This is a genomic window from Alicyclobacillus sp. SO9 (assembly GCF_016406125.1).
Taxonomy (GTDB): Bacteria; Bacillota; Bacilli; order Alicyclobacillales; family Alicyclobacillaceae; genus SO9.
On record NZ_CP066339.1, the window covers coordinates 57,672 to 115,342 of the forward strand.

General features: G+C 48.6%; 50 protein-coding genes (1 of these 50 only partly in view). 43 read left to right on the plus strand and 7 right to left on the minus strand.

Going from position 1 to position 57,671, the window contains the following annotated elements; genetic code table 11:
* The first annotated feature begins 12 nt into the window (after window positions 1-12).
* Window positions 13-360, plus strand: coding sequence for an AbrB/MazE/SpoVT family DNA-binding domain-containing protein (locus tag GI364_RS00240; RefSeq protein ID WP_233095953.1), 348 nt, complete (start codon window positions 13-15; stop codon window positions 358-360).
* A 253-nt stretch (window positions 361-613) separates the two neighbouring features.
* On the opposite strand, the gene GI364_RS00245 is transcribed toward GI364_RS00240, so the two are convergent.
* Entirely contained in the window at window positions 614-2,125 is a 1,512-nt protein-coding gene (locus tag GI364_RS00245) for a methyl-accepting chemotaxis protein (protein WP_198851756.1), read from the minus strand.
* Window positions 2,126-2,565: 440 nt separating this feature from the next.
* On the opposite strand from GI364_RS00245, the gene GI364_RS00250 reads away from it, so the two are divergent.
* From GI364_RS00250 to GI364_RS00315, 14 genes are all read left to right on the plus strand, one after another.
* Window positions 2,566-3,348 (plus strand): IS110 family transposase, encoded by a 783-nt coding sequence (locus GI364_RS00250; protein ID WP_198851757.1) that lies wholly within the window; start codon window positions 2,566-2,568, stop codon window positions 3,346-3,348.
* Window positions 3,327-3,815, plus strand: coding sequence for a transposase (locus GI364_RS00255; protein ID WP_198851758.1), 489 nt, complete (start codon window positions 3,327-3,329; stop codon window positions 3,813-3,815). The genes GI364_RS00250 and GI364_RS00255 overlap by 22 nt, the downstream gene beginning before the upstream one ends.
* 576 nt (window positions 3,816-4,391) lie before the next feature.
* Window positions 4,392-4,958, plus strand: a complete 567-nt coding sequence (locus GI364_RS00260; protein WP_198851759.1) for a TetR/AcrR family transcriptional regulator — start codon at window positions 4,392-4,394, stop codon at window positions 4,956-4,958.
* 39 nt (window positions 4,959-4,997) lie between these two features.
* Window positions 4,998-6,056: an ABC transporter ATP-binding protein gene (locus GI364_RS00265; RefSeq protein WP_198851760.1), complete on the plus strand. Its 1,059-nt coding sequence runs from the start codon at window positions 4,998-5,000 to the stop codon at window positions 6,054-6,056.
* Window positions 6,056-7,153 carry an ABC transporter permease gene (locus tag GI364_RS00270; protein WP_198851761.1) on the plus strand — a complete coding sequence of 366 codons (1,098 nt, stop codon included), beginning with the start codon at window positions 6,056-6,058 and terminating at the stop codon, window positions 7,151-7,153. The genes GI364_RS00265 and GI364_RS00270 overlap by 1 nt, the downstream gene beginning before the upstream one ends.
* A gap of 15 nt (window positions 7,154-7,168) precedes the next feature.
* Window positions 7,169-8,281: an ABC transporter permease gene (locus GI364_RS00275; protein ID WP_198851762.1), complete on the plus strand. Its 1,113-nt coding sequence runs from the start codon at window positions 7,169-7,171 to the stop codon at window positions 8,279-8,281.
* A 210-nt stretch (window positions 8,282-8,491) separates the two neighbouring features.
* On the plus strand, window positions 8,492-9,664 hold the full coding sequence (locus tag GI364_RS00280; RefSeq protein WP_198851763.1) for a M24 family metallopeptidase: 1,173 nt from the start codon (window positions 8,492-8,494) through the stop codon (window positions 9,662-9,664).
* A 212-nt stretch (window positions 9,665-9,876) separates the two neighbouring features.
* Window positions 9,877-11,067, plus strand: a complete 1,191-nt coding sequence (locus GI364_RS00285; RefSeq protein ID WP_198851764.1) for an outer membrane protein assembly factor BamB family protein — start codon at window positions 9,877-9,879, stop codon at window positions 11,065-11,067.
* Window positions 11,068-11,349: 282 nt separating this feature from the next.
* Entirely contained in the window at window positions 11,350-11,742 is a 393-nt protein-coding gene (locus tag GI364_RS00290) for a hypothetical protein (protein ID WP_198851765.1), read from the plus strand.
* A gap of 51 nt (window positions 11,743-11,793) precedes the next feature.
* Complete coding sequence (locus tag GI364_RS00295; RefSeq protein WP_198851766.1) at window positions 11,794-12,750, plus strand: heavy metal-binding domain-containing protein; 957 nt, start codon at window positions 11,794-11,796, stop codon at window positions 12,748-12,750.
* The gene (locus GI364_RS00300; protein WP_198851767.1) at window positions 12,743-13,579 is read left to right on the plus strand and encodes a heavy metal-binding domain-containing protein; all 837 of its coding nucleotides are present in this window, start codon (window positions 12,743-12,745) and stop codon (window positions 13,577-13,579) included. Before GI364_RS00295 ends, GI364_RS00300 begins: the two co-directional genes overlap by 8 nt.
* Before the next feature lie 46 nt (window positions 13,580-13,625).
* Window positions 13,626-14,324 (plus strand): PspA/IM30 family protein, encoded by a 699-nt coding sequence (locus tag GI364_RS00305; protein WP_198851768.1) that lies wholly within the window; start codon window positions 13,626-13,628, stop codon window positions 14,322-14,324.
* A 205-nt stretch (window positions 14,325-14,529) separates the two neighbouring features.
* On the plus strand, window positions 14,530-15,042 hold the full coding sequence (locus tag GI364_RS00310; RefSeq protein WP_198851769.1) for a hypothetical protein: 513 nt from the start codon (window positions 14,530-14,532) through the stop codon (window positions 15,040-15,042).
* 3 nt (window positions 15,043-15,045) lie between these two features.
* Entirely contained in the window at window positions 15,046-16,176 is a 1,131-nt protein-coding gene (locus GI364_RS00315) for a fibronectin type III domain-containing protein (protein WP_198851770.1), read from the plus strand.
* 135 nt (window positions 16,177-16,311) lie between these two features.
* On the opposite strand, the gene GI364_RS00320 is transcribed toward GI364_RS00315, so the two are convergent.
* Complete coding sequence (locus tag GI364_RS00320) at window positions 16,312-18,237, minus strand: ABC-F family ATP-binding cassette domain-containing protein (RefSeq protein WP_198851771.1); 1,926 nt, start codon at window positions 18,235-18,237, stop codon at window positions 16,312-16,314.
* 283 nt (window positions 18,238-18,520) lie between these two features.
* On the opposite strand from GI364_RS00320, the gene GI364_RS00325 reads away from it, so the two are divergent.
* From GI364_RS00325 to GI364_RS00345, 5 genes are all read left to right on the plus strand, one after another.
* Complete coding sequence (locus GI364_RS00325; RefSeq protein WP_198851772.1) at window positions 18,521-19,270, plus strand: MBL fold metallo-hydrolase; 750 nt, start codon at window positions 18,521-18,523, stop codon at window positions 19,268-19,270.
* Window positions 19,267-20,130 carry an HAD family hydrolase gene (locus GI364_RS00330; RefSeq protein ID WP_198851773.1) on the plus strand — a complete coding sequence of 288 codons (864 nt, stop codon included), beginning with the start codon at window positions 19,267-19,269 and terminating at the stop codon, window positions 20,128-20,130. Before GI364_RS00325 ends, GI364_RS00330 begins: the two co-directional genes overlap by 4 nt.
* The gene (locus tag GI364_RS00335; protein WP_198851774.1) at window positions 20,111-21,196 is read left to right on the plus strand and encodes an ABC transporter substrate-binding protein; all 1,086 of its coding nucleotides are present in this window, start codon (window positions 20,111-20,113) and stop codon (window positions 21,194-21,196) included. The genes GI364_RS00330 and GI364_RS00335 overlap by 20 nt, the downstream gene beginning before the upstream one ends.
* A gap of 74 nt (window positions 21,197-21,270) precedes the next feature.
* On the plus strand, window positions 21,271-23,034 hold the full coding sequence (locus GI364_RS00340; RefSeq protein ID WP_198851775.1) for an ABC transporter permease: 1,764 nt from the start codon (window positions 21,271-21,273) through the stop codon (window positions 23,032-23,034).
* The gene (locus GI364_RS00345; RefSeq protein WP_198851776.1) at window positions 23,004-24,101 is read left to right on the plus strand and encodes an ABC transporter ATP-binding protein; all 1,098 of its coding nucleotides are present in this window, start codon (window positions 23,004-23,006) and stop codon (window positions 24,099-24,101) included. Before GI364_RS00340 ends, GI364_RS00345 begins: the two co-directional genes overlap by 31 nt.
* A gap of 36 nt (window positions 24,102-24,137) precedes the next feature.
* Here GI364_RS00345 and GI364_RS00350 read toward each other — a convergent pair whose 3' ends face one another.
* Window positions 24,138-25,268: an NAD(P)H-dependent flavin oxidoreductase gene (locus GI364_RS00350; RefSeq protein ID WP_198851777.1), complete on the minus strand. Its 1,131-nt coding sequence runs from the start codon at window positions 25,266-25,268 to the stop codon at window positions 24,138-24,140.
* Between the two features lie 208 nt (window positions 25,269-25,476).
* Between GI364_RS00350 and GI364_RS00355 the strand changes: the two genes are divergently transcribed.
* Window positions 25,477-25,614: a hypothetical protein gene (locus GI364_RS00355; protein WP_198851778.1), complete on the plus strand. Its 138-nt coding sequence runs from the start codon at window positions 25,477-25,479 to the stop codon at window positions 25,612-25,614.
* A gap of 161 nt (window positions 25,615-25,775) precedes the next feature.
* Entirely contained in the window at window positions 25,776-26,135 is a 360-nt protein-coding gene (locus tag GI364_RS00360) for a Na-translocating system protein MpsC family protein (RefSeq protein WP_198851779.1), read from the plus strand.
* 1,172 nt (window positions 26,136-27,307) lie between these two features.
* On the opposite strand, the gene GI364_RS00365 is transcribed toward GI364_RS00360, so the two are convergent.
* Complete coding sequence (locus GI364_RS00365) at window positions 27,308-28,504, minus strand: IS256 family transposase (protein ID WP_198850049.1); 1,197 nt, start codon at window positions 28,502-28,504, stop codon at window positions 27,308-27,310.
* An 836-nt stretch (window positions 28,505-29,340) separates the two neighbouring features.
* Between GI364_RS00365 and fdhF the strand changes: the two genes are divergently transcribed.
* The 7 genes from fdhF (at window position 29,341) to GI364_RS00400 (ending at window position 36,512) form a co-directional block, all read left to right on the plus strand.
* Window positions 29,341-32,358 (plus strand): formate dehydrogenase subunit alpha, encoded by a 3,018-nt coding sequence (fdhF, locus tag GI364_RS00370; RefSeq protein WP_370541820.1) that lies wholly within the window; start codon window positions 29,341-29,343, stop codon window positions 32,356-32,358.
* Window positions 32,330-32,812: a helical membrane plugin domain-containing protein gene (locus GI364_RS00375; protein ID WP_198851780.1), complete on the plus strand. Its 483-nt coding sequence runs from the start codon at window positions 32,330-32,332 to the stop codon at window positions 32,810-32,812. The genes fdhF and GI364_RS00375 overlap by 29 nt, the downstream gene beginning before the upstream one ends.
* A gap of 189 nt (window positions 32,813-33,001) precedes the next feature.
* A complete protein-coding gene (locus tag GI364_RS00380; protein ID WP_198851781.1) occupies window positions 33,002-33,595 on the plus strand; it encodes a hypothetical protein in 594 nt (197 codons plus the stop codon).
* Between the two features lie 368 nt (window positions 33,596-33,963).
* A complete protein-coding gene (locus GI364_RS00385; RefSeq protein WP_198851782.1) occupies window positions 33,964-34,281 on the plus strand; it encodes a hypothetical protein in 318 nt (105 codons plus the stop codon).
* 43 nt (window positions 34,282-34,324) lie between these two features.
* A complete protein-coding gene (locus GI364_RS00390) occupies window positions 34,325-34,903 on the plus strand; it encodes a nucleotidyltransferase family protein (protein ID WP_198851783.1) in 579 nt (192 codons plus the stop codon).
* Window positions 34,904-35,125: 222 nt separating this feature from the next.
* The gene (locus GI364_RS00395; RefSeq protein ID WP_198851784.1) at window positions 35,126-35,644 is read left to right on the plus strand and encodes an RNA polymerase sigma factor; all 519 of its coding nucleotides are present in this window, start codon (window positions 35,126-35,128) and stop codon (window positions 35,642-35,644) included.
* Complete coding sequence (locus GI364_RS00400) at window positions 35,631-36,512, plus strand: hypothetical protein (RefSeq protein ID WP_198851785.1); 882 nt, start codon at window positions 35,631-35,633, stop codon at window positions 36,510-36,512. Before GI364_RS00395 ends, GI364_RS00400 begins: the two co-directional genes overlap by 14 nt.
* A gap of 128 nt (window positions 36,513-36,640) precedes the next feature.
* Here GI364_RS00400 and GI364_RS00405 read toward each other — a convergent pair whose 3' ends face one another.
* Window positions 36,641-38,341 (minus strand): PucR family transcriptional regulator, encoded by a 1,701-nt coding sequence (locus GI364_RS00405; RefSeq protein ID WP_198851786.1) that lies wholly within the window; start codon window positions 38,339-38,341, stop codon window positions 36,641-36,643.
* A gap of 416 nt (window positions 38,342-38,757) precedes the next feature.
* Between GI364_RS00405 and GI364_RS00410 the strand changes: the two genes are divergently transcribed.
* From GI364_RS00410 to GI364_RS00430, 5 genes are all read left to right on the plus strand, one after another.
* Window positions 38,758-39,939 carry a M24 family metallopeptidase gene (locus tag GI364_RS00410; protein ID WP_198851787.1) on the plus strand — a complete coding sequence of 394 codons (1,182 nt, stop codon included), beginning with the start codon at window positions 38,758-38,760 and terminating at the stop codon, window positions 39,937-39,939.
* A gap of 102 nt (window positions 39,940-40,041) precedes the next feature.
* On the plus strand, window positions 40,042-41,259 hold the full coding sequence (locus GI364_RS00415) for a cystathionine gamma-synthase family protein (protein WP_198851788.1): 1,218 nt from the start codon (window positions 40,042-40,044) through the stop codon (window positions 41,257-41,259).
* 110 nt (window positions 41,260-41,369) lie between these two features.
* Complete coding sequence (locus GI364_RS00420) at window positions 41,370-42,572, plus strand: M20 metallopeptidase family protein (protein ID WP_198851789.1); 1,203 nt, start codon at window positions 41,370-41,372, stop codon at window positions 42,570-42,572.
* A 37-nt stretch (window positions 42,573-42,609) separates the two neighbouring features.
* Complete coding sequence (locus GI364_RS00425; RefSeq protein ID WP_198851790.1) at window positions 42,610-43,653, plus strand: homoserine dehydrogenase; 1,044 nt, start codon at window positions 42,610-42,612, stop codon at window positions 43,651-43,653.
* A gap of 111 nt (window positions 43,654-43,764) precedes the next feature.
* A complete protein-coding gene (locus GI364_RS00430) occupies window positions 43,765-45,201 on the plus strand; it encodes an aldehyde dehydrogenase family protein (RefSeq protein ID WP_198851791.1) in 1,437 nt (478 codons plus the stop codon).
* Between the two features lie 37 nt (window positions 45,202-45,238).
* On the opposite strand, the gene eutB is transcribed toward GI364_RS00430, so the two are convergent.
* Window positions 45,239-46,234: a hydroxyectoine utilization dehydratase EutB gene (gene eutB / locus GI364_RS00435; protein WP_198851792.1), complete on the minus strand. Its 996-nt coding sequence runs from the start codon at window positions 46,232-46,234 to the stop codon at window positions 45,239-45,241.
* A gap of 309 nt (window positions 46,235-46,543) precedes the next feature.
* Between eutB and GI364_RS00440 the strand changes: the two genes are divergently transcribed.
* The 7 genes from GI364_RS00440 (at window position 46,544) to GI364_RS00470 (ending at window position 54,365) form a co-directional block, all read left to right on the plus strand.
* The gene (locus GI364_RS00440; RefSeq protein WP_198851793.1) at window positions 46,544-47,521 is read left to right on the plus strand and encodes a cyclodeaminase; all 978 of its coding nucleotides are present in this window, start codon (window positions 46,544-46,546) and stop codon (window positions 47,519-47,521) included.
* Window positions 47,522-48,358: 837 nt separating this feature from the next.
* Window positions 48,359-49,285, plus strand: a complete 927-nt coding sequence (locus GI364_RS00445; RefSeq protein WP_198851794.1) for a substrate-binding periplasmic protein — start codon at window positions 48,359-48,361, stop codon at window positions 49,283-49,285.
* A 114-nt stretch (window positions 49,286-49,399) separates the two neighbouring features.
* The gene (locus GI364_RS00450; protein WP_198851795.1) at window positions 49,400-50,050 is read left to right on the plus strand and encodes an amino acid ABC transporter permease; all 651 of its coding nucleotides are present in this window, start codon (window positions 49,400-49,402) and stop codon (window positions 50,048-50,050) included.
* Entirely contained in the window at window positions 50,028-50,846 is an 819-nt protein-coding gene (locus tag GI364_RS00455; RefSeq protein WP_198851796.1) for an amino acid ABC transporter ATP-binding protein, read from the plus strand. The genes GI364_RS00450 and GI364_RS00455 overlap by 23 nt, the downstream gene beginning before the upstream one ends.
* Window positions 50,846-51,493, plus strand: coding sequence for an amino acid ABC transporter permease (locus GI364_RS00460; RefSeq protein ID WP_198851797.1), 648 nt, complete (start codon window positions 50,846-50,848; stop codon window positions 51,491-51,493). The genes GI364_RS00455 and GI364_RS00460 overlap by 1 nt, the downstream gene beginning before the upstream one ends.
* Before the next feature lie 240 nt (window positions 51,494-51,733).
* Window positions 51,734-53,011, plus strand: a complete 1,278-nt coding sequence (locus tag GI364_RS00465) for an IS110 family RNA-guided transposase (protein ID WP_198851020.1) — start codon at window positions 51,734-51,736, stop codon at window positions 53,009-53,011.
* A 616-nt stretch (window positions 53,012-53,627) separates the two neighbouring features.
* Complete coding sequence (locus GI364_RS00470; RefSeq protein WP_198851798.1) at window positions 53,628-54,365, plus strand: SIR2 family NAD-dependent protein deacylase; 738 nt, start codon at window positions 53,628-53,630, stop codon at window positions 54,363-54,365.
* A gap of 79 nt (window positions 54,366-54,444) precedes the next feature.
* Here GI364_RS00470 and GI364_RS00475 read toward each other — a convergent pair whose 3' ends face one another.
* Window positions 54,445-55,755 (minus strand): glycosyltransferase family 87 protein, encoded by a 1,311-nt coding sequence (locus GI364_RS00475; RefSeq protein WP_198851799.1) that lies wholly within the window; start codon window positions 55,753-55,755, stop codon window positions 54,445-54,447.
* Window positions 55,756-55,930: 175 nt separating this feature from the next.
* Between GI364_RS00475 and GI364_RS00480 the strand changes: the two genes are divergently transcribed.
* Together GI364_RS00480 and GI364_RS00485 are read left to right on the plus strand one after the other, a co-directional pair.
* Window positions 55,931-56,704, plus strand: a complete 774-nt coding sequence (locus GI364_RS00480) for a lipase family protein (RefSeq protein WP_198851800.1) — start codon at window positions 55,931-55,933, stop codon at window positions 56,702-56,704.
* A 624-nt stretch (window positions 56,705-57,328) separates the two neighbouring features.
* Window positions 57,329-57,671, plus strand: partial view of a lytic transglycosylase domain-containing protein gene (locus GI364_RS00485; RefSeq protein WP_233095954.1) — the 5' portion only. 476 nt of this gene lie beyond the right edge of the window; 343 of the gene's 819 nt are visible here — the first part of the coding sequence; it begins with the start codon at window positions 57,329-57,331; its stop codon lies beyond the right edge, outside the window.

A 57,671-nucleotide genomic window follows, 5' to 3' on the forward strand; every position in this document is an offset into this window, starting at 1 on the left:
TGGAGGGATTGGATGATGAGAGGACGTCATGGGCACAGGTTTGGCGGGGGGCGGCACAGGAAACCTTTAATGTTTGGAACGACAAAGGTTGGGGAACGAGGACAAATTGTCATCCCAAAGGAAGCACGCGAAAAGTTTGATATTCAAGCGGGGGACAGCTTGTTTGTGATTGGTGATGAGGAGAAGCAGGGGCTGGCTATTGTTAAGGCAGATTTATTGGAAGGTTTCGCACTCCAGATTCTCCAGGGAATTGGTTACTTCAATAGTAACGATGAAAGCACGGAAGGTGATGGCGAGGAAAGTGGAGATTCGGAGGAAGCAACGAACCAAGGTGAGGATGACACTGACAGTAACAAATAGAGGCTGGTAAAGCTAACAAGGGTAAGGCCAAATGCAACCATTGCAGTTGCTAATCATTGCAGTTGCAATCATCAAATGCGACAATTGCAAATGCAACCATGGCAAATGCGACAATTGCAAATGCAAGCAGGCAAGCTAGGTAGTTTGGCGGGAAGGAGTGTGGCAGGGCGCTGGTCGAACCACGCGGTCGAACCACGCGATGCGCGGTCTCCCGCGAGCGTCCCTGCCCGGTGTTGTCCTGTACGAGATACGCTTAAGCTACCGTAGTTTTCTCCATGGATTTGACCACGTCAAGCAAATGGGCAGCCAAATTCGACAGTCCTGCAGTTGACGCGGCAATTTCCTGCATGGTCGCCATTTGCTGCTCAGTCGTACCAGCCACGGTTTCTGCATGGGCTGAGTTCTCTTCGGCCACAGTTCCCATTAGTCTGACGGAATCCGAAATTGTGGTGTTCTCGTGAATCGCGACGGCGGATTGGTTCACTTCTGTTACCTGTGTGGCAACGCGATTGATGGCATTTTGGATGTCGGAGAAGATCTTTCCGGCCCGATTGACGACTTTTAAACCGGATTCTACTTCAGACGTCCCCGTCTGAACTGAAGTGATGGCGGATTGAATCTCGGTTTTGATTCCATCGACGTATTCAGCAATTTGTTTCGCTGCATTGGCTGATTGCTCTGCAAGTTTGCGAACTTCACCGGCGACAACGGAGAAACCTTGTCCAGCTTCACCTGCTCGAGCGGCTTCGATGGCTGCGTTTAGCGCCAGCAGGTTTGTTTGCGCTGATATGGTAGAGATAACGGCAGTAATTTGACCTATGTTCTCAGAGCGGTCCCCGAGTTCTGTTACAACTTCAACCAATTGGGCCATATGATCATTGATTCTGCCCATTTGTTCAACTGCGTGTTCTATAATTTCTGCCCCTTGGGTTGCTTGAGTAGAGGTGCTTTTGGCGTCTTCGGCAACATGATTGCTGTATTCCGTAATCTCTAGAATCATACGTGAGAAGTCTTTGATAGCATTCATGCCTTGTTGAACGGTCTCTACCTGTTTTTTTGATCCGTTTGAAATGCCTTCAATAGCATTGGCCACGTGCTCTGAGGCTGATGTTGTTTCTTCGGTACTAGCTGCTAATTCTTGTGCCGAGGTCGAGACCTGTTCGGAGGCATTTGCAATCTGCATAATCAATTGTTTCATTTCTCGGTTGGAAGCATCAATCATTTCGCTTTGGCTTATGATCTTTGCTTTGTCACGTTGCCCAAGTCTGCTTTGAATGACAAGAGCCCCAGAGACAAGAATCAGCATCAGCAGGACCACTTGAATGTCTGTTGGGTTATTAGCGATTTTTTGATTCGGCAATGTGAGCAGATAAATGGTAATGAGAATTGAGGCGATTACATTCGTCAGAACAGCCCTCCAGTCGTGATACAGGGATATGACTGCCATGCCAAAAAAGACGACGAGGTAGACACTTAACGTCTGGTCTTGAATAACAATTGTAAATGAAATGATAGCCATAATAATCGCCATGACATACATGGTTTGTGAGGTAAACCATTTTCTCCAAACCATAATGCTAGTGATGATTATGAGAGGGAGGACTACAAACAGGTATCCGGTCATGGTTGCTAAAGTCGCTCCTGTGGTGAGGTTTGCCGCAAAGCCCAGTGCGTAGGAAACCCATAGAATGATGCCTAGTAGTCGATTTCTTGAAACGAGATCGCGTTGACTATCGTGTGCGATGCTAGAAGGTTGACGCTCCATGTTATTCCCTTCCTTGTATATTAAGAACAGCTGCTGAATTGGTTTACGTAAAACCATAATGTAGTTGCTCTATTAAATTTCTGTTCCTTGAAAACCTAATCAAATGTTGATAGACCTTTCTGTGACAAAGTGAGTGTTTACGACCTCGGGCTGATCTTGGGAAAATAGCCGTAGGTGTCTACCAAGGGAATGTTCCTATCCCTCCCGTTGCCCCTCATCTGAGGGTGTCTTCCGAGGAAAGATTGTTCCCCTGGCCCCATGGAATAGACCTACACGCTGACTGTTTCCCGGTCCGTCATCCCTCCTGCCAGCAGAAGGAGGCTCGTGCACCGATGACGTCTGGTGTATTCCAATAGCTCGCAAGGCTGTCGTTCATGGGTTTCCCAGGGTCATCCCGAGGTCGCAGGCATCTGCATCCCAACCTGAAGGAGGTGATTATATTGACTTCCTCCTTGTTTGTCGGAATTGATGTAGGCAGCCAAGAGAACGTGGTTTGCTGCTTAACACAGGACGATGAGAAACGACCTGTGAGTCGATTCACCGTTACCAACAATCGTCCTGGGATTTTAGAGTTTCAGGATCGTATCTCCAAGCTGGCAAAACAGAAACAGGCTGAAGAGATTCTCTTTGGTCTCGAACATACTGGATGCTACTCAACCCATGCCGCCATGTATCTGCAACGTCATTTGGACTTTGGTGTTCAGCGTAGGGTCTACGTCTTTAACCCCAGTCTTATCAGGGAGTTTAAGAAATCCCATTACCTGAGTGCCCCCAAGAACGATAGAGTAGATGCCTGGTTTATCGCAGCTAAGCTTCGGACAGGCCTTCTCCCGCATCCCTTTACCTGGAGCGAGCCGCTCATGGCGTTGCAGCGCTTGACGCGAGCCCGCTACCACCTGATGCAGGATCTGTCTAGAGAGAGCAACTTCCTCATGACGAACTTGTATCTCAAGTTCAGTGACTACAGCAGCACAGGTCCCTTTAAGAGAAACAAGCTCTCGGCAACTTCCATTGCTGTCATGGAGGAATTCGAATCCGTTGAGGAACTCTGTGAGATGCCCCTTGAGCGTCTCATTGAATTCCTTGTGGCACATGGCAAGAACCGATTCGAAAATCCTGAGGTCGTTGCTAAAGTGCTACAGAAGGCTGCTCGCTCCTCGTACCGGCTACCCAGTCGATGTCGGACTCGGTCAATCTCGCAATGGCTTCTAGTATTCGCGTGATTCGAACGGTACAAGAGCAACTGAAGGCACTACGCAAAGGAATTGAGGACCACTTGGCGACGATCCCGCAAACCCTTGATTCCATTCCCGGTATCGGTCCCATTCTTGCTTCCGGCATTGTAGCTGAGCTGGATGTAAGCCAGTTTAAGAGCCACGCGGAAGCCGCTAAACACGCCGGGCTCGCTTGGACCGTTCACCAGTCCGGGAAATTCACAGCCAACCGAACTCGACTGATTCATTCTGGCAACCGCTACCTCAAGTACTACATGGTTGAAGCGGCAAACAGTGTCCGGGTGCACGACCCTGTTTTCGCCGAGTACTATGCCAAGAAGAGAGCGGAGCCAAAGGAATTTGCCGAGGGACGTACCCTTGCGCTTACAGCCCGGAAACTGATGCGAGTGGTCTTCTATCTGCTAAAGACCAACCGACTTTACACTCCGGAAGGAGGGGTCCGACAACGCGCATAAACTTACCGCGATCGACCTCTATCCACCAGTTCCTAGGTTTTTCACCATATTTTAAAAATCTAGGTAGGGTGGGCTTAGTTGAGTATTGCTAATTTTGGCACCACGTCCAACGTAGTAGCAATTCGACAAATATTATGTCACCTTAGGGCCTTGACATCGTACCGCTGCTCTTTTCTAGTAAGATGCTAGAATATAAAGGTACTATAGCACTCTATGGTATGGAAAAATAGCTTCAAAGAGACGACTGGCGGTCTAAACTGGCGGTCTAAAGAGTCGCGGTGTCTTCATATGCTCAAATGTGGTCTATAATAGGATATTCTGTATCTATATGCATTGCGTCGAGGGGTGCGCCAAGATGCGGTAGACTCCTTCGTGATTAGACTCCTTCGACGGTTAGATATCTTTACAAACTGTAGATCCCTGTGTAACATGGAAACTGAATAAACTATATTGGTTTCCACGGTGTAAGTGCGCATAGTGAAAGTGCAAATAGTGTAGGTACACATAGTCTAGGTGCACATGGTGTAAGTACGCATAGTGTGGCTGTCTATTTACATAGAAGCGAGGGTGAATGCTGTGGCAACAGCAGACAGAAGTCGAATCTTAGACGCAGCTGACAGGCTGTTCAACACGAGGGGCTACCGGAGTGTTACGATGGCAGACTTGGCGGCAGAACTGGGGATGAGCAAGAAGACCTTGTACTTGGAGTTTTCCGGTAAAGCAGAGATTGCCGACGAGATTGTGGAGCGGATGTTCGGACGAATCCAGCACGCTATTGACGAGTCAGATTTTGAAGATGAGCCTGTTCAGAATCTGAAGGTGTTAATAGAGAGAATAAAAGACGAGGTTTCCCATATGCAACCCATTTTCTTCAGGGATATCCAAAAGGACCTTCCAGATTTATGGCATCGCATTACTGAGTTTCGAGCAAAGCGCATTTTGGCTGTTACACAAACTTCCATTGAGAAAGCTCAGGAACTGGGTGAGATTCGGGCATTGGATGCCAGACTTACGGCATTGATTCTACTTGAGGCCGTACAATCGGTGGTTCGTCCTGAATTTCTGTCGCGCTACCAATACGGTACCCGTGAGGTATTGGATACCTTGCTAAATGTGTTCTTTCATGGCGTATTCTCTACGTAATGTCCAGAGCGGCAATCAAGCGATGTGGGAGGCGAAGGAATGGAGAAACAACGGGATGCAAATGAGCGCCCTGGTTTGAAGACAGACGGGGCAAATCCAGTTGATGCGGTGGACTATCCAAGTGACTATCTAAGTGACTATCCGGTTGACTATGCAGTTGAGGTGAACAACCTGTCCAAGACTTTTGGGTCCTTTGCGGCTGTCTCAGGTGTGAACTTCCATATTGGCATGGGTGAGATTTATGGGTTGCTTGGTCCAAACGGATCGGGCAAGACTACAACCCTTAACATGATTAGCGGCCTCAGCGATCCGAGCAAGGGTGAAGTGAAGGTGTTTGGGTTCAACCCTCGCAAGCAAGCTGTATCGGTCAGGCGCTTGTTGGGAGTGGTTCCGCAGGAAACGGCACTGTACGAAGAGCTGAGTGCGGAGCGGAATCTGGCATTTCACGCAGAGTTGTTTGGCTATCGAGGCAAGCAAAAAAGGGAACGAATTGCAGCCATGTTGGAATTGGCACAGTTGCAGGACAGGGCCAAATCCCGGGTCAAAACCTTTTCCGGCGGTATGAAGCGTCGGTTATCGATTGGCAGGGCGCTGCTGCACAATCCATCGCTTGTGTACTTGGATGAACCGACACTTGGCGTGGATGTGCAATCCAGAAACGTCATCTGGAACTACATTCTTCAAATGAAGGCCGCCGGTAAATCTGTCCTGTTGACCACGAACTACCTTGAAGAGGCCAATGCGCTGTGTGACAGGATTGGAATTCTGGACAAAGGCAAGCTGATTGCAGAGGATACCCCAGCAAAACTGAAGGCTCGATTCGGCAGCAGTGTTTTGGAACTGGAGGTTGCCGGCGCTGAAGTGAACGGGGTGGTCCGTAAAATACAAGAAACTGACGGGGTTCAGAGTGTAGAGACCGTTGAGAACCGAATGATTGTGTCCTTGACCAGTACAGGTGAAGGAGATGCGGGAACACTGGTGCCGCAAATTTTAGGGAAAGTGACCGACAGCGGCGGGTGGGTCAAACATATGGCACTGCGTGAACCTTCGTTGGATGAGGTGTTTTTGTCACTCACCGGAAGGGGTGTGCGTGACTAGTGGGGATTCGTGCTGCCTTTTACATCATGTTGAACGATTTGCGGCTCAATTTGGTGTCTCCGTTTGCAACAATTTTGTCTCTGATTGTACCTATCAACTTTCTCATTTTGTTTGTTTTGTTTGCCATTGGCGGAGCAAAGGTGCCTGTCAGTGTCGTTGTCTCTGGCAGCGGACACTATGATGCGGCATTTTTGCAGGCCTTGCACAACGCGTTGACATTTCATATTCACAGAGCTTCCTCCGTTGCAGCAGGACAGCAGTTGATTCAAAACCACAAGTCTGTTGCGACGATTCACATCGCAAACGGGTTTTCCAGTGCAGTGGCCGCCGGTCAAACGGCCCATGTGCCGCTGACCTTGAACAATCTCAACAAAGACTTCGCTGATGATGTGCGCAGAGCCATGCCCTTGGCCGTTTTAAACTTCTACCACAGTGTGTTCCCTTCTACCCTTCCATTCAATTGGAAAGAAGTTGATACCTACGCTCACAATGTGACATTTTTGGGCTACCTGGCAGTCAGCATTCAGACGGTTGCATTGTTAATTGGCGGTCTGTTGTTTGGCGGCCGCGGCAGTGCTCGGGATTGGGAGCTGGGTACCATGAAGGAATTGATGCTAGCACCGATTCGACCTTGGAGTGTGGTGGCGGGGAAGCTGGGTGCAGCCATGACCAACGGCATTGCGTCGGCAGTCATGGTCCTTGGTGCCCTGTTGCTGCTTGGGCTTCGTCCCGCAGACTGGGGGCAGTTTGTCGGCGTGACACTGCTTACTTTGTTTGTCTTCATCAGTCTCGGGGTCGCTATTGGCAGTGTGGCTAAGTCACAGTTTGTTGTTACACCCTTTGCATTCGCGCTGGGACTGCCGCTGTTTTTCATCAGCGGAGCATTCGGACCTATCACATGGTCAACACCGGCTGCTGCTGTCATTGCGCGAATTTTTCCTGTGGCTTATGCCAATGCGGCATTTCAACATGCAGTCCACGGCTACTGGCCGATTGACACTGGCGTCGGCTGGATATGGACAATCCTAATCGGCTGGGCAGTACTTGCACTAGGTGTAAGTTGGCTTGCTTATCGGCGTGCGACGGCAAAACACTAAGGGGAGGGATTCGGTATGCAACAACTCTCGACATTTTGGGCCATTGTAAAAAAGGACTTGGCTACTTGGATACGAAGTCCCTCCACCATTGCAGTGACTGTGTTGCCTGCTCTGATATTGATGTTTGTGCTGATCCTCCAAGCTGCCGCAGTCACGGGCAGCCCTGTGGCGATTGTCAATCAAGATACAAGCGGTCAAGCTGCAGCCAAGTTGCAGCACATTGCCCAAAACTACAACGGATTCTACAACGCGAAAGTCCTGTCAAAGGCACAAGCTGAGAAAGAGTATCAAAACTTAGCTGTAGCTGGAGTTTTGGTGATTCCGAAGGGCTTTTCCAAGGAGTTGAAGGGCGGTCAGCATCCAACCATTACATGGCAGGTGCGCAATTTCAATAATGACACCGCCAACGATTTGCGCCGTGCACTGCCAGATATTCTGTCTACCTTTCTGAAAAGTGGTGCAGCCGGAAAAAATCCCATGCACATTCAGGTGCAGGAACATGATTTGCATGCCAGGGATGCCAGTTTTGTTGGGTTCAACATGATCGCGGTGGTCGTCATGCTGGTTCTCCAAGCCGGCATCGTCAACGCAGGTTTGGCTGCCGTTCGAGAATGGGAGACGGGTAGTGTCAAGGAACTCCTCATGTCTCCTGCCCGTCCCTTGACAATGATTCTCGGCAAAGTTGGGGCGGGGGTTATCGCCAGCGACATTACGGGCGGAATTGCCCTCATAGCAGCTATTGCAGCAGGTATGGTTCCCGTACCAAGCTTCGGACTGGGGATTTTAGCGTTTGTCATCGTCACATTGACGGCAATAGTCGGCTCTGGTCTTGGCGTTTTAATCGGAGCCGCTTTGCGAGCCACGGAACGCGTCAGCGGACTGTCTATTTCGCTGTCATTTTACCTGTTCTTTCTAGCGGGGGGCATCACGGATATCGCCTATCTCCCCAGGTGGCTGCAGGATGTAGCCGCGTATATTCCCAACACATATTCACTCGATGCGTTAAGAGCAACGCTGTTGTACAACTCCAGTACAGGAATCCTCACAGATATCGGTGTGCTGGTGTTAGCGGGGGCCGTCGCATTGCTCATTGGAGTGCCGGTTATGCGGCGGGGATTGAGTCATTGAACCGGCTCACCAGGTTCGTCTATTCATCAATTTGAATGAAAAACACCCGGAAAAATTCATACCGATTAGCGAATTGTCTGAATACATAAAGTTCATGTACGATTTACGGAAAATCAAATAAAAACCTCGACACGGGCATCGCAGGCCGGGACCATCGTTGATCCCCCCGAAGAACAACGTCGTCAGAGTAAAGAGGAGTCTGATGTCCCAATGAGTTTGTTTACAGTTCCTGAGTACGAATCAAGGCTGAGGAAGACCAAACTCCTGATGGAACAGCGAGGTATCGATGTATTGCTAGTGACCGACCCGGCCAACATGAACTATCTAACGGGCTACGATGGATGGTCGTTCTACGTTCATCAAATGGTTGCTGTATTTGCGGAAGATGCTGAACCGTTCTGGATTGGCAGAAAGCAGGACGCAAATGGTGCAAAACTGACGACGTGGCTAGACCATCGCAACATTCTCCCCTATCCAGAAGACTACGTACAGTCTGATGAACACCATCCCATGGATTTTGTAGTTGATCTCCTTCACCAGCGCAGGAAGGCACATGCCTCCATTGGCGTCGAGAAAGATGCTTATTACTTTACGGCAGCATGCAGCGAAACTCTGCAGCAAGGACTGCCTGATGCAACATTTATTAATGCCACTCTGCTTGTCAACCGAGTACGCATTGTAAAGAGTCCCGAAGAAATTGGGTTGATGAAAAATGCAGCACGTCTTGTCCAGAAAGCCATGACCATCGCGACCCAATCGATTGAAGTGGGCGCTCGGGAATGCGATGTTGCAGCGAAAGTCTATCACGCTCAGATTGCAGGACTAGAAGACATTGGCGGAGACTATCCAGCCATTGTTCCATTGATGCCGTCCGGCCGGAAGACTTCTTGCTCTCATCTGACGTGGACAGATGAGCGGTATCGAGATGGAGATACTGTTATTTTGGAGCTGGCGGGCTGTTACAAACGTTACCACTCTCCTCTCGCCCGGACACTCACACTAGGCAAGGCACCACAAGCCGTTCAGGACTTGGCTGACGTTGTGGTTGAGGGACTCGAACAAGCCATTAGTGCGGTCAAGCCAGGAGTCACGTGTGCAGACATTGACCAGGTTTGGCGAAATGTGATTGAGCCTCGTGGTTATTCAAAAGACTCGCGACTGGGATATTCAGTTGGGATGAACTATCCGCCTGACTGGGGTGAGCATACAGCCAGCATTCGCAAAGGGGATAGAACGGTGCTGAGACCCAATATGACGTTTCATATGATTGCAGGGATGTGGACGGATGATTACGGAGTGGAGATAAGTGAGACCTTCTGCGTTACAGAGAATGGCGCACAAGTTTTGGCAGCTGTTCCAAGACGTCTGTTTCAGAACCTGTAATAGAATCGCATTGCGTTTCAAGCCAGTTACCAGTTGTTCCGTTTCAATGGACACTGGCTTATTTTCCTTTGACGCTGTTTTGAGGTTCCACAGTCAAATTAATCTTGACATGGTATAAATAGAAGGCTGTACATTGTAACTGTGTTTCCGGTAGATTGTAGGTAGGGGTTGTTTAAAATCTAGCAAGAGACATACTAACATGAGGTGAATAGATGCAGGCGAAGAAATGGCGAGTGTTCGGGTTTTCGGTGGCGGCTTCGCTGGCTGTTGTCGCATGTGCCCCAGGCGGTGCACACAATTCCTCCAAGACACCCGCAAACACAGCAAATAGTGGTAACAAGACAGAGTCTAAGTCAACGGCAAATACAGCTTCAAATTCCAGCAATCGATCTCGTTCAGCTCCGAACTCAAATAGCACTACAGTCGGAGGCGCAAAGACCTCATCATCTGTGTACACGACTCCTCCAGATACGGGCAAAGGCCCGCTGCCGGGTGATCTCCTCATAGCTGACAGGGGAAACAGCCGTTTGTTGCTTGTTACGCCTCAGAAAAAGATTATTTGGTCTATGGTGATTGGCAAGGGAAACAAAAAAGGCGCGTCCAACAGAGGGCCTGATGATTCCTTTTTCACACCGGATCACAAGCATATTATTATTAATGAAGAAGACAACCAGCAAATTGACATCATTGACATTGCACAAAAGAAAATTGTCTGGCACTACGGGCATCCTGGTGTAAAAGGCAGTAAACCTGGGTATCTGAACACGCCTGACGACGCCTATGAACTGCCGAATGGATTGGTTTCCGTAGCAGATATAGGAAATCGCCGTATCTTGTTTATTAATCCAAAGACGAAAAAGATTGTGAAGCAGTTTGGAACGACCTATTCAAGTCATCGGTTTATTCACAATCCGCCCAAATACTTTGATACACCAAACGGTGACACTCCTGTCTCTCATGGTGACACACTTGTGACCGAGATTAACGGAAGCTACGCGGACTTAATGAGTCCAACCGGTAAACTGATTTATACGGTACATTTGCCGAATATGTCATATCCGTCGGACACCCAACAACTGCAAAACGGAAATCTGTTGGTGGTATCTTATCAAAAGCCAGGACGTGTTGAAGAGGTGACTCCCAAAGGAAAGGTGGTTTGGACCTACTACAAAACATCAGGTCCGGGCATGCTGAACCATCCATCTTTGGCGCTGCCTTTACCGAACGGCAATGTTGTATTGAATGACGACTATAATGACAGAGTCGTCGTTATTAATCCCAAGTCCAATAAAATAGTGTGGCAATACGGGCATACGGGGGTATCAGGGACAAAAGCGGGTTATCTGAATACACCAGATGGTCTGGACTTAGCACCTGGCGGCATTCAGATTCCAACAAAGTAAGAAATCAGTGACTCGAGCGGGGGTCCCGTCTCCCGCTTTTTTGTTTTGTCGTCTTTAAAAGCTTCACAAAACAACCACATGGTCTTCACCAAATCACAACATTATAAAGGTATAGTCTTAATTGGTAAGTGAGAGTTCACTCACTAATACCCCCTTATGTACGATACATCCTGGATTGAGACTGCCTTACGAGGCAGTCTCTTTTATTGGAAAAACTCAAAGTTCACATATCCTGTATTATGCCTGTGATAAAATTACCATAGCACAGAGGGGGGATTGCGGGTGCCGACGGACGGATTTAGCTTTGACTTATCCGCTGCACAGTGGCGCAGGAGTGTACAGGATGAGCATACCTTTGTGGAGGCGCTGGCAGTTCGACTTGAGCAAGCGTTGCCGGAGCTTGTCACAGTGACTCGGCATTTCACCTTATTTTCCAAAGACAGACGGGTACACACCATTTCTGTTCGACTGGGAAATGCAGACTATGAATTGGTTCAAGAAAAAGGCAGGGGTATACAGACAAAAAAAGGCAAGGTCGTTCGTGGTGTGCGGCTAAAATCTGATGAGATACCTTTTTCAGAGTGGTTAGCTGAATTGTCGAAGGACCTGGAGGCGCATGCCCAAATGCATGAAGAGACTCGGGAGACCATGGAGCACTTTCTCTTGGGAGAGTAATGTCTTTTCGCCCTTCTTTTAACAACACACTGTGGGAAAGGCGGTGAAAAAATGGGGCTGTTCGGCCGGTTTGGGAACAATTCAGGAGCGTCGAAAGAGAACCAAAAGCGTCAGCGAGAGCAGGCAGAACAAACGCTTCGGGCACTGGAGAGCGGACAAATTCCTCAGTATGTACGAGATCGGATAGAAGCGCGGGAAGCACAAGCCATCCCTTGGACGAGTGATTTGGGTGTTAGCGATTTTCTTCTGTTAAAACAGTATAAACTACAGCCTCTCGGTATGGTCATGGGAAGTTCCATCTATCATATTGGGTACACAGCCCGGAGTTTCAGCGGATCGTGGCAATCAGGTTTCATCCCATCAATTGAGCAAGCCCTTCTGTCAGGGCGGGAATTGGCTCTTCAGAGGATGAAACAGGAAGCGCAGTTGATGGGCGCCCACGCTGTAGTTGGGGTGCAGTTAAAAAACCACATTCCTGATGTGAACAGCCATGAAACGGAATTTACTGCATTCGGAACAGCGGTCGTCCTGGAGGGCAAGGAACCCCCGTCGGAACCAATTTTGTGTACGGTGTCGGCATCCGACTTCGTTAAGTTAATCCATTCTGGCTCTGTTCCGATTTCAGTCGGACTCGGGGTGGCAGCGTTTTATCAATATACAACACGACAAGATAATTGGCAGTCACGCAGTTGGTCTAATCAGGAAATGCTGACTTATACAGACTCCGTTTATGAGACGCGTCATGCTGCAATGAGCAAGTTGCGCCAGCAGATTTCACAACTGGGCGGTACCGGAATACTGGCACATGAAACCAATTTGGGCGTCTATGAGGTGGAGGTGGAGCGAGGCGAGAATGATGAAAGAACCGATCACATTCTCGAATTTATTGCTACTGGAACAATTGTCTCGTCAGTTCATTATGAAAAATATCCACATATTGAAACGGTTCTTTCGTTGAACAAACAAAAACCAAGACCGCAATACGGCAGGAGGGGTACGGGTGTCTAACAATAACCAAGGTTTACCGCAACATGCTCTCGAGAGGTTACAAGGACTTCGAAGCCAAGGCAATCCAGGAGGTGTATTTACCTCAGACTTATCAGTGAACGAATACTTGTTAGTCCGCGAGGCTGGATTTGAACCAATTGGCATGGTCATGGGCAGTTCAGTTTATCACATCGGTGTTCAGGTGGGGCGTTGGGGACAAAACATGGAGATGGATAACCTTACGCAGGCTATGTACCATGCCCGTGAACTGGCCATGAGTCGGATGGAAGAAGAAGCTGATGAATTGGGAGCAGACGGCATTGTCGGCGTACGGCTTACGATTAATCGTTACGAATGGGGAACAGACCTCGCTGAGTTTATTGCCATTGGTACGGCAGTGGTGGCGAGGCCTGGAACAAAACTGCCTGATTCTCCACACGGCTTTCGCACCTTTCACAACAAACCCTTTACCAGTGACTTGTCAGGCCAAGACTTTTGGACACTGCTTCAGTCAGGCTATAGACCTCTGTCAATGGTGATGGGAACTTGCGTCTATCACGTGGCTCATCAGGGCTTCTTAAAGTCCATTGCACAAGTAGGGCAAAATCAGGAACAACCGAACTTTACCCAAGCCTTATACGATGCACGAGAACTCGCCATGGAGCGGATGCAGACGGAAGCGCATGAGGAAAAATCGGAAGGAATCGTGGGTGTTCGCATCGATGAGGGTTCCTACGGTTGGGCTTCTCATATCATTGAGTTCTTTGCTGTCGGAACCGCAGTCATTGCTTTGCGTGCAAATCACGAAATTCAGACGCCAAATTTGGTGTTGTCCCTGAACGACAAGTAATTTCTGTACGGCGTTCTTATGCCATGAAACCATGGGAGGAATGAAAATGGGGATTTTCAAAAGGGCTGCGCGAATTGTGGAGGCCAACGTTAATAAGCTGATGGACCGTTTGGAAGACCCCAATGAAACGCTGGATTTGAGTTACGAAAAAATGGTTGTAAACCTTCAGGAGATTAAAAAGCACTTGGCGGATGTCGTTGCAGAGGAACAACGTCTGCAAACACAGTTGGACAAATCGCAAGAGGCAATGCAGAACCACGAACAGACTGCCCGCGAAGCACTGCAGCTTGACAGAGAAGATTTGGCGAAGGAAGCACTCTACCGCAAACAAGATGAGGCAACACGGTGGAAGCAACTAAAGGAAGACCACAGGAAAATTACACAGCAAGTTGAGAAATTGAAAGCCACAGAAAGGAAATACAGAGAACACATTCGGAACTTTGGAACGAAGAAAGACGTCACAAAGGCAACCTACCAAGCGGCGGAAGGCCGGGTTAAAGCCAGCGAATCGTTGGCGGACGCTTCGCGTGAAGCCGGATCTGCAGGGAGCAATCTTCGCCGTGCAGAGGAGAAGACGGAGGATATGGCTGCTCGTGCAGAAGCTGTGGATGAGCTAACGGCGAACGGTGTTTTCCATGATGCTGACGACGGGGATGCTATTACTCGGGAACTCGAAGGCCTCAGTCAAGAGTCTGCTGTAGAGAATGATTTGCAGAGGTTGAAAAAGGAAGGTAAAGAAGAATAGCGCGCCTAGCTAAGCTAGGCAGAACTTGTGAAGTCAGTGCCGGAGCGACAGTGCCCATCCCCGGGCACTGGAAACTGGTACATCCTTTAGGTATCTCAAGAATTCTTTAAACTCCTCTTTAACTTTCACGCAACTGTTTTTAAGTTTATTTCTTTTTGCTACGGTCACTATAATATACCAATTCAATTTTGGAGGAGTTCGGAAGATGCAGTCTCTTGTAAAAGCTTTCGCACAGGCAAAGCGGCTATTCATGCTGTCTTCTGCCTTTATGACCGTTCTCATTTATGCTTTCTTTGCATCACCCTCTGTCTATGCCAGCACAATCTGGACACCCGTCGGCGGGCCAGGCATGCTTGGCGCGTATGCGATGGCGAATTTGAACGGCACGCTCTATGTTGGCACCGGAAGCGGCGTGGAACAGCTTTCCAAGGGTGCATGGAGTTCAATTGGGCCGAGCAACAACGTCTCGTACATGACCGCGATGAACGGGACCTTGTATGTTGGTGATGGCAGTCAGGGAGTGTACAAGTACACGGGCGCATCATGGTCCCCGGTTGGCGGGCCGAGTAACAAACTATCATCAAAAACGGTCCAGGGCCTGACAAGTATGAACGGAGTTCTCTACGCTGGAACCTTCGGCGGTAATGTCTACGGTTTCCAAAACGGCAGTTGGCACGTTGTCGGAAATACTCTGTCAGCTTCGATTACCCACTTGTAGGTCATGAACGGCACCTTATATGCCGGCACGGGCGGCATCGGGGTCTACAAATATGATGCCGCTGCGGGAACATGGAGGCCTGTCGGATCAAAGCTTTCTTCAGCTTACATAGATTCCATGACGAGTATGAATGGCGTGTTGTACGTCGGAACTGACGGCAACGGTGCATTCGCATATATGACATCTGGATGGACCCGAATAGGAAAGACAGCCAATCTCTCCGGGAACGCGACGGATTCGACAAATCGCGTCGATGCCATGGGAGATATCAACGGTGTCTTGTATGCCGGCACATACGGACAGAATGTATACAAGTACCAAGGAGGAAACTGGTCTCCGGTTGGGAATAGTCTGGGAAGAGGATTTGGGGCAGATTTTGGCATTACTTCTCTATTGGTCATAAATAGTTCTGCAGGGGGGAACACACTCTACGCTGCCGACGGTGCCAGCGGTGTGTACTCAATACCTGTTCAACCGCCCATCGCTTTGAACCTGAGTCACAAGAATGTGACGCAAACAGGCTGGTACGAATACTGGCCGGCGGTCAATGGGGCCAGTACCTATAACCTGTACATTGACGGCAAAGAGGTTGCCACAGGTCTGAACAGCCCCAGTTACACGGTGACGGGAGAACAGCCCAACACGACCTACCAAGTGCAAGTCACGGCGGTAAACGCGGGCGGTGAAAGCATCAAGTCTGCAGCAGACACTGTGAAAACACTACCTGCGCCGCCGTCGGTACCTGCGGTACCCAGTGCGCCGCTCAACCTGAACCATAAGAATGTGACGCAGACAGGCTGGTACGAATACTGGCCGGCGGTGAATGGGGCCAGTACCTACAACCTGTACATTGACGGCAAGGAAGTCGCCACAGGCCTGCACAACCCGAATTACACGGTGACGGGAGAACAGCCAAGCACGACCTACCAAGTACAGGTCACGGCGGTAAACGCGAGCGGTGAGAGCATTAAGTCTGCTGTCGATAATGTAACTACACTTAATAATCAGCAGGTTGTACCGGCAGCGACGAAACCTGTGACAGGTTTTCCAGCTTTGCCGTGGGTTACTGGAGGCTTTCTCAGTGTGGTTCTCGGAGGATGGGTGCTGTGGTGGACACGTCGTCACGTGGAATAAAGCCGTGATTGCGGTCACAGCGTAGTTTAAATGACATTATCTCGGAGTCCCTGCATGGAGAACATCGAGTAACAGAAAACCTGTACCCAATTTGGGTACAGGTTTTTCAGTTACCATGCAGCGCGCATTAAGCTGTCATGAGTCCATTGACTCCACAATTTCATTTAGATACGTCCATCGTTCCAATAAGTAATCCAATTTTTGTTCGAGCTCTTGTTGCTGGGTGTACAACTCCTGTAATTTCCCGTGATTCGAACCCGCGCGATTCATCTCTTTCGTAATTTCTTCCAAGGAGGATTCCACCTCTGCAATCCGGTCTTCAATCCCTTCATACTCTTTTTGCTCCTTGAAACTCAATTTAGGCTTATTGCGATCTTCGTGCAGCTTGGCTTTTGCGGTGTTGTCAGCGGGTTGTTCTTTTGGGGATACCCTGGACGCTGGCTCTTGTTCCTTCTTCGCCACGTAATCCGAGAAGTTCCCAAGGTAGGTTTTGATGACAGCAGTACCTGCCTCATCTTTTCCTTCAAACGCAAAGATTTTCTTGGTCACCTTGTCAAGAAAGTACCTGTCGTGAGATACAACAATCACTGCGCCAGAAAAGTCGGACAGATAGGATTCCAGGACAGATAAAGTCGGGATGTCCAAGTCATTTGTAGGCTCATCGAGAAGCAAAACGTTAGGCGCTGACATGAGCATGCGGAGTAAGGTCAGCCGTCGCTTCTCACCGCCGGACAACTTACTGATTGGTGTGTACTGCAGGTATCCCGGGAACAGAAAGCGTTCCATCATCTGCGCCGCGGAAATCGTTTCACCGTCTGCTGTTTCTACGTACTCTGCCTCGTCCCGGATAAAATCAATGGCCTTTGCCTCGGCTGGCAGACCGGAATGGTCCTGCGAAAAGTATCCGATTTTCACGGTCGATCCGATTGTCACACTGCCCTCATCCGGCTGAAGCTTCTTTGCCATGAGTTTTAGCAACGTAGATTTTCCCATGCCGTTGGGACCAATGATGCCAATTCGGTCATCCCGGAGCACAATATAAGAAAAGTCTTTAATGAGCGGAGCTGTTTCTTCGTAGCTCTGTGTAATGTGCTCCATTTCAATCACGGTTTTACCCAGTCGAGTGCTGGCAGAAGAGAGTTCCAAGTTTTCCTCTACAGCATCCGGTGTCTGCTCAAGAACTTCGTAGTATTGTTGTGTACGGGCTTTTTGTTTTGTCCCTCTGGCTCTCGGTCCTCGCTGAATCCATTCCAATTCATTGCGAAGAAAGTTTTGGCGCTTTTCTTCAGAGGATTTTTGGCTTGTTTCCCGCTCAAGTTTACGTTCGAGAAAGGTGTTGTAGTTTCCCGGATATTGATACAGGGAGCCGCCGTCTAATTCGAAGATGCGGTTGACAACTCTGTCGAGAAAATACCTGTCATGGGTTACTAACAGGAGTGCACCCTTTCGCTGCAATAAATAGTTTTCCAGCCACACCGCATTCTCATCATCAATGTGGTTCGTCGGCTCGTCTAAAATCAGGAGGTCAGAGGGCTGAATCAAAGCCCTTGCCAGCGCAATACGCTTTCGCTGTCCCCCTGACAGTGAGCCTACATGTGCATGAATTTTCGTAATACCTAACCGCGCCAAAATGGCTTTTGCTTCGTAATCGAGGTTCCACGCATCGAGCGTATCCAATTTTGTCTGCAACCTTATGAGTTTATCCTGCAAGGAACGTGACTGCGGATTTTGCTCCAGTTCCGGCAGTGTTTTTTCATAGTCGCGAAGCAGTTTCATCTCTTCGGAATCGCCTTGGAAAACGGCGTCCAGCACGCTGCTTTCATCAGTAAATTCGGGTTCTTGCGGTAAGTAGTGTATGTTTGCCTTGCCGTTTAGCGTAATTCTTCCGGACTCTGCCTCCTCGAGTCCGGCGGTCATTCTCAGCAAAGTGGATTTCCCTGTACCATTGACACCAATGAGGCCCACTCTATCGCCTTCGTCAATGCCAAATGAGGCATTTTTTATCAGAATTTTCTCTCCGTAGCTCTTATAGATATTCTCAGCTGACAGAATATTGGTCATCGCACACAGTCCTTTCAATCAAGGCCATTTTATCATTGATCCACGAAGGATGAGGCAAACTCCACATGGCTTGGTGAAAGGCAAATGCACATGGACCTTTAGGCAACGGGGCAGTCCTTTTGCTGTTCACTCAGACACTTTTTGACTTGTCCTAAGCACCTTATTTAGGCCTGAAATCCATTGTTCTTAAAGAACCCTTCACATTTCTTAGCACAAAACTTACAGAACATTCATGGAACCTTAACGTTTCGTTACTAGACTGTTTTTCGAGAGGAGGTCTGATATGAGACTGGTTGTTCTTGGATGTTGGGGGGGATTCCCGCCTGCAGGAGGGGCTACGTCGGGGTACTTGGTAGAGACCAAGGCAGGCAGCATACTGCTTGACTGCGGCAGCGGTGTCTTGAGCCAGTTGTCCTTCTACAAGCCGCCATTTCAAGTTGGCGCAGTGATTTTATCTCATCTACACAACGATCACGTTGCCGACTTACCCGTTCTCCAGTACGCGCTGCGCACCTATGCAAGGCGCGGCTTCGCGGTGAATTTTCCAGTCCCAGTCTATGTACCTGCAGACGCAGATTTGTCGTCTCTAGAACACTTGGAGCCGGAGTTCAAAGTGATACCGGTTGATACGGGCACAGCCTACGACATCTTAAGTGCTCGAGTGACTTTTGCTCCAACCACACATCCTGTGGCGTCCAATGCGGTTCGTCTTGAAGAAGATGGTTCAGTCCTCGTTTATTCGGGTGACTCGGAACCTGACGACAATCTGACCGAACTTGCCCTTCATGCAGATTTGCTTTTGTGCGAGTCGACAAATGTGCCAGAAAGTTTTCACTCAAGCGGCAGAGGCCATATGGGACCAATTGAAGCTGCACAGACAGCTAAATCGGCGCAAGCGAAGGGATTGGTGCTAACCCATTTACCATCCGATGGCGATCTCCTTCACGCAAGGGAGTTGGCACGAATGGCTTTTGCTGGGCCAGTGGAACTGGCTAGTGTCAAGAGTGTCTATGCTGTGGGGGAAGCAGAATGACAAAACTGTTCGCAATTGATCTCGATGGAACTCTGCTGGGTTCCAATCACGATTTATCTGAGCAATCACGCCGAGTTATTCGAGAAGTGCTTCTGAGAGGCTATTACGTGACTCTGGTTACGGGGCGAATCAGCCGTTCCGCTCGCTTGTACGCCCGCTTCCTTGGCATCGATGGTCCGCTTATTTGTTTGAACGGAGCAAACGTTGTAGATGCAGGAAGCGGAGAACTCATGTACGGCCAACCGATGGAGGAGAGGTCTGTAAAACGCCTTTTGCGTATGGCTGAATCGATGCAGATTCCCTACCTGCTCTATGGTCAGCACTATTTAATTACTAATGTTGAGAACGAAGTGAGTCGTCGTTGGCGGCTGCGGAGTATGGTGAGACCGGCCGGGTTTTCAGGTTCCTCGACGGGTCAATGGCAACATGTTCCGTTGTTGGTACAATCCGCAGATAATCTGAGCGAGGCAGTTTATAAGGTGAGTTTGGAGTGCAGTTCTGAATCGATACAACAAGAAGTTCTGGCACAAGTCAAAGGCCTGGAGAACCTGTGCGTCAAACTGGCGGACCCGTGGAGAGTTCATTTTACAAATCACGGCGTGCACAAATTACATGCACTTCACTATCTACGAGGACTACTTAATATTTCATTAGATGACATTGTCGCTTTTGGCAATGCAGATAACGACCTGGAAATGCTCACGGGTGTCGGTTACGGCGTTGCTGTGGGAAATGCTACAGAAACGATTCGCAATAGCGTAGACATACACGCGGCATCAAACGACGAACTTGGTGTGGCGAATAAAATTCTTGAGATTATAGAAAGAGAGAGTGGTAGCAGTGTCTCGTATTCAATCTAAGGTTCATTCTAAGCTTCATTCTAAGCTTCATTCTAAGCTTCCTGCCAAATCTGTTTTGGGACTTGGTGCAGTTCTCGCTGTGTCTACGTCTGCCTTGGCCGGATGCGGACAGAGCGTATCTGCACAAAGTACGTCGGGCAACGGCAGTTCAGTGTCTGGGACTCTGAACTGGTATACGTCTGAGCCCTTAAAGGATGCACAGAAATTTAAAACCGCGTTTGAAAAGAAGTATCCAAAGGTTCATGTCAAGGTTTTTCGTTCAGGCACAGAACAGGTTGTTAGTAAAATTATGACAGAACAGAAAGCGGGAAAGGTTCAAGCTGACGTAGTGTTGCTAGCGGACGCTCCTACTTTCCAGATTTTTAAAGACAAAGGGATGCTGCTGTCCTATCATTCTCCGGAAGACAGTAAGATTCCGAAAGAGTTCATCGACAAAAACTACGATTTCGTCGGGACGAAGGCGATTGTGACCGGAATTATCTACAACACAAACCTGGTCCACACGCCACCCACGGATTGGAGCAGTCTTTACGCTCCATCAGCAAAAGGTCAAGTCACAATGCCAAGCCCCAACTATTCCGGTGCTGCGGCCTATAACCTGGGTGTTTTGACGCGTAGTAAAGGAATCGGCTGGAATTTCTACAAACAGCTGCACAAGAACCAGGTTGTGGTCGGGAAAGGCAACGGAGGTGTGGTTACAAAAGTCGCCCAAGGACAGATGAAGTACGGGATGGTTATTGGATTTATGGCTGAGAGTGCTAAGCAAAAGGGATCGCCCGTAAACTTCGTGTATCCTAAGTCCGGCAGCCCAGTCATTACGGAGCCTGTGGGGATCATGAAGGACACGCATAACAAAGCGGCTGCAGAAGCGTTTGAAAACTTCCTGTTGTCTGCACAGGGCCAGAAGATGGCTGTGCAGATGGATTATGTCCCGCTCAGAAAAGAAATTGCACCGCCGAAAGGTCTTAAATCTATTTCAGATTTTAAAGTGCTTTCTGTCAGCACAAAAACACTAGCTGACAACCGCAGTCAGGACAAGAAAAAATTCGCATCACTGATGCAATAACCGATGCAATAACGAATGGAATAACGAATGCAATGGGTTTATAGAGAACTGCAGCAGGCAAAGGGGACGGGTTGATGGATAGACTATCCAGGTATATCAGCGGGCGAGGATTACAAATTATCGTGATTGCATTAATGGTGTTGCTGGTACTCCTGCCCTTTTGGAGCCTGCTGTGGACCAGTGTAAGCGGACATGGTGTAACCCTGTCTGCTTATATTCGGTTGTTTAAAGAGCATGACTTCTCGACGATTACACAAAACACACTGATTATGAGCGGCGGAGCGGCTGCAGTCTCCACTGTCTTAGGTGTTGTGTCCGCGTTGTTAGCCGTGCGCTTGCCCAAGCGTCACACTCGCTATTTTCACGTGTTTAATGTGTTGCCTTTGCTGATTCCGTCCTACATCAGTTCGATTGCCTGGGAGAACATGTTTGGTCCAGTAGGATTCGTCAATCACATTGCGTCGCATTTTACGCCTGACCATACACCGTTGGTGCATTTCTTTGGTATGGGGGGACTGATTTTCAGTCTGGGTGTCGTTCACTATCCATTTGTGTACCTTCTCACTTACAACGCACTGACACATGTGTCTCTGAGCGTTCTGCGATCGGCTCGAATCAGCGGAGCATCCGGATGGTCCATTTATACGCGCATCATCTTGCCGCTAATTCGTGCGGCAGCTCTAAATGGCGCATTGCTCGCTTTTATCACGAACGTGGATGACTTTGGCATTGCCGCATTTATCGGTATTCCGGCACATATCACTGTCTTTTCAACGCAAATCTACCAACTCATTGTCGGCTACGGAACCAGTTCATTTACGACAGCGGCAGCGTGGTCAATGTTGGCCTCGTCCGTAGCAGTGCTGGTCATGGGGTTTGAGTATTTGATTCAGAAAAGGGATCTAAACTACGTATCTGGGCAACAGGACGGATTGCGCAGTCCAGTCATGACGCCGGGTATATGGATTGCTACTACTCTGTTTGGTGCCTTCTTTTTAATGGTTGCTGTCGTACCTGCAGCACTGTTGGTAATGACGGCACTGTCTCCGGCTATTGGAGCTCCTTTGTCTTTTCATACCATGACTTTAGAGAATTTTAAAAGCGTATTGGGAATGGGGCAGACGATTTCCGTACTTCGCACCAGTGGTGAGTTGGCGCTGTTGACTGGAGTCGGCGGAATTGTGCTTGCGACTGTACTGATGTTTACGTTCCGTCGCAGACAAAGCTGGCTGGGGAAGACCATTCAATCGGTGTTGACGATGCCCTATGCATTACCCGGAATGATATATGGTTTAGCGATGATTCTTGCATTCCTTAAACCCTTACCAATTGTCCACTGGTCGCTATACGGAACTTTCTGGATATTGGCTTTGGCGTACTTGGCCAGGTTTCTTACTCTGGCTGTCCGGACACTTACTCCTGCGTTCAGCACCTTCAACTTCTCATTGTTCAACAGTGCGATTGTTGCAGGCGCTTCTCCATTCAAAGCAATTGTTCGCATCTTTATTCCCATCTTTTTTGGGACCTATGTGTCAGGATTCTTATTTGTCTTTCTCAGTTCCTTGACTGAAATGACAGTCTCTTCGGTCCTGGCCTCCCCAGGCACCGAGACCATTGGAATGGCGATTCTCGACTTGGATGAAGCCGGGAATTTGATGGAAGCAGCTGTTTTGTCCTTACTTGTCATCGCAGCAATGGCTGTCTTTGCGGCAGTGGTTGTAGGGGTGAATAAAACTGCGTCACATATTCGTGTCAGGCAGAAGACCTCAAGGCTTGATACGCTAATTAATTCGATGGAGGGGATACCATGGCGAAATCAGACATTGCAGGAGAAATAATTCCCCATATGGAGACTCAAGAAGCTTTGCGTATCGAGCAGCTTGAAATGAGGTACGGGTCAAAACAGGTCTTGGACAATGTCAATTTGACGGTTTTCGCTGGCCAGTTTGTAGTGGTTGTCGGCCCCAGCGGATGCGGGAAGTCTACACTGCTGAACTTAACAGCCGGTTTTGCGAAGCCGTCCAAAGGGAATTTGTACATTGGTCATCACCTTGTATCTGGAAGTTCCCGAGCACTGCCGCCCCATAAACGGAACATTGGCATGGTTTTTCAGGATTTAGCGCTGTGGCCGCACATGACGGTGTACGATAATGTAGAGTTCCCGCTGCGATACCGATATCCGCAAGAGGCCAAAGTGAAAGGGTGGGCTCGAAACCGAGTCCTGCGCATCCTTACCACGGTTGGTCTGGCGGACAAAGCAAAGCAGCGGCCAAGCCAACTGTCAGGTGGTCAACAACAGCGCGTGGCATTGGCAAGGGCTTTAGTTACAAACCCCGAGATCCTTCTGATGGATGAGCCACTGTCCAGCCTCGATTCTGTTCTGCAGGAACGTATGACAGAGGACATACGCCGGATTGCACAAGAGGCTGGAAGCACGGTGCTGTACGTAACGCACAATCAGCGTGAAGCGATGACTTTGGCTGACGTGGTTGTGGTGATGAATGATGGGAAGATTGAGCAAATCGGATCGCCCGAAGAAGTATACTATTCGCCGAAAACAAAGTTTGCCGCAGAATTTTTCAGCAGATCAAATGTGTTGGAAGCAGACTCGGCAGAAATTCTGCAACTGTTTCCGAAGTTTCCCCACGGCGGCGTCAGGTATGTGGGTATTCTGCGGGAACACGTAGTTCTCACCAGCCAGGTTACACTGGGTGCTTCAGAGAAGGCTCTGGTAACCGGGAAGGTTCTTTCGCGTCAATTCCTGGGCAGCAACTTCGAATATCGGGTGAGACTCCAAGATGACACAGTTCTGGTCTCCCTTTCGTCCGAACGTTTTTGCGAAGATGAAGAAGTGTTTGTCGGCATCACGGCTTTCCAAGGCCTAAATGATGCAACTGTACATTGACCAGATTCGAGCAGCCGATTCAGGGCAACAGTCGATTTAGAGCAACAGCCGACTCAGGACAGATTCTACTTCCTTATTCAACGAAGACAGCAACTCTGCTGCAGAACAGGTCGTTGCCAGGCCCGCTGCTTGGCCGGACCAGAGTGACATCATATCAGTGTTACTTTGCTGTTTTGCTGCCGCGCGAAGTTCTTTTGTGAGGGCGTTTTGGAACGGGTAGGGCGGTACAGGTTCATCATAATTTTCGTGACTCGCAATGAACTCATTTCGTATCCCCCGTGCCGCTTTCCCGGAAAATGCCGTAGTCAGTGTAGTACTTTCATCGCTACTGTTTATCAATTTTTCCTTGTAGGCAGTCGTTGCTCCGCTTTCAGTGCAGGTTAAAAACGCCGATCCCATTTGCACACCTTCAGCTCCCAACGCCAGACTTGCAACGATGCCCCGGGCGTCCATGATGCCGCCTGCCGCAATCACAGGGATATGCAGACTGTCTACTGCTTGCGGAATGAGCGCCATGACGCCAACCAGCGCATCTTCTGCTTTGTGAAGGAATGTTCCTCGATGCCCTCCAGCCTCGTGTCCCTGCATCACAATCATGTCCATGCCTCGGTTTTCAAGCACCTTGGCTTCGCGTACCGTAGTGGCCGTTCCCATCACAATCATCCCTGCCGCTTTCATCCGTTTCACCGTCTCAACATCCGGTGCTCCGAAGGTACAGGAGAAAACAGGCACATGTTCATCCAGCAACACCTCTAACTGCTGTTCGAAATCAGGGAAAGAAAAGTCTGGTTCAGTGGAGGGTGTAAGCCCCAACTCCTCACGGTAGGGTTGAAGGTGTGTTTTCATCCGCTGAATTTCGCTGGCATATGACGCAGCGGTATGTCGCGCAGCCTTTTCAGGTGAACTATCTATCGTTGAGGACGCGGACCTTTCCCTTTCGGGAATGAACAAGTTTACTGCAAATGGCTTATCCGTTTTCGCCTTGATGAAGCCAATCGCTTCGCGAATTTGTTGCGGCGTCATATAACCCGCACCCAAGGAACCCAGTCCCCCAGCATTGGAAACAGCAGCAACCAATTCCGGTGTGGTGATACCCCCTGCCATACCTGCCTGAATAACTGGCAAGCGAATGCCTAACGTTTCTATTAACGCAGTTTTGGGCCACATTGCTTATTACCTCCTCAATTAAGGTCAGCCGTGACAGTGTAAAAGACTGTATTACAGGTTGTGCAAGGGACCAGCTAAGCCTCTGCACGCCTTGAAACAGGGTAAGGTGAGCGTGCACATGTAAGTAAAGTACGGTGACGGATAGCACACGTTTGTCAAAAGTGTATCATGGAGGCTGGTATTCATAAATTCGGTGAGGCTCCATTGAGTGAAAAACAAAGGAGCAAAGGAGCAAAGGAGCAAAGGAGCAAAGGAGCAAAGGAGCAAAGGAGCAAAGGAGCAAAGGAGCAAAGGAGCAAAGGAGCAAAAGGCGGAATGGATAAAATACGCGAGAAGGATGAAATAATTGTAAAGGGATAGGTTTTGGTGTGCACCCCTTGTGTCAAAGAGTCGTACGCAATTGGGCGAATGAAAGCAGTAGATAAGAACAGTGAATGAGAACAGTGTGCTGCAACTTGTGAGTAACATTTCGGACGTCGAGATAAACGATTGAGGAGTGAGCCTGGAATGAGCGGAGCAAATTTAACCCACGAGTTTAGCAATTTGTTGCGGGAACTGCGAAAGAAGCATGTTGGAAAGGGTCCTGAGCAAGTTACCACGAGATTTGTTGGACCGTGGGCTGTCTGCGAACTGCGGGGTAATCTCACAATGGTTGAAAAGTTCATTAGCCGTTCTACTGAAGGTAAGCGCATGATTAAAGATACGAGAACCGCCTTCATTAAGGAACTGTACGAAGACCCGGCATTGTGTGCACAGTTCGAGAACTTGGTTGGTGCAAAAATGATGACACTGTACGTGGATTTTGATGTGGATGCTGATATTGGCATGACCGTCTACGTCTTCGACAAGGATATTGGCACAGAGTAGGTTAACAATCAGGCTGATGTGCGAATTCCTAGTTGAGTCCGTACAAACATGGATGCATCTTCTGCTGGTGTAGGCGTGTTTGTTGGTGACGTCGGTCGGTTAAGGATCCTTTTGCTCCCTATTCCAACGTGCGTCGAAGAATAGTGATCGATGGGCTCCCTATCACCAGCAGTCGCCTACAATAGGGATCCCGTTGCGCCTTATTCTCCACGCCCCACCCTGCCTGGACTCAGATTAGGGATCATTCATGACACTAATGTTTTAGGGCAGCTGGATTAGGGATCCTTGCGATCACTATCGCAGGTGGCCACCCCAGTTAGGGACGATTGCGATCACTAACTGCTCTGCTGCCACTGCGGGAAGCCTGCGACGGCAGCGGGATCAACGGGATGGAAGAAAACACATGCGGAAAAACTCCATTTATAAACTTTTATTCCTTTTATAGTAATCTCAATGCCCAGCGGAACAGTTGGGGGCTGCTGGTGTAGGCGTGTTTGTTGCTGACGCCGGTCGGTTAAGGATCCTTTTGCTCCCTATTCCAACGTGCGCCGAAGAATAGTGATCGATGGGATCCCTATCACCAGCATTGGCCTACAATAGGGATCCCGTTGCGCCCTATTCTCCACGCCCCACCCTGCCTGGACTCAGATTAGGGATCATTCATCACACTAATGTCCCGGGCGTGAGGCATTAGGGAGCTTTGCGATCACTACCGCCGTGGTCCCGCACCATTAGGGATCTTTCCGATCACTAACCGCCGCCCGACCGCAGCGGGATCAACGGGATCAAGCAAAATATCAGCGGTAAAGTCTCATTTATTAATTCCAGTTACCATAATATCCAGCTCAATGCCCAGCGGAACACTTGGGGGCTGCTGGTGTAGGCGTGTTTGTTGGTGACGCCGGTCGGTTAAGGATCCTTTTGCTCCCTATTCCAACGTGCGTCGAAGAATAGTGATCGATGGGATCCCTATCACGGTAGTGTCAAGAAGTTTGTGTAATTTCTTTTCAGTAGGGTTATCCATCGAAGATGGATAACATCATTATTTGGTTTGTTTTGGTAGGTGGGGGGTACCCCCCACCGAAAATTAGAACTTTATCCCTCTTGGATTGAATATTCAGAACTAATATCCTTGTTGAATTGCTGGACTGTCTCGGAATTATTTTGGATAATTATTCCTTGTCGAGAGTCTCGGAGACAGCTGGGTAACGCTCTTCATACATTCGCTGTAGCCCGGCTTTTGTTTCCTCATCGCCAAAGCCTCGGATGACCCTGGTACTCCATTTCTCGTTGTACGCTGTGACCTCCAGATAGATAATTTTCTCAGCAGCGTCCATATTTGTTAAGCTGTTCATCGGTCTAAAACGTTTGCGAAGTTCTTTGTTCGTCCGCTCGATGGCATTTGAAGTATAGATTGCGTGACGAATCAGCTTCGGATATTTGTAAAACGTCAGGAGCGTTGAAAGTTGGCCTTCCCAGGACTGAATTTCTTTCGAATACTTTTTCCCCCACTTATCTTTGACGGTGTCGAACGCAGCTACGGCCAAGTCCTTGTCTGGTGCGGTGTACACCGTTTTGAGATCACTGAGAAATTCCGTCTTGTCACCGACTCGGATTTTTGGGAAGGTACTTCGCACTTTATGTACGACGCAGTGCTGAACGTCAGCCTTTGAATAGATTTCTCGAAAGGCTTCTTCGAGACCAGGGAGCCCATCAAATACACCCAGTAACACTTCGTGTACTCCACGGTTGTATAGGTCCTTGAGCACGTCCTTCCAACCGTTGGCACTTTCTTTGCCGCCCACGTAGAAGCCGAGTATTTGTCGGTATCCGTCTTCGTTGATACCCATCGCCAGGTAGACGACTTCGCTGTCCACCGTAGTACGTTTTAACTTGATGTAGATGCCATCTAGGTAGATGACCGAATAACGCTTTTCTAACGGACGCTGCTGCCATTCTTCTACATCTTCCAAAACGGTCTTTGTGATATTACTGATGGTCGTTGGCGAGTACTCTGTGCCAAACATCCCTTCGATAAATTTCGCGACATCCCGGGTACTCATACCGCCTTTATACATGTGAATGACAGCCTCTTCTAGCCAACCTTCCCGGCGTTGGTATGGCTCAAACAACTGAGTCTGAAAGGCGTCCTTACGGTCTCGGGGAACCTGTAGGTCCTCTATCTCGCCATACCGCGTTTGTAAGGAGCGACCATAGTAACCATTTCTACTCGGGCGGCGCCCCTCATACTCCACATTCAGGAAATGCTCAATTTCTTCTCGCATGATAAACTCGAGTTTTTCCTTAACAAAGCCTTTCACGAGATTTTCCATTAGATCTCCAATACTCTGTTCATGTACACTATCCATAGGTAGGGCTTCCTTTCTGGTGATGTCGCAATCCCGAGGATACCCTACCTTTTTGTTATCTGAGAAGGATCCAAATTCTCCTACACAAACAATTTTACTTCATCCCTATCACAAGCAGTGGCCTACAATAGGGATCCCGTTACGCCCTATTCTCCACGCCCCACCCTGCCTCGAGTCAGATTAGGGATCATTCGTGACACTAATGTTTTGGGGCAGCTGGATTAGGGATCCTTGCGATCCCTATCGCAGGTGGCCACCCCAGTTAGGGATCCTTGAGATCCCTAACCGCTCCGCTAGGGCAGTCCCCGCAGTCCCGAGCCGAGATAGAGTAGTCATTGTACACTATGAAAAGGTATCTTTTTTTACTAGACGACCTAGAACGTTTTTGCTATAGTGGCTATCAGATGAACGGGACGTGTAGGGCTGTGTTCTTGTTCTTTGGCGCAGTGAGAGTCGTGAATCGCTGCTGACAAGACCTTGTCTTTCGCGTAGTGTTTATTATTGGAACGGATATATGTATGGATTGGCGAAAAGTACAGGAGTGCTTTGAACTACTCCACAAGAAACAGTATGCGCAGTCAGACTAAGCTGCGTATGTCATCTGTTTTTTGTGGGGTTTTTTGCGTTGAGGGAGGCGCTCGCTCAAATTTGGATTTTGAAGTGGATTGTAGTTTTGAATTCTGAAGTTGAATTCTGAAGTTGAATTCTGAAGTTGAATTCTGAAGTTGAATTCTGAAGTTGGATTTCTCAAGTTTGAATTTTGAAGTTGAATTTGTTCGGAGTGGAGCGCAATCAGTATGCGTTCAATGCGTTTGCGGTAAAGGGGGAAGTCATGGATGCAAGCGAAGACATCAGATGAGACTGCTTTAACGGCGGCAATGGAGACTGCGACCCTGCAGGTAGACGGTGTGAACTTTCAGGGGCAGATGGGTCAAACGATTTTGGAAGTGATGCTGCAGGAGGGACTGGAACACCCACACGTCTGCTACCACTCGAGTCTTGGACCGATAGAGACTTGTGACACTTGTATGGTCGTGGCAGACGGAAAACTGGTTCGGGCCTGTTCAACTGCCATTCAACCGGGGATGCACATTGAGACTCAGGATGCATTGTCTGCAGCGGCTCGCGAGGAAGCCATGGATAGAATACTGGAGAATCACATGCTGTATTGTACGGTCTGTGATAACAACAATGGCAACTGTACACTGCATAACACCGTGAAACAGATGGCGGTGGAAGAGCAGAGGTATCCTTTTCGTGACAAGGGGTACGAGCAAGATCACAGCAATCCATTTTACCGTTATGACCCCAACCAGTGCATCACATGCGGCAGGTGTGTCGAAGCGTGCCAGGACTTGCAGGTGAATGAGACGCTGTCTATTGCGTGGGAAAACGAGATCCCGAGGGTGATATGGGACAACGGTGTTCCTGTAGATGAGTCATCTTGTGTCTCCTGCGGTCACTGTGTGACGGTCTGCCCAACCAACGCGTTGATGGAAAAATCCATGTTGGGGGAAGCCGGCACGATGACTGGATTGGATGAAAAGCTGCTCAATCCGATGATTGATTTGGTCAAAAATGTGGAGCCCAGCTATGGCGGGATTTTGGCTGTATCCGAGGCCGAAGCAGCGATTCGGGAGACGCAGATTGAAAAGACGAAAACCGTTTGTACCTTCTGCGGAGTTGGATGCTCCTTTGATGTGTGGACGAAGGACCGTAAGATTCTCAAGGTTGAGCCCAGTGTCGATGCGCCGGCCAACGGTATCTCGACGTGTGTTAAAGGGAAGTTCGGCTGGGATTTTGTCAACAGTGAGGAACGTCTGACTAAGCCTTTAATTCGCCGCGGGGACACGTTCTACGAAGCAAGCTGGGACGAAGCGCTGGACCTGGTTGCCAGCAAGTTGCAGGAGACGAAAGAAACCTATGGGCCGGATGCACTCGGTTTTATTTCGTCGTCCAAAATTACCAACGAAGAAAACTACTTGATGCAAAAGCTCTCCCGCGGGGTAATGGGAACCAATAATGTGGACAACTGTTCTCGCTACTGTCAATCCCCTGCAACCGACGGGTTAATGAGAACGGTGGGCTACGGCGGTGATTCGGGTACCATCGAAGACATTTCAAAAGCGGGGTTGGTTTTGATTGTCGGGGCAAATCCTGCAGAAGCTCACCCTGTCTTGGCAACTCGTGTAAAACGCGCGCACAAACTGCATGGGCAGAAGCTGATGGTCGTTGATTTGCGAAAGCATGAGATGGCGGAACGGGCCGATTTGTTTGTTCGTCCGAAGCAAGGAACAGACCATGTCTGGCTGTCTGCGATTACGAAATACATTATCGATGCGGGCTGGCATGCGGAGTCGTTCGTGCGAGAAAAGGTAAACGGCTTCGACAGTCTCGTAGAGTCTCTTGCTCCCTTTACGCTTGACTACGCGGAACAAGTCAGTGGAATTCAATCTGAAACGTTGGTTGAGATGGCGAAAATGGTTGCCGATGCGGACGGTGTGGCGGCTCTGTGGGCTATGGGCGTGACCCAACACAGCGGGGGCAGTGATACAAGCGGGGCCATCAGCAACCTGCTGTTGGTAACGGGAAACTTTGGTAAGCCGGGCTGCGGCGCGTTTCCGCTGAGAGGGCATAACAATGTTCAGGGAGCCTGCGACTTCGGGACGCTTCCGCCATGGTTGCCCGGATATCAAAAGGTGACGGATGAAGGCGTTCGTGCCAAGTTTGAAAAGGCGTGGGGAACTGAGTTGTCGGACAAGCCTGGAATGGATAACCAGCAGATGGTGGCGGCAATTCATTTCAATCAGCTCAAGGCCATGTATCTGGTCGGCGAAGAGATGGCGTGGGTCGATACGAATTCCAACCATGTGCAGGACGCTTTAAGTAAATTGGACTTTCTGGTTGTACAGGACATTTTCTTTACGAAGACGGCCCAATTTGCGGACGTGATTTTACCTGCCAGCCCAAGTCTCGAGAAAGAGGGAACATTTACTAATACAGAGCGTCGTATTCAGCGCTTGTATCAGGTATTGCCGCCTCTTGGAGATTCTCGTCCAGATTGGGAAATCATCATGGACATTGCAAATCGGCTTGGTGCCAAATGGGAGTATCAGCGTCCCGCTGACATCATGGCAGAGGCTGCTTCCGTGACACCTTTGTTTGCTGGTGTCTCCTACGACTTGTTGGAAGGTTACAGCAGTCTTGTCTGGCCGGTTGCACCGGACGGTAAAGATACACCGCTATTGTACACAGACGGTTTTGCTTTCTCGGATAAAAAGGCCAATTTGGTGATGCCAAACTGGGTACCGCCTCGAAAAGCAGAGGAAGGGTATGATTTAGTGCTCAACAACGGCCGACTGTTGGAGCACTTCCACGAAGGAAATCTAACCAATAAGTCCGCAGGATTGCAGCACAAGGTTCCCAATACGTTTGTGGAAGTGTCTCCGGAATTGGCCAAGGAGCGCGGATTGAAGGATGGCTCCGTTGTTCGCCTGGAATCACCTGACGGCGCCGTAAAAGTAAGCGTCGTTGTCACAGACAGAGTCCATAAGAATGAACTCTATCTGCCCATGAATTCAACAGACAACGAGTCTGCGGTCAATCTGCTCACTGGCAACGATACAGACGTTCGAACCCATACTCCTGCATACAAGGAGACGTATGTCCGTATGCAGGTTCTCAACAAAGATGGAATGAGGCCTTTGCCAAGGACCAATTCCCGGTACGGCCAGCGAAATCCACAACAAGGCGTAGAGGTTCATCGAAAATGGCAGAGACCGGGGTATGAGTCCGTTCAAGCAACTGTAGAAAGGAGAATGAAAAATGGCCAGTCCGTCCACCTCCATTCATAGAGAGCAGCCTAATGAAGCGGAACTGCTTTCACAGTCCCTCCAGGAATTGACTGTGACCCTGACTCAACACAGTTCTGCCATTGTCTCTCTCTTAAAGCTTGTTGCAGAGTTGGAAGAAAGCGGCGTGCTGCAAACGCTGACGGCTTTGCTCAAAGCCAAAAACGAAGTGTTGGCAGTTGCTTTGGAACAAATTACAAAACCGGGGACAGTCAATGCCATTGAGAACCTATTGAGTGTGGTTCAGGCAGTGCAGAAAGTTGACGGAAAACAGGTTCAAAGCGTCCTGCAAGCGTTGACGCAAGGGTTGGAAGTTGGGCACGCACATCTCAAAGAAAAACCTGAGGTTGGTGTGTTTGATTTGGTGCGTGCCCTGCGTGATCCCGCTGTCAGCCGCTCCATGTCCCTCGTACTGGGCGGGCTGAAAGGATTTGGTGAGGGTCTCGGGACAGCCTAGATACCTTATGTGCATTCTAGATGTTTGATGTGCCTTGTTGAACAATTCTCCCCGGCTTTATGCCGGGGTTCATATAAAAGAGCTCATCTGTCTGTCAAATGAAGTGGACCGATGCAGTGCGAAAGCGCTGTCTAATCACATTGCTTCAACGCACTTGATGTGGAAAATCATTTCCAAGGAGGAGAATACATGTCGTTTCCCGTTTCAAATTTTTGGCCCGTAGCAATCGGATTTCTTGGGTTGGCGATTAATTACTTTGTGCAAGGCGGTACTACTGCTTTTGGAGGACCGAGTTGGACTCATGACAAAGTTAAGATGGAAAAGACCTTAGGCTTATGGGGGATTGGCCTCGGTGGTTTTGCCCAGTTGATTACGGGTATCTACCTGATGGTTGGATTAAGCTGGTTCCCGGTTTACCGTAATGCACCGCCTTTGTATATGGCTGCATTGGCTTTTACAATTTACGGGATCCATTGGATTGTCATGGGCATTCGTCGTTATGTAGGCGGTGAAACAGGTCCTGAAGGTTGGATGGCGATTGCAGTTCTGGTATTGAGCATCTTGGGCGCAGTATCTTTCCATGCAGCAGGGGATATTCCAGCTATGATTCTATTTATTGGACTTTCTCTGATATATGTATTTGAAGTCTTGGCCAGGTTTACGGATAATGCAGCATTTCACAGAGCTGTCGGTGTGTTTCAATTGCTGACAGGCATTTGGCTGTTGTACCTAACCATCGGCGTTACAATGAACTTTGCCAACGGCATGCACTTTTGGGTATAGAACCGTGCAACGCGCGGCATGTGTGTAAGTCGGGCAGGACGCTATGCCCAAGTGATTGGTGGCTTACGAACTGAATGTTGGATCCCTGGTACCCTGCACACCTGCGTGCAGGGTACTTTTGTACCGCATGATGATGACATAGCACAATCGCTGATAGTTTGTGCAAGCCCGGGGAGCTTTGCAGCAAAAGAAGGATTACGTCACTGCCCATTGAAATATATATCCATAATTGGAGTTCTAGTTTTCATGTGGAAAATTTGCTGCTGAAAAACTCTCTCATGTGCCTTTCTTGCTGAGTCAAAGCAAATATGGATATGCGCATATGCTCTAAGGAATTCACCAACTGACTAAGCGAATGGGGTGATGTGGTGTACGGACGATGGATCGTTCTTGGAGTTGCTGTCTTAATGCTTGTCGTAGAATTCATTGGTTTTAGTGCACAGGTTTACGAGTGGATAGTGGTCCTGTTTATTGCAGGCTTGACGGGGATTGAAATAGGGAAGTTCAGGCAAGACAGGCGGATGTTTCGGCTGTCAATCGTCATCCCCTTCGTTATCGCAATTGTACTTGCCTCGCCAATAAACAGCAGCCTCTCAAGTGCTGCGATGACTGTGCTGAGACTGTTAGGTATTGCGGCGATTCTCGTTTATTTCTTCTTTGACTACAAGGTCCGCAACAGGTACTAAAGGCCGAGCACAGCAGGTACTAAAGGCAAAGGGAGATGGAACGTTGGTTCGCAGCTTGGATTCGGAGTTGATTTCCATACTCAGTCAGCATCAATGGTTCATGAAGGTATTAAGGGCAGTCCGCAGTTGCAACCCTCCTGATTGGCTCGTTGGAGGCGGTGTAATTCGCACCATCGTTTGGGACTATTTGCATGATTATATGCGGGCTACCCAAATCAGAGATGTAGACGTTGCGTTCTTCGACGACGCCAACCTAACCCGTCAGCGTGACGTAGATATACAGGCCCGATTACAAAGACTTGCACCCGACGTTCCGTGGGAGGCAATCAACCAGGCTGCCGTTCATCTATGGTACGAGACGGTGTTCGGTTATCCTGTGGAACCATTGACATCTTCCGCTGATGCCATTGCAACGTGGCCGGAACCGGCTACGTGTGTTGCTGTGAGGCTGTTGGAAAATAATGAGTTTCTAATAGTGGCTCCTTACGGTCTCGATGATTTATTCAAGATGACATTACGACACAATCCTCGACGAATCACCAAAAACATATTCCTTGACCGGGTGCGCACGAAGGAGCCGCTGAAAAAGTGGCCGAAAGTGAAAATTATCTACAGCGAGTAAAGACAAAGAGTAAAGAATAAAGACAAACACAGGGTGCTGTCTGGAAAGCGTTAGTTCCTGAGCGCTGCTACTGGTTGTCAACGTGCACAAGAAATGAAAGCTTCTTAATCGTGATGCCCCTTTAGATGCCTCGCTGCGGCATCTTTTTTCATTTCCATACTGCAGAGGTGTAACCTTTCAACAAAAACCTCGTCTAATGGTTACACTGACTGGGAGGTGAGAATGTTGAATGATATGAACATTGATGAATGGTATTACAAGTATGTTGATGATGTTCATAATTATCTTGTCTATTTCGTTGGCAGCCAAGATGTTGAAGATTTAGTACAGGAAACCTTCATAAAAGCGATGTCCGGAATAAAAGGGTTTAAGGGTAAGTCCAGTCAAAAGACGTGGCTCCTTTCAATTGCAAGAAACGTAGCCATCGATGATACGAGGAGAAAGTCCAAAATCATTACAATGGATAAATTGGGTTTCATTTCTTCTCAAGAGACCCTTGAAGATGAGATTGAAAAACTGCAAACATATGAATCTGTGTTAGATTGCATTAACAAAATGAAGAAAGACTATCGGGAAGTTGTTTTGCACCGTGTCGTCATTGGTCTTTCTATTACAGAAACTGCGGAGACGCTAGGATGGTCTCAATCAAAGGTGAAGACCACTCTGCATAGGGCACTAAAAAAGCTAAGAGCATCTTTAACAAACGATAAAGAAGGGGGACTGGCTTATGACTACGTGTGAATCAGATGAAAACCTTGTTGAAAAGCTGCAGAGAATTTCTGGATTTCAAAATCACCCTATGCCAGAACTTGCCAAAGAACGGGTATTGAGCACTATCCATGCTTCACTACATCATCAAGACAACCTTCAACGGAAACGGTTCTCGTGGAAAAAGTCGGTTGTTTCGGGAATCGCAGGGCTGGCGATAATTTTTGCTGGTACAGGAACTGTGGCTCTGGCAGAAGGCGTAAATGTGTTAAATGTGGTTGTTCGGTTTGTACACAATATCACAAGCGGCAGTGGATACGGGGCTGGTTATGGTCTTGAACACACAGCAGTAAGTCTGACCTTGAAAACCAGTCATTCATCTAGTGCGAGTCATCTGAAAGGCGCTTCAGGAACGCTCCAGAAAGCACATATGCTGACAAAAACCCAAATGATGACGGATGGGGGTCTGTTTGCTACAGGGTACAACACTCGACTCAATCACTATCTTGGCACCAATAAGTATCCAAAATTGGTGGGTAACAATGTTTCGGTCAGCAGTATTCAGGCTTATTCCATCGACCGTGGTAAAGACATCTTTTATATGTATGTTAACGGTTATATTAAAGGAAAACGAAATCAGAACATGAGCGTCGATGTATATCATAAGACCGGTGGGGATGTTGTAATCAATGGTCAAACGCTGGCGAACGTCAAAAGACAGCTGGATGTGTCCGGGATCAAAGCTACGTACGTTGAATTTACCAACGACAAATCCTTCCTGAATTACATGACTTGGAAATCAGGGCAGTGGATTTTTGCACTGCATTCCAGTAATGTCCCAGAGTCTAGACTTGCTCAGTACGCACGGAGTATCGAAAATCAAGTGAAAACCAGTCATTAAGTTCCCAGGGAAATCGCGGAATAGTCGGCCGATTGGCAAGAGAACAGGTGTTGCGATAGGAGGGAGAGTTGTACGGACTCCAAACTGCACCAAACCGTCAACTACACCTGTTACATCTGCTGCAAAGGCTATATAGTGTCCACGTCGGTCGTTCTCATACTTTCAGTGAGGCGAAGAGTCAGGTCGAGGAGGAATAAGTCATCGGGATTGGTTAAGGATCGGCCCGTGAGCGACTCGATTCTTCGCAACCGGTACATCAGGGTCTGCCGGTGCAGATTCAACTTTCTTGACGTCTGGCTTACATTCCCTTGATAGCGTAAGTAGATGCGTAGGGTTTGACGCAAATCCATTCCCTTTTGCCTGTCATAGCCCAGCAATCTGCCGAGGACTTGCTGAACAAGCGTCTGCATGTCTTTGTCTTCTGCTAGACGCAAGAGGGCGCGGTGAAAGCCCACGTCCGTGAAATGGGTGCGATGGCCAGGTTCACGCTTGTGATTACCTACGTCGAGAGCTGCCTTCGCTTCCTTATAGCTTATGTGAAAGCTCTTTGCGCCTTCATGACCGTCGCTGATTCCCCAGGATATGACGGCACCTGGAAGTAGATTTTCTGCGCTTTGCTCTAGTTGATTGATAAAGTTGCTGAGAGATTTCACTTGTTCATCCCCGCCTATCATTGGGGTGAAACAAATAATCTGGTAGTGCTGTACGGCTGTTATGAGGTTTCTTTGCGACATTAATCCGGTATCTATAAAAAGAGATTCAATCCTGCTCAGAATGTTCTCACTCCATGTATCCACAGAAGTCTCATATTTGCCTTCGTGGTACAGGGCTTCCAGATTGTCAAAAGAGGCAATGGTACAAACGTGGTGCTGACGCAGGTCATAGCCGAGAAATTTGGACTGAGCAACCACTGTATCCCAAGGCTGTTCTTCGCCTCGTATCAAATCCCAAATAAAATCATGGCGCAGACGTGACTCTGTTTCCTCAATTAAATTGATTCGGAGGAAGCACAGTGCCGCAGCCGCTGCAGCATGCTCAAATAGGTGGGCCCGTTCCATCGGAAGAAATGAATCGACTGGTACTTCGTTTGGAAGCGCGAGGATTAAATATCCTTGGATTTCGTTTGTGGAGCGGACTGGGACTTTTAAAAAGCGATGTTGGCCCATACGGTACACCATCGGCTCAATTGCTGCAGAAACTGGAGAAATTATTGACGGCGGATAGGTGGTGGAGGCGGCTTCTGAGGTCCTTCTCCAGCGATTGGCTAGTTCTTGTGCATCCTTGCTTTGTCCGACGAGGTTGTTTCGGCGGTCCACAACAATGACCGGAATGTCTGTCTGCTCCTCTAGAAAATCTGCAATGGCTGACAGGTTTGCACTGTTTAGTACGAGACTTAACAATTCCTGCTGTACTGTATCGGTTTCCATGATGAGCAGTCTATGTCTGCTGTTCATAGCAGCAAGCAAATCGTGAATGATATCTGAAAAACGTACTTTCCACGGAATTTCGACTATTGGGAAGCTGCGTTCCTCGGCATAGTTAACGACGGATGCTGGAATTGCTTTAACGTGCCGCCCGACAGCAATGCCGATGCATGCAGCATGACCCTCCATAATTTCTGCAACAAAGTCTTTAAAAACTTGCTCATCGTCTCCACAGCCCACACCTGTTGTCAGGACAAACTCATTTGGCCGCACAAAATCCTCCACAGGCATTTCAATGACTGAGACCGACTCAACAGGGTAATCCTGCACATAATTGTGGCCGGTCAGTAAAGTCGCGGGTTGCATGATTTCAAGTTGCAGTGTATCACTCACGCAAAACTCCATCAGCCAATCCCCCAATCGCCGGCATACCATGCACGGAGTCTATAAGTACCATGCTGACGTTGAATGCCTTTTGTTACCCCATCCATGCGTATGCCTCACAAGCTATATCAGTCATCATACTGAATTTGGATTCTTTTTTACAAGTTAGAATTAATCGAATTATTTGTTTTTCGTTAACGGCGTTGTCCAACTCACTTGTTCGCCTCAGTTGGCGTAACGTTCATCAACATGGCTAAAACCTTTGTGAGAAATTCATACGAATTTGCGAATTGTCTGAAATGAGCTGCTCCAGTACGCTGGGATTGTAATAAGATTTGGTCTTCGCTCACCGCTTAGTCAGCGGTTTGTGATGCGGGTAGTAGATTGGATAGTAGTGATTGGGTAGTAGTGATTCAAGCACAAGGAGAAGGATTGCTATGGAATTATTCCACCTATCGGAGTATGATGCCCGTCTTGCCAAGACCAAGCAGGCCATGGAGAACGAGGGACTGGATGTTCTTTTGGTAACGGATCCCGCTAATATGAACTACCTATCCGGATACGACGGCTGGTCCTTTTACGTTTCGCAAATGCTGATTGTGGCTCATGACGAAGCAGAGCCCATATGGGTTGGCCGGAAAATGGATGCCCCGGGTGCAAACTGGACGACCTGGCTTAGTCAGAGCAGTATTCGGGCGTATCCTGACGATTACGTACAATCCGATGTTAAGCATCCCATGGATTTTGCAGCAGATGTTCTCCGCAGTATGGGTAAGTTCCACTGCCGCATCGGTGTAGAGATGGATGCCTATTATTTTACTGCAAGGAGCTTACAGAGGCTGACGGCAGGGTTACCAGACGCCGTCTTTCACGACGCCACGTTGTTGGTCAATCGGATTCGAATCATCAAGTCCAATCAGGAAATTGCCTACATGCAGCGTGCGGCAAGAATTGCTGAGAGTGCAATGAAAACAGCTGTTGAATCGATTGCTGAAGGTGTACGTGAATGCGACGTGGCGGCAAACATATTTTCTGCACAAATTCGCGGAATCGAAGGTTATGGCGGGGATTATCCGGCGATTGTACCGTTACTCCCTGCAGGGGAACGGTCGGGGAGTTGCCACTTGACCTGGACAGATAAGCGGTACCAGCCAGGTGATACAGTGATTGTCGAATTAGCCGGCTGTTACAAGCGATACCATTCACCATTGGCCCGTACGATTCAAGTCGGAGACCCGCCAGTCCATATTCGCAATCTGACGGATGTGGTCATTGAAGGTGTTGAAACAGCTTTGGATGCTGTGAAACCAGGTGTGGCTTGTGAAGAAGTGGAAACAGCATGGCGTCGCGTAATTGAAAGAGCAGGCTACAAAAAGGAATCCAGGCTGGGCTATTCTGTAGGACTCAATTACCCGCCGGACTGGGGGGAACACACTGCCAGCCTGCGGCCGGGGGATAGGACTGAACTGGTCCCAAATATGACCTTTCATATGATTGCAGGTATGTGGATGGACGGTTATGGAGTGGAAATGAGTGAGACGTTTCGGGTCACACAAACAGGTTGTGAAACACTGGCCAACTTCCCTCGGGAACTGGCTGTGAAATCATACGCGTTGTGAAGCGGCAGACGACGTACTTAAGCGTCAGCCTCAAGCGTCAGCAAAGCAATCATGAACTCGAAGCATCCTCGGAAACACCAGCGATGGAAGGGAGCGTTGTAAATGCGTGGACATGTGAATCACATGGAACAGGGAACAAGAACGGTGTGGGGTGGTGAGGACGAATACTTGCTGCAAGGTGCAACACAGGTACCGGTTGTCCACAGTGTTGGCTTCGGCTACCACGACATAGACGAATGGCAACAAGTTGCTTTAGGAGAACAAGCAGGTCATATCTACGGGCGCAATACAAACCCGACGGTGCATGTGTTTGAAGAAAAAGTCCGTTTGCTCGAGGGGGCAGAAGCTGCTACCAGTTTTGCGACCGGAATGGCAGCTATCAGCGGGGTTTTGTTTGGGCTTTTAAAGCCGGGAGACAGGGTTGTGTCAGTGAAAGACTCCTACGGTGGCACAAACAAAATTTTCACGGAGTTTTTACCGCGTTTCAATGTTGAAGTTACGCTTTGTGACACCAGCAATCATGAAGAAATTGAGCGAGAGACAAGAAAGGGATGTCAGATTCTGTACCTGGAGAGTCCAACAAATCCAACCCTGAAAATCACCGATCTTGCACGGTTAGCCAAAACTGCTCACGAAGCGGGGGCTCTGGTCGTGGTGGATAACACTTTTGCGACACCTATTAATCAAAACCCGTTGCACTTAGGGGCCAATCTCGTCCTGCACAGCGCTACGAAATTTCTCGGCGGACATGCGGATGCATTGGGCGGTGTTGTGTGTGGGTCAAAAGAACTTGTAGAGCAAATCTACCACTACCGTGAAATCAATGGAGCTACATTGAGCCCAATGGCAGCGTACCTTTTGCTGCGGGGGATGAAGACGTTGAGTTTGCGGGTGCAGCGTCAATCTGAAAATGCGATGAAAATTGCTCAGTTCCTTGAGGAGCATCCATTTGTGGATTCTGTTTTCTATCCGGGTCTGGAGAGTCACGTCCATCACGATGTGGCAAAAAGGCAGATGCGTCAGTTTGGCGGCATGCTGAGCTTCTCACTCAAAGGCGGCATTGACTCCGTTCGCAACTTCCTGCCCAAATTGCACCTGGCTCACTTGGCAGCAAACCTTGGTGCTGTGGAAACCACCGCGGGACCGCCGCGAACGACAAGTCACGTGGAGTGTACACCAGAAGAGCGGGAGGCAATGGGTATTCCAGAAAATTTGGTCCGTTACTCAGTCGGTATTGAAGAAGCTGACGACTTGCTTGCTGACTTGCAACAGGCTCTGGCATACGCACAAAGCCAAGTGCAGGAAAAGGCAGTGCTGTAAGTCCTGTGAGTCATATAAATTCCGGAACTTCTGTAAGTCTTCAAATTGGCAGCAAATCTTGGCAGCAAATCGCAGTGACACGAAATTCGCTCCTTGGGAGATGAGAGGGAATGATAGATGAGAAGCAGCTGACTGCATCAATGGCGCAGTCCATGGCGGAACAGATGACGAACTGGCGTCGGACTATCCACGCCAATCCCGAGTTGAGCTTTCACGAATACGGTACGTCCAAGTACGTGGCCAGTATCTTGGAGACGGTCCCTCTTCTCCAAGTGGAGACCGGGGTTGCGGGGACGGGGGTTGTGGCCACTTTAGGATCGGGACGGCCCACTGTACTGCTCCGTGCAGACATGGACGCATTGCCGATTGATGAGCAAACCGGCCTGCCCTTTGCATCGAGAAATCCTGGCGTCATGCACGCCTGCGGCCACGATGCGCACACGTCCATTATGCTCGGGGCGGCTCACCTACTGGCCGGTCAGTTTCAGGAGGGCAAAGTTCAAGGTACCGTAAAATTCATGTTCCAACCGGCTGAAGAGGATGTGGATGAAAACGGCTTAACCGGCGCCCCGCACATGATTGAAGCAGGTGTTCTGGACAATGTGGATGCAGCCATTGCTCTGCACATGAGTCCCGAAAATCCCATTGGTGAAATCCTCGTCCACGATGGATACAGCATGGCGAACGTAGACAACTTTCAAGGGACCATTGTTGGTACAGGAGGTCACGGGGCCTATCCGCATCTGGGGACTGACCCCACGTGGCTCTTGATACCTGTGCTGCAGGCTGTGCATGGGATTGTAGCACGAAGGGTTTCACCGCTTGAACCAGCTGTGGTCAGTATCGGCCAAATTCATGCTGGTATGACCAATAACGTCATTCCTACGGAAGTGACGGTAGATGGAACCCTGCGCAGTTATCGTCCTGAGATTCGACAGCAGTTGCTGGAGGAGGTCGAACAGGCGTTTTCCGTCACACGGGCTCTCGGGGGAGACTACAGCTTGGACTTTACACTGGGAGAACCGGCTCTTTACAACGACGGTGACGTCAATCAGCATATTCGAAGCGCTGTTTTGTCCATGTATCCAGATATGAAGGTGATTGACGCTCCCTTCGGCCTCGGGTCGGAAGACTTTGGCCATGTTACTAAGAAGGTTCCTGGCGCAATGTTCTTCTTGGGCTGTGGAAAAAATGATGGAATCCACAGGGGTTTACACACACCCCTCTTTGATATTGATGAAAGTTGCCTACCGATAGGAGCTGCAATTCTGACAGAGACCGCAAAGAGATTACTGAGCGGAGAGGCACAGTAAAAGGAACAAGCTGAACCTGAAAACAGGAGGTAATACCGTGACGCACAAACTGGCATTTATAGGCTTTGGTACAGTCGGCCAGGGTCTGGCGGAGATTCTGTTAGAGAAAGAGGCAGCTTTGACTGACCAATTGGGGGAGAAAATAGCTGTTGTTGCTATTTCGGATGCATTAAAGGGATCGCTTTACGACCCAGAAGGGCTTGAACTGCAAACTGCACTTCGCGTTGTCAATGAGACGGACAGCCTGAGTGCGTACCCCGATACACCGACTTTGACAAGAGACATGAATGCCTTTGACACGATTCAGCACAGCAGTGCCGACACTATTGTTGAGGTTACCTACACTAATGTAGAGACAGGGCAGCCAGCAATTGATCACTGCCGTTACGCTTTTGAAAGCGGGAAAAATGTCGTGACGACCAACAAAGGACCTGTGGCATTGGCTTACAAGGAATTGTCCCAGCTTGCGAAAAAGCGAGGCGTTCGCTGGGGATTTGAAGGCACTGTGATGAGCGGGACTCCCTCTCTGCGCATGCCGATTAATTCGTTAGCGGGCAACGAAATAAGGGAAATCAAGGGCATTTTTAACGGAACCACCAACTACATGCTGACAAGAATGGAGTCAGGATTGACTTACGCGGAAGCACTGGAAGAAGCACAGGCAAACGGGTATGCGGAGGCCAATCCGACAAGTGATGTAGAAGGCTACGATGCGATGTACAAGATACTCATTCTGTCGAACGTGATTATGAAGGTTCCGCTGAGCAAGGAACAGATTCAGCGGCGGGGGATAACAGACATTCACCGCTCAGATATTGAGCAGGCATCCAACGAGGGGAAACGCTGGAAACTGGTGGCGCGAGTTCGCAGGAATGAAGATCATACGGTCTCCGCCTCGGTAGCACCGGAACAGCTCCCCATGACCGACCCCCTGGCTGGCATCGCAGGCGCAACGAACGCTATTACCTATGACTGCGATTTGTCCGGTCCCATCACTTTGGTCGGAGCCGGGGCAGGTAAAGTGGAGACGGGCTTCTCCCTGCTCATCGATATTATCAATATAGTTCGCAATCAGATGTAGGCTGTGCAGAGTTGTCTGTGGACCGACGTAGAATTTCGCGAGTTAAATGCAGTCAAAACGCGGCAGGTTTTCTTGCAGTTGAAATGGTGGATATTGAAGGAGGAATACTGTATGAAAACACAGACGGCTGGAACCCCCATGTTGATAGCGGGCCAGTGGGAATACGGGCGTGACACGATTGATGTATTGGATCCACAAGACAACAGCCTGATTGATACGGTTCCTGCGGCAACGAAAGAAGACTTGCTGAGGGCTTTGGATGCTGCACAGGAAGGTGTCAAAATTGCAGAGCAGTTGACAGTGAAGCAACGAATGGAGGTATTGCAGGGGGCTGCGGACTACGTGGAGAGTCGGTCTGAGGAGTATGCCATTGTCATCGCCAGAGAAGCTTCCAAGACCATTCGTGAGGCGCGCAAGGAAGTCGCGAGGTGTGTGAAAACACTGCGTGTAAGTGCGGGCGAGACCAGACGGATTAGCGGTGAAACCATTCCCTTCGATGAGGCTGCAGGGGGTGAGAACAGGGTTGGATACTACTACCGGATTCCGATTGGACTGATTGCTGCTATCACACCTTTTAACGATCCGTTGAATCTGGTTGCACACAAAGTCGGCCCGGCCATAGCGGGCGGGAACGCTGTGATTGTGAAACCCGCCACGGTGACACCGCTCAGTGCATTGAAGCTGGCAGAGGCCTTCATTGCTGCCGGGCTGCCTGAAAAAGTGTTAACGGTCATTACTGGGCACGGCAGCGAGATTGGGGATGCACTTGTCAGTCACCCGGCAGTGAGAATGGTGAGCTTCACAGGAGGGCTTGATGCAGGCAATCACATTTCCAAAACCGCGGGACTGAAGAAGATTGGGATGGAACTAGGTTCAAATTCTCCAGTCATTGTGTTGTCTGATGCGGACTTGGAAGATGCAGTCCAAGCAAGCGTGTCTGGGGCATTTTACGCAGCTGGACAGAATTGTCTGGGTGTCCAGCGGATTTATGTTCAAAACGACGTTTACGATAAATTTATTGACAGGTTTGTTTCAAGCACGAAACACCTTCAGACCGGTGATAAACTCTCTGAGGAAACAGATATGGGTCCATTGATTACTGAGAAAGAAGCCAAGCGTATTGAAAAATGGGTAAACGAGGCTGTGCTGGACGGTGCCCAAATTTTAACCGGAGGTCACAGGAACGGTGCATACTATGAACCGACTGTGCTCGTGAATGTAACGCCCGGGAGTAAGATTGCTGTGGAAGAAGTTTTCGGACCCGTTGTCTCCATCTTTCGAGTATCCAATCTGAATGAGGCCATTAATTTTGCGAACAGTGTGAACTACGGCCTGCAGGCGGGTATCTTTACAAACGGTGTTTCGGAGGCCTTTAAAGCAATTCAGAGACTGGAAGTGGGGGGTGTAATGATTAATGACAGCAGCGACTACAGACTGGATGCGATGCCATTTGGCGGTGTAAAGGCATCCGGTTTGGGCAGAGAAGGCATCAGGTTTTCGCTTGAGCAAATGACAGAACCTAAAGTAGCTTGCTTTAAGTTGAGCTGATGGTTTCAGGAAGAGTCGCTGCGTGCGGCTCTGAATCTTAAGAGCGGAGCACTTCTTCAAGAATAGACGGATCCACATTATTTCCGGTCAATAGACAAATGTTATGTCGACCCAGTTTTTCCCGAAGTTGAGTCATGGCAGCGGCTACAGGTGTTGCAGCTGCTCCTTCAACTAGCATGCGGTGCTCTTGATATAGGTAGCGAAGACCCGCTTTAATGTCTTCTTCTGACACGAGCACAATTTCATCTGCCAGTTCTCTGACAATTGGGAAGGTAAACTTGTTGTCTAAACCTATACCTCCGCGAAGACTGTCTGCAAGTGTTTCTGCTTCGTCGACATCAACCGGCTTGCCGGCCTTCAGGCTTTCGTACATTGCGGCGCCGGACTCCATTGATACTCCGATGATGCGAACACTTGGGTCGACGGACTTAACAGCCATGGCTACACCAGCCATCAGACCGCCTCCGGACAAGGGAACAAGTACCGTGTCCAAATCTGGACACTCTTCCCACAACTCCAACCCGAGGGTCCCTTGGCCGGCAATAATCGTCTCGTCGTCAAACGGCTTGATAACTGTCATACCTTCATCTTGTACCAGCTTGTAGCTGTATTCTGCTGCTTCGTCCTGACTAGAGCCAACCCGTTTGACTTCCCCGCCCATCTGCTCGATTGCGTGGACCTTCATCTGCGGGACCTCATGGGAGACACAAACGACTGCACGCAGTCCAAGTTTTGCAGCAACATAGCTCACGGCCAATCCGTGGTTTCCTGTGGAAAAGGTTGTGATACCCTTGGCTCGTTGGGTTTCTGAAAGACTCAGTATCTTGTTTGCTGCACCGCGAATCTTGAAAGCACCTATCTCTTGAAGGTAATCCAGCTTTAAATACATGGAGGTACCTAAATCGCGAGATAGCGGCACACTGTGGACCAGGGGTGTCTTTCGTGCGAAAGCGTAGATTCTGTTTCTCGCTTGCCAAATCTCACGTACGAAATGCGGCCATTGTCTCTGAACAACCACTTTGTTTTGCTCCATTCGCTGCACCCTTCTTTCATCCGGCATTTCTATTAAAATGCTAATAGTATCCATAGCATGTACCCGCGAGGGACCCTCATCTAGTCCAAATTGTAGTTGCGGAACAGTTCACAATCCATTGTACAATTTACACGAAAACGAGTCTTAAGATTCATACAACTTGAGGAATCGTGTCAGAAACACAACTGTTATACGGTAAGACATAAGGTGGTGAATTTCTGTCGCATATACCTGTTCCGCAATACTGCGTGAGGACTCTGTGCGGATGCTAGGCGGCAACTGGACAAAAAAGAGGGGGGCATTCTAACGGTGTACATCTTTACGGAGCAGGAAATTCGAACAGCACTACAGTTAAATACAGAGGTAACTGAACAGGTGAAATCAGGTTTTCTGGCACTTGCAAGAGGACTGGTTGTGACTCCTCCAATTATGCGTGTAGATATTACAGATGCAAATGGGGAACTCGATGTAAAGACAGCTTACGTCAAGGGTTTGGGTCAGTTTGCAGTAAAGATGTCATCTGGTTTTTTTCACAATCCTGCCAAGGGTCTCCCAAGCGGGAGCGGCATGATGGTTTTATTCAGTGCAGTGAGCGGTATCCCTGAGGCAGTATTTCTGGACAACGGCTATATGACAGATGTGCGGACGGCGGCGGCTGGAGCTGTGGCTGCACAGTACTTGGCGCCCAACAACTGTCGAATTGTGGGTGTCATCGGAAGCGGGATGCAAGCGCAATATCAGCTTCAGGCACTGCGCTTAGTTCGTAGTTTTGACAGTGTGTTGGTGTACAGTAGAAATCCTGCCAATGCAAGGCGATTTGCGGAAAGAATGACGAAACAATTACAACTGCCGGTGCAAGCAGCTAGAACGCCGCAAGAGTTAGTACAACAGAGTGAAACGGTTCTTACTGCAACGCCGTCCAAAGTGCCGCTCATAGAAGCGTCATGGTTGCATAAAGGAATGCATATAACGGCCGTGGGGTCGGATGCCGAAGGCAAACAAGAATTGGATAGAGCTGTTTTAGCAGCGGCAGACGTGTTTGTCTGTGATCTGAAAAGTCAATCCGAGGTCCTGGGAGAGTTGCACCACGCCGTCAAATCTGGACCTTTGCCGAAGGGGTTTACAGTGACGGAGATAGGTGACATGGTAAGCGGGAAAAAACCAGGGCGGTCTCATAGTGAGGAAATCACGATATGTGATTTAACGGGGACTGGAGTTCAGGATACAATGGTAGCGATCTACGCCTATGAACTTCTTCGCAGCCAAGGTGCAGGCACAGAGTTTTGAGGCACTTGGGTTGTTTGGGGCGAAATTTCTGTTGTGATACTGAATTCAGTCTTCATGATTTGTTTTTATCATCAACTGATTGCCGTCTCCTTCCGCATTCGGCATTGTAGGAGGCTAAGGTGTGAATGAAGCTGATGAGGCGCCTTTAATACACCATGGACAAAAATGTGCTCGAAAATTCATACATACTTAAGAATTGTCTGAATCAAATAATTTATGTAGTCTTTAAACAAGGTCGTGAAGTTGCCACAATCCGCGCCACTGCAGTCTATCAGGCTAGTTTGTACACCTTATTTATAAGAAGATTCAGTTGTGTCTGATTGGACACTGTAGACGGAATTGTGTACCCTATTAAAGCAAAGGGGGTTGAAGTTTTGAGAAATTGATCTAAATCGACCAATTTCTTCAAACGGTCGGTGACCGGCAACTGTGTTGAAACTGTACGCTAGCTGCTTATAGACAAATACTTGGTGTCTGTGGGCCGTGCGCTTCTTTTATCCCCACATTACCCGCGCGTTTGTCTGCCGGCACTTCACATGAGTGTTTGTCTGTACAAGGAGTCTACCTGTTCAACCATGGTTGCTAAGAGGAGGCTGCGTACATGAAGCGGATTGCGGAGTTCAAAAGCAATTCACATTGCCTCCAGAAAATTTTCACAGGGGCATGTCCGAGTAGTCTATTTATCGGGGAAATCTGTCACGCTTGCAGAGAAGCTGCCAAGTGAGGCTAAGTGCTGCATGTGACAAGCTTATTACTGGGACATACTCCTGCATCAAGCTCCGGATGATAACGATATGAAACTGCCGGGGGTCAAATTGACGAGGAGGAGTTTTACTGTTGAGACCATTATCTAAATTGTCCATTCCTGTACTGATTGGTGCCGTTTCGGTTGCAGCGCTTACCGGCTGTGGAGCAAAATCGACCACTGGCGGTGGCTCGACGGGTAACAGTTCCGGCGGGAATCAAAGCACTTCATCCACCCCGAATAAAAACACTCTATTAGGTAAAGTAATGTCCACCCACACACTAACTATTGCTGAATCAGCGTATGCACCGGAAGACTTCCAGGATCCGAAGACCAAGAAATGGACTGGATACGACATCGATATTCTCAAAGGCTTCGCAAAGACTTTAGGAGCGAAGCTAAAGGTCGATTCTATGCCCTTCGCTTCTTCGATTCAGGCTGTTGGCAGCAAACGGGCAGACATAACTATTGATATCTACTACAACAAGAAAAGAGCGAAGGTACTCTCCTTTAGCCGTCCGATGTTGAACTACGCCGACGTCATTGCAGTCAATTCGAAGAATCCAAAGGTTTCTTCGCCGACGGTGGCTGCACTGAAAGGAAAGAAAATTGCTGTGGTTCAGGGATCCGCTGAAGTGGCAGAAGCCAAGAAAATCCCGAACGCCAAAATAAAGACCTACAGCACCGTGGCCGAGAGCTTCTTGGCGTTGTCCCAGGGACGTGTCGCGGCAGACCTTCAGCCCAGTACCGACCCGGCTTGGGCTGTTCATAAGAACTCGCATTTGAAGGTGAAGATTTTGGGTGATGTACCTTCCTCCATTTCACCGTCAATTCAGAGCTTGCGCGGCTATTATGGCGTTCCAAAAGGCACGTACAGCCAGAGCTTCCTGAAGAAACTGAACACGTACCTGAAGAAAATTGCTGCGAATGGTACAGAGCAAAAGATTCTCGACAAATACGGTTTGAAGAGTTCCGTCTTTTTGAAGGGAATTGCTCAGGCACCGAACACCTATAGCTAAGCCTGTGCAGCAAAAATGAAGATGACTCGATGGCCCGTGGGTCGACACGGGCCGCCGAATTGTTTTGTGACAATAAAATAGCTTCTGACAGACAGGGAAAGGAGGAATGGCCGGATGGTCTTTCACTATTGGATTCATTGGCTGCCCAAAATGCTGCAGGGCACAGTGGTAACGATAGAACTGACTGCAGCTTCTCTGCTGGTAGCATTGGTCTTTGGATTTATTCTTGCACTGGCCCGTTTGTCGCGGTTTCGCCTCTTGAATCTGATTGCCGCAGGATACATCCATATTGTTCGCGCCGTTCCAGTGTTGATTATCTTGTTTATTGTTTACTACACTCTTGGCCAAGTCATTCAGTTGTCAGGATGGCTGTGTGCTGTAATTGGCTTGGGCGGCTTTTATGCAACGTTGTATGGTGAAATCTTTCGCGGTGGAATCTTGGGCGTGGACAGAGGGCAAGTCGAAGCTGCAACTGCACTGGGAATGCCGCAACGCAAAATTATGAGAAAAATTATCTTGCCGCAAGCATTTTTCTCAATTCTTCCCCCAGCAACCAACCAGTTGAGCAATCTGATTAAAGATACATCACTGGTCTTCACGATAGCAGTGCTTGATCTCATGGCTCGGGCTTATCAAGCGTCGTCTTCCACGTTGCTTCCGTTGGATATGTTTCTTGAAGCTGGGGTTATCTATTTCATCTTTTACCTCATCCTATCCAAATTACTTGCGAGGTGGGAACTAAATGTCCAACGAAGTCGTAGTTAGTATCAAAAATCTCACAAAGAAATTTGGCGAACAAGTGGTGTTTGAAGATGTGTCGCTTGATGTCCATAAGAGCGAAGTTGTTGCCATTATAGGACCAAGCGGTGCCGGAAAGAGTACTATGATTCGGTGTATTAACAGACTGCACCCCTTTAATGACGGGCGACTGGAAGTGCTGGGACACGAATTGAAAGCAGGTCCAGCAATGCCGCCGAGAGACGTGTTGACCGATATTCGGCAACGAGTCGGTATGGTGTTTCAGACGTTTAACCTGTTTCCACACCTGAGTGTACTGGAGAACATTACTTTGGCACCCATGGAAGTCAACAAAATGTCCAAGAAAGCCGCAGGCAAACGCGCTATGGAACTGTTAGAGATGGTGGGGATGGTTCAGCACGCAGAGAAGTATCCAAAGAGATTATCCGGAGGGCAACAACAGCGAGTGGCGATTGCAAGGGCACTTGCGATGGAACCGGAAATCATGCTGTTTGACGAACCCACTTCAATGCTTGACCCGGAATTGGTCGGAGAGGTTCTGAGCGCAATTCAGCGATTGGCAAAGCGTGGAATGACTATGATTTTGGTCACGCATGAAATGATGTTTGCAAAGGAAGTAGCAGACACAGTGGTCATCATGGCGGACCACCAAATTGTTGAAAAGGGTAATGCACGAGAGGTGCTTGAATCTCCCCAAACAGACCGTGCTCAGTCTTTCTTGCACCGGGTTCTGCAACCTGTGGATACCTCAGATGAGATGTCCAATCTCGACTTTGTAGCGGACCACGGGGGCGATAGGTAATGCTGCAGATATTCCATTTGTATATCGGCAACATTTTAGAGGGCATATTAAAAGATTTCATTTTGACGCTTGTTGCAGTCATTCTCTCCATCATCTTGGGGATTCTGTTTGCTACAGGCAGACTCTATGGTCCACGCATCATTAAGATTATTATCACATGGTACGTAGAATTGATTCGGGGCTTACCTGCAATTCTACAGTTGTTCATTATCTTCTTTGGATTTACGCAAGTCGGCATCAACTTCTCACCGTTGCAGGCTGCCCTGATTTGGTTGGTGGCATACGGTACTGGCTATGCTGTTGAGATTTTCCGATCTGGAATCATGGACGTTGCTCAAGGTCAGCGTGAAGCTGCAAGTGCTCTGGGCTTGAGCCGGTGGGTAACAATGCGGAAAATTGTTATCCCACAGGCCTTCACAGTAATGCTTCCGGCCTTGATGAATTTCATTGTACTGCAGTTGAAGAACACCACACTTCTCTTTTTGATTGGATATACAGACACTATGGCTCAAGCACGCCTGGGTGCGGATGCTCTAGACAATCCCGGGCCCCTGTACCTGATGGCCGCTGGTGTGTATCTGATATTGGCTCTTATTATTGGAGCCATCGGAAACCGAATGGAGAAAAGAGCAGCTGCGTATCGATGATATCCTCCCGACGCTGACTATGAGTTCTAATAGAGTACAGACAGAGTACAGAAGCTGTACCGCGTTTCTCTTAACAGAGGCTGCGCGGTGCAGCTTATTTTTGCCTTCGTTCACTTGTTATTGTCACCGTCAACATTCCTGTAGGTGTTAGTAGATTCGGTTTGTAGAAATAAAGACGCCTCGATACGATGAGTGTGTACTGGGTCGTAGCCCTTAAAAACTCATGTAGGAGGCGTCACTATGAAGTCTAGACTGGTTAATGCTCAAAATCAACGAATTGAACGAATTTCCACTACAACTCTGGTCGTCGGGATTGACATCGCCAAGGAGAAACACGCTGCACAGGCTATCAATTTTAGAGGAATCGTCCTGAACAACAAACCTGTTGTGTTCGCAAATGATCTCTCCGGTTTTGAGCATCTGGGACAGACAATCCGCAAGCTGCAGAAAGCCCACAGCATGGACAACGTCATCATAGGTATGGAAAGCACGGGACATTACTGGTTCAACCTTTCGAACTGGCTTGTGAAGCAAGGCATTGACGTTGTGCTGGTCAATCCCATGACCACAAAACGCAACAAAGAAAACAGGGATAATTCTCCCTCCAAGAACGATCCAAAGGACGCACTCGTCATCGCTGACGTAGTCAGTCGTGGGTACTACACTCCCTTTTCTCCGAAAGAAGAAGCATTTCGCCGGATTCGAGTCGTCGTCACAAATAGAGAGCACTGGGTCGTTGAACGTGGACGCATTGAGAATCGCATTCACCGTTGGCTGGATATCCGTTTCCCTGAATATATACAAGCCTTTGAGGACCTTTTCAGCACTCGTTCTCTAGCGACATTACGTCGGTTCCCTGCTCCTTCAGACATGTTGAAACTCACACCGGAGCGGATGGTGAAAATCTGGGGAGAGTTCATGTCCAGACCCGGTGGCGCACGTGGAACACGTAAAGCCATGGAGCTTCTCCATCTAGCCAGACAGAGTGTTGGAGACACGGTTGCCTTGGAAGAAGACAAATGGGAACTGACGCACCTGGTGGACGAGTATGAAAGGGTCCAGAAAATTGTCGACGAGGCGGACGAGATGATTGAGAAGATACTGCCTGAGATTCCTGGCGCCGATCTCATTCGGTCTGCCGGCGCAACGATTCCTGCAACGGCTGCCATTTTAGCCTTTGGCGGTGATCTAAGTCAGTTGTCACACGGAAACCAATTGCTACGAAAAGCAGGATTGAACTTAGCGGAGCGAACTTCGGGCAAGTACAAGGGTCAAATCAAACTCACAAAGCGGGGAAATTCTCTGCTACGCAAGCACTTGTACTTCACTGTCTTTCACCTGCTGTCATATAACCAAGCGTTTCAAGCCCTGCATGCTCACAACATCGAAGTAAAACGGATGACAAAGATGCAATCCATGATGAAGCTCATCGGGAAGCTGGCTCGAATGCTTGTAGCCATGGTAAGGACAGGAGAAAAATTCAGTCAAGATAAAGCACAATTCTCAATAGCAGCTTAAGTCGTCTACCGCAACCAAACACGTAGGTTGGCTCATTCGCAGGATTTCACAAAGAAAGCACGGAGTACCGAGATTATTGCACTTTAGGGCATAGACCCGTTCCGTTAACGTTGATCGGACTCCACACCTTGGACAGATAGGACGAAGGAATGAAAGGGCATAGACCCATTGAGATATGGGAGTGTGAATCCCGAGGATCTTGTGGAGAGAGTCGTGCAGTAAAGCTATTTATGGAAGATGCTGTGAAATAAGACCGCACCTTTTGTTCCTGCATACTCTCAAGCGGATCTCCCTAGGCGGAATATCTACTTATCCTTACTCCATCCGAAACCAGGTAAATGAAATCCTGCGAATGAGCGAGCATTCGTGAGAAAGACCTTACTCTACGAGGGAGTTTCAGAATGAGTAAAATCGTACTTTGCATCACGACTTTACACAATTCCTATTAGTTCAGCAGGTAATTATCTGGGGATTCAGAATACTAACCATATGGTTGTTTGTACAAGATAGAGAAGATGGATGTAGAAATAGATAAGAGGGGAAAAGGGTATGGAAAACACAAAAGCAGGTTCAGTTGCGTTTTGCAGGCGTTATTCATTATCTGGGGCGCAGGTCCATGAGTAGGGAGGCTCAGGTGCTTGCGCGCTGGCTGACAGAGTCTGAGAAAACTGTGGTTTTGACGGGGGCAGGCATTTCAACAGAGAGCGGTGTGCCAGATTTGAGAACAAAATCTGGGTGGTGGAAGAGTATTAATCCAGCTTCTGTTGCTACAGCAGAGACAGTTCGAGAAAATTATTTGCTGTTTCGAGATTTTTACAGCCATCGTATTTCCAGTCTTCAAAATCTGCAGCCGAACCTGGGTCATCGCATCCTTGCAGATTGGGAACGGCGGGGACTCATATCTGCAATTGCAACTCAAAACGTAGACGGCTTTCACCAATCTGCCGGGAGCAAAACAGTCTATGAGCTTCATGGGTCGATTCATCGGTGCTATTGTCATTCTTGCCGCGCAGAGACCAGCATTGTTAAATTTCTTACAGGTCAGTCTTGTACGTATTGCGGAGGTGTGCTTCGTCCAGGGGTGGTTCTGTTCGATGAGTCTGTGCCCGAAGACACGTGGCATCAGGCACTGAGAGCCATATCCGCGGCTCATCTGGTTCTGGTCATTGGAACCAGCTTAAATGTTTATCCTGTCAATCGTCTGCTATCTTTGACAGCTGGTAAGAGGGTTGCTATTAATGCGGAAGAGACAGAGTCGCACGGAAGCTTTGATTTGGTTCTGCACAGTCGAGCAGGTGAGTATCTGAGGAAGATTGATAACTTATTGGCAGAAAGCAACCCCAGCATTTCGTGACAATAATTGAACGAACACGGTCCGTTTCTTCAACACACTTGTGTCATGCTTATTTATCTAGAGTTGCATTTCGGTTTCTTTAAATTTTGGCTCTGTTAATAGGAAAGAACTGAAATAAGGCAATCAGAGTGATGCCCAAGAAATAGTGAATTGGGAGCACATTGGTGTACCAGCGAGTCATTGCGGCTCCAACCGGATTTATGAGTACAAGTGCTGCCACCATCCCTGCAACTGCGAAGCTCTTTCGAATTGAGGGCAGGGTGTCCCAAGTTTTGACGGTGCGGCTTACGGTGAACAAATAGGGAGCTAGGGCCAAAATGATGTAATGGTTCTCAATAACCGGCGAGAAGAGTACAAGGGACAGCACTAGCATTCCAATCTGACGCTCAACTTGGTCGGTATAACCGTGCCTTGACAACAGCTTTATGCTCATGAGGCTTAGTACCGCAATCACAAAGACCGCAAACGTTGCATTGATGACTGCTGGCGTTATCCAAGGAAGACCGCCGTGACGGAGCAATTGCAGGACTCCTTTAATAGAAGAGTTCCAAGGAGCAGTCCCGCCGTTGCCGTTGAGAACAGCACTTCTGTGTGCCATTGCTCCAAAGTGAAAGGTGTAATAGATAATTGGCTTCCAGCCAAGGACAATTGCAGTAAGACTTGTACCAAACAGAATTGTAAGGAGTGCACTGACGGATGTTCGCGGGTGTTTTATTACGAAGACAAACATGAGTATAACAGGGGTAACTTTGAATAAGACAGCAAGTCCGAGAGGGATGCCCGCAAGGGCTGACCGCTTGCTATAGTTTTGAAGATAAAAGGTCAGAATGACGAGGAAAAACACAAGAGAGTCACTGTTACCCCAATAGATGTCACTTCGAAAAGGCCGCCAGAAAAGTGAGATGGACAAGAGCAGTACTATTAATAAGCCTGAAGAGCGTCTGTTGCCGTGTTGCTGCTGAATCATCCTCAGCAGCAACACTACAGCTCCGAGAAAGCTGAGCGTCAATATAGAGTCCCAAACCAGATTAGCAATATGTACAGGGAGCGCAGCAATCCAACTAAATAAGACTGCGAACTGAGGTGGGTAGAGATACTGACTGCCCCCGTTCAGGTGCCAGGGTGTTCCTTGCAAATAATTGTGTATCCAGTGTAGCTCGTGTTGGCGACTGTACAAAAAAGAGGGCGGCTGATGGTTCCACACCACTTTAAAAGCGTACTCATACCAACCAAAGTCAAATAACCGGCTCGTTTTGGAAAGGGGAAATGCGGTAAAAGCGCGAACTAAAAATAAACCCGTCGAAAAAACGAAAAAGAACCCTATGAACAGATTGAGGACGACTTGTCTGTTTAGCACCTTTTTTGTCGATTGCGGTTGCTGCTGATTCACATTAGTCACTCCGTCCCACCACTCTAAGATGATTCTAGGTAGTTTGTCCGAGTACCGTCAATAGCATCTTTGGTTTACGAGCAGTTCATGTGAATCCTACAAAACTGTTGGGGGCGTGAATAAAGTGAAAGGCAACTTCAGTAGGAAGAATGCTTTGTTCTGGGGAGAATTCATTTTGGCTGCGGAACAGCTTTACAAGCGGGGAGAAAAGGACCCGGTTGGAGCCGTGAGACTTCCGGGACAATGGAGACGAACACAAAATATTGCGATGCAAGCGAGGGTGGAGTTTCTCCATCAATCCGAGTTTATTGGCTTTACAGCCAGAGACCTTGATAACCCTCAGCATGAAGCAATTGTGTTTCATGGCAGTCAGACTATTTTTGATTGGATTGACGACTTCGAATTTTCATTGGATTCATTTCCTTATATCGGAACAAACTGGTCATCCGACATGCCTGTCAGAACAGAGTACGGGTTTACACAATTATATGAGTCTCTTCGGTTCACTGATGTAGAAACAGGAACAGTGCAATCGTTAGCACAGTTCCTGAGTACTGTATCAAACGAAGTCTCATACACAGTGGCGGGGCACAGTCTAGGCGGTGCTTTAGCTGCTCTCCACGGAGCTGCCGTTGGTTATCGGGGGGCGCATGTCACGTCCTACACGTACGCAGCTCCAATGGTGGGAGACAAGGCTTTTGCGGAAGCCTATCAATCGCTGGTTAAGACTAGCTATACAATTGTGAACAAACCTGACATTGTACCAAAATTACCGGGATCGCTTTTACAATACGACTCTATTCCGCAAATGATTTTAATTAACTCACTGGAGTATCCGGAAATCAAACATTGTCTGACCTGCTATCACCATTTGACGAGTTACTTGTATACGCTGGGCTGCAGTGACTGCGACTTAGGCTTGTGCCGTCGACAAACTCGTCAATCCTGACGACGCCATTTGTTGACAACTGCATTGACATGGGGCTTCCACTGGCTTATGATGGCGATTAAGTTTCCCCTATGTTCCTCGCTGTGCAGAACACTTCCATGGTATTCCATCCTACACCAGATTATTCCACACTAAAATTAGACACAAAATGCAATCTAGTTTTCGAACAATAAGAGCAGGTGCGTTTATTTCTAGTAGTTTCGGGAAATAGCTAGAGTATAAACGCTGCCTAATGACAAGTCGCTTTGCTTCGGTATCATCTGCTGAAGGAGATTGAGCCGAAAATACTTGTCAGTGAGGTAAGAATGCTGCAAATGTTCGTATTGATAGCGGCAAAAACAGCTAAGTTACCCGTCGAATTGTCGTGCTTGGGGCTTTACGTATGGACATGAAAAACTTACACTGTATCTTCGTGAGCAATTCTACGCCAAGGTTGATTGAATAGAATCACTTTGGTACACGCAATCTTTGCCGGGATTTCTCTACCAATCATAGTAATTGAGAGAAGCGGCGAAGTAGTTTCGAAACAAGGATGCGGTGGTCTGTAGTCAGATACAGACAGCACGAGAAATTTGTCTCTGTCTCGGCATGTACGAACCTTGTGGCGAAAGAAAGGTGAGAACGATGAAACAGTTTTTTGGAGTGCTCCTGATGGGAATGTGTCTCGCATTTCTAGTCAGCGGCATAACAACGTCAGAGCATGCTCAAGCAATCGCTGTGAAACCACAGCCATTGACTGTCACGGATGGGCAACCCCATTATTTGGCAAGCCGATTGGTGAATCCATTGGTGAATCCATTGAGCCAACCTGTCGCAATTACGAAAACAATTGCCATGCCCGCGCAAGGACCCGCCTTTGGCAATCCTTATGGGACCACACATACATCATCTGAAATCAACAAAAAGTTGACAGCCCATTTTGCCACTGCGACAGGACAGTCATCTGCCACACAGCAGAGCAACTCAG

Bases quoted from the DNA above. Each gene is read 5' to 3' on its own strand.
- GI364_RS00240 (WP_233095953.1), top strand. From the start codon at position 13: ATGATGAGAGGACGTCATGGGCACAGGTTTGGCGGGGGGCGGCACAGG.
- GI364_RS00245 (WP_198851756.1), bottom strand. From the start codon at position 2,125: ATGGAGCGTCAACCTTCTAGCATCGCACACGATAGTCAACGCGATCTC.
- GI364_RS00255 (WP_198851758.1), top strand. From the start codon at position 3,327: ATGGCTTCTAGTATTCGCGTGATTCGAACGGTACAAGAGCAACTGAAG.
- GI364_RS00265 (WP_198851760.1), top strand. From the start codon at position 4,998: ATGGAGAAACAACGGGATGCAAATGAGCGCCCTGGTTTGAAGACAGAC.
- GI364_RS00275 (WP_198851762.1), top strand. From the start codon at position 7,169: ATGCAACAACTCTCGACATTTTGGGCCATTGTAAAAAAGGACTTGGCT.
- GI364_RS00280 (WP_198851763.1), top strand. From the start codon at position 8,492: ATGAGTTTGTTTACAGTTCCTGAGTACGAATCAAGGCTGAGGAAGACC.
- GI364_RS00285 (WP_198851764.1), top strand. From the start codon at position 9,877: ATGCAGGCGAAGAAATGGCGAGTGTTCGGGTTTTCGGTGGCGGCTTCG.
- GI364_RS00295 (WP_198851766.1), top strand. From the start codon at position 11,794: ATGGGGCTGTTCGGCCGGTTTGGGAACAATTCAGGAGCGTCGAAAGAG.
- GI364_RS00305 (WP_198851768.1), top strand. From the start codon at position 13,626: ATGGGGATTTTCAAAAGGGCTGCGCGAATTGTGGAGGCCAACGTTAAT.
- GI364_RS00310 (WP_198851769.1), top strand. From the start codon at position 14,530: ATGCAGTCTCTTGTAAAAGCTTTCGCACAGGCAAAGCGGCTATTCATG.
- GI364_RS00315 (WP_198851770.1), top strand. From the start codon at position 15,046: ATGAACGGCACCTTATATGCCGGCACGGGCGGCATCGGGGTCTACAAA.
- GI364_RS00320 (WP_198851771.1), bottom strand. From the start codon at position 18,237: ATGACCAATATTCTGTCAGCTGAGAATATCTATAAGAGCTACGGAGAG.
- GI364_RS00325 (WP_198851772.1), top strand. From the start codon at position 18,521: ATGAGACTGGTTGTTCTTGGATGTTGGGGGGGATTCCCGCCTGCAGGA.
- GI364_RS00330 (WP_198851773.1), top strand. From the start codon at position 19,267: ATGACAAAACTGTTCGCAATTGATCTCGATGGAACTCTGCTGGGTTCC.
- GI364_RS00340 (WP_198851775.1), top strand. From the start codon at position 21,271: ATGGATAGACTATCCAGGTATATCAGCGGGCGAGGATTACAAATTATC.
- GI364_RS00345 (WP_198851776.1), top strand. From the start codon at position 23,004: ATGGCGAAATCAGACATTGCAGGAGAAATAATTCCCCATATGGAGACT.
- GI364_RS00350 (WP_198851777.1), bottom strand. From the start codon at position 25,268: ATGTGGCCCAAAACTGCGTTAATAGAAACGTTAGGCATTCGCTTGCCA.
- GI364_RS00360 (WP_198851779.1), top strand. From the start codon at position 25,776: ATGAGCGGAGCAAATTTAACCCACGAGTTTAGCAATTTGTTGCGGGAA.
- GI364_RS00365 (WP_198850049.1), bottom strand. From the start codon at position 28,504: ATGGATAGTGTACATGAACAGAGTATTGGAGATCTAATGGAAAATCTC.
- fdhF (WP_370541820.1), top strand. From the start codon at position 29,341: ATGCAAGCGAAGACATCAGATGAGACTGCTTTAACGGCGGCAATGGAG.
- GI364_RS00375 (WP_198851780.1), top strand. From the start codon at position 32,330: ATGGCCAGTCCGTCCACCTCCATTCATAGAGAGCAGCCTAATGAAGCG.
- GI364_RS00380 (WP_198851781.1), top strand. From the start codon at position 33,002: ATGTCGTTTCCCGTTTCAAATTTTTGGCCCGTAGCAATCGGATTTCTT.
- GI364_RS00395 (WP_198851784.1), top strand. From the start codon at position 35,126: ATGTTGAATGATATGAACATTGATGAATGGTATTACAAGTATGTTGAT.
- GI364_RS00400 (WP_198851785.1), top strand. From the start codon at position 35,631: ATGACTACGTGTGAATCAGATGAAAACCTTGTTGAAAAGCTGCAGAGA.
- GI364_RS00405 (WP_198851786.1), bottom strand. From the start codon at position 38,341: ATGGAGTTTTGCGTGAGTGATACACTGCAACTTGAAATCATGCAACCC.
- GI364_RS00410 (WP_198851787.1), top strand. From the start codon at position 38,758: ATGGAATTATTCCACCTATCGGAGTATGATGCCCGTCTTGCCAAGACC.
- GI364_RS00415 (WP_198851788.1), top strand. From the start codon at position 40,042: ATGCGTGGACATGTGAATCACATGGAACAGGGAACAAGAACGGTGTGG.
- GI364_RS00420 (WP_198851789.1), top strand. From the start codon at position 41,370: ATGATAGATGAGAAGCAGCTGACTGCATCAATGGCGCAGTCCATGGCG.
- GI364_RS00430 (WP_198851791.1), top strand. From the start codon at position 43,765: ATGAAAACACAGACGGCTGGAACCCCCATGTTGATAGCGGGCCAGTGG.
- eutB (WP_198851792.1), bottom strand. From the start codon at position 46,234: ATGGAGCAAAACAAAGTGGTTGTTCAGAGACAATGGCCGCATTTCGTA.
- GI364_RS00450 (WP_198851795.1), top strand. From the start codon at position 49,400: ATGGTCTTTCACTATTGGATTCATTGGCTGCCCAAAATGCTGCAGGGC.
- GI364_RS00455 (WP_198851796.1), top strand. From the start codon at position 50,028: ATGTCCAACGAAGTCGTAGTTAGTATCAAAAATCTCACAAAGAAATTT.
- GI364_RS00460 (WP_198851797.1), top strand. From the start codon at position 50,846: ATGCTGCAGATATTCCATTTGTATATCGGCAACATTTTAGAGGGCATA.
- GI364_RS00465 (WP_198851020.1), top strand. From the start codon at position 51,734: ATGAAGTCTAGACTGGTTAATGCTCAAAATCAACGAATTGAACGAATT.
- GI364_RS00470 (WP_198851798.1), top strand. From the start codon at position 53,628: ATGAGTAGGGAGGCTCAGGTGCTTGCGCGCTGGCTGACAGAGTCTGAG.